Annotated in this window: 62 protein-coding genes and 1 riboswitch (1 of these 63 only partly in view); of the genes, 47 read left to right on the top strand and 15 right to left on the bottom strand. The window is 46.8% G+C overall.

What is annotated here, in order from left to right:
- Positions 1 to 841, bottom strand: partial view of a CAF17-like 4Fe-4S cluster assembly/insertion protein YgfZ gene (gene ygfZ, locus CWI78_RS07620; RefSeq protein WP_126781830.1) — the 5' portion only. It extends 53 nt beyond the left edge of the window; 841 of the gene's 894 nt are visible here — the first part of the coding sequence; its start codon is at positions 839 to 841; the stop codon falls past the left edge of the window.
- 80 nt (positions 842 to 921) lie between these two features.
- On the opposite strand from ygfZ, the gene CWI78_RS07615 reads away from it, so the two are divergent.
- Complete coding sequence (locus tag CWI78_RS07615; RefSeq protein ID WP_126781828.1) at positions 922 to 1194, top strand: FAD assembly factor SdhE; 273 nt, start codon at positions 922 to 924, stop codon at positions 1192 to 1194.
- A gap of 32 nt (positions 1195 to 1226) precedes the next feature.
- Positions 1227 to 1454: a hypothetical protein gene (locus CWI78_RS07610; protein ID WP_244213097.1), complete on the top strand. Its 228-nt coding sequence runs from the start codon at positions 1227 to 1229 to the stop codon at positions 1452 to 1454.
- A gap of 2 nt (positions 1455 to 1456) precedes the next feature.
- Here the strand turns inward: CWI78_RS07610 and nadB are convergent, their stop codons facing one another.
- Positions 1457 to 3058, bottom strand: a complete 1602-nt coding sequence (gene nadB / locus CWI78_RS07605) for an L-aspartate oxidase (protein WP_126781824.1) — start codon at positions 3056 to 3058, stop codon at positions 1457 to 1459.
- A 145-nt stretch (positions 3059 to 3203) separates the two neighbouring features.
- Here nadB and rpoE point away from each other — a divergent pair, with 145 nt between their 5' ends.
- The 32 genes from rpoE to CWI78_RS07440 all read left to right on the top strand — a co-directional run bounded on the left by rpoE (position 3204) and on the right by CWI78_RS07440 (position 32360).
- Positions 3204 to 3782, top strand: coding sequence for an RNA polymerase sigma factor RpoE (gene rpoE / locus CWI78_RS07600; RefSeq protein WP_126781822.1), 579 nt, complete (start codon positions 3204 to 3206; stop codon positions 3780 to 3782).
- A gap of 17 nt (positions 3783 to 3799) precedes the next feature.
- Positions 3800 to 4378 (top strand): sigma-E factor negative regulatory protein, encoded by a 579-nt coding sequence (locus CWI78_RS07595; protein ID WP_126781820.1) that lies wholly within the window; start codon positions 3800 to 3802, stop codon positions 4376 to 4378.
- 4 nt (positions 4379 to 4382) lie between these two features.
- On the top strand, positions 4383 to 5348 hold the full coding sequence (locus CWI78_RS07590) for a MucB/RseB C-terminal domain-containing protein (protein ID WP_126781818.1): 966 nt from the start codon (positions 4383 to 4385) through the stop codon (positions 5346 to 5348).
- On the top strand, positions 5348 to 5800 hold the full coding sequence (locus tag CWI78_RS07585) for a SoxR reducing system RseC family protein (RefSeq protein ID WP_126781816.1): 453 nt from the start codon (positions 5348 to 5350) through the stop codon (positions 5798 to 5800). The genes CWI78_RS07590 and CWI78_RS07585 overlap by 1 nt, the downstream gene beginning before the upstream one ends.
- Positions 5801 to 5894: 94 nt before the next feature.
- Positions 5895 to 7706: a translation elongation factor 4 gene (lepA, locus tag CWI78_RS07580; RefSeq protein WP_126781814.1), complete on the top strand. Its 1812-nt coding sequence runs from the start codon at positions 5895 to 5897 to the stop codon at positions 7704 to 7706.
- Positions 7707 to 7709: 3 nt separating this feature from the next.
- Positions 7710 to 8630: a signal peptidase I gene (gene lepB / locus CWI78_RS07575; RefSeq protein WP_126781812.1), complete on the top strand. Its 921-nt coding sequence runs from the start codon at positions 7710 to 7712 to the stop codon at positions 8628 to 8630.
- The gene (gene rnc, locus CWI78_RS07570) at positions 8627 to 9316 is read left to right on the top strand and encodes a ribonuclease III (protein ID WP_126781810.1); all 690 of its coding nucleotides are present in this window, start codon (positions 8627 to 8629) and stop codon (positions 9314 to 9316) included. Before lepB ends, rnc begins: the two co-directional genes overlap by 4 nt.
- Complete coding sequence (gene era / locus CWI78_RS07565) at positions 9313 to 10230, top strand: GTPase Era (protein ID WP_126781808.1); 918 nt, start codon at positions 9313 to 9315, stop codon at positions 10228 to 10230. Before rnc ends, era begins: the two co-directional genes overlap by 4 nt.
- Positions 10231 to 10233: 3 nt before the next feature.
- Positions 10234 to 10938 carry a DNA repair protein RecO gene (gene recO, locus CWI78_RS07560; RefSeq protein ID WP_126781806.1) on the top strand — a complete coding sequence of 235 codons (705 nt, stop codon included), beginning with the start codon at positions 10234 to 10236 and terminating at the stop codon, positions 10936 to 10938.
- Between the two features lie 26 nt (positions 10939 to 10964).
- Positions 10965 to 11693 carry a pyridoxine 5'-phosphate synthase gene (pdxJ, locus tag CWI78_RS07555; protein ID WP_126781805.1) on the top strand — a complete coding sequence of 243 codons (729 nt, stop codon included), beginning with the start codon at positions 10965 to 10967 and terminating at the stop codon, positions 11691 to 11693.
- Entirely contained in the window at positions 11693 to 12073 is a 381-nt protein-coding gene (gene acpS, locus CWI78_RS07550; protein WP_126781803.1) for a holo-ACP synthase, read from the top strand. Before pdxJ ends, acpS begins: the two co-directional genes overlap by 1 nt.
- A 20-nt stretch (positions 12074 to 12093) precedes the next feature.
- Positions 12094 to 13455, top strand: a complete 1362-nt coding sequence (gene rlmD, locus CWI78_RS07545; RefSeq protein WP_126781801.1) for a 23S rRNA (uracil(1939)-C(5))-methyltransferase RlmD — start codon at positions 12094 to 12096, stop codon at positions 13453 to 13455.
- A 3-nt stretch (positions 13456 to 13458) separates the two neighbouring features.
- Positions 13459 to 15648 carry a GTP diphosphokinase gene (relA, locus tag CWI78_RS07540; RefSeq protein ID WP_126781799.1) on the top strand — a complete coding sequence of 730 codons (2190 nt, stop codon included), beginning with the start codon at positions 13459 to 13461 and terminating at the stop codon, positions 15646 to 15648.
- A gap of 48 nt (positions 15649 to 15696) precedes the next feature.
- Positions 15697 to 16461, top strand: coding sequence for a nucleoside triphosphate pyrophosphohydrolase (gene mazG / locus CWI78_RS07535; RefSeq protein ID WP_208642042.1), 765 nt, complete (start codon positions 15697 to 15699; stop codon positions 16459 to 16461).
- Between the two features lie 349 nt (positions 16462 to 16810).
- Positions 16811 to 17152 (top strand): hypothetical protein, encoded by a 342-nt coding sequence (locus tag CWI78_RS07530; RefSeq protein WP_244213096.1) that lies wholly within the window; start codon positions 16811 to 16813, stop codon positions 17150 to 17152.
- Between the two features lie 376 nt (positions 17153 to 17528).
- Positions 17529 to 18041, top strand: coding sequence for a hypothetical protein (locus tag CWI78_RS07525; RefSeq protein WP_126781795.1), 513 nt, complete (start codon positions 17529 to 17531; stop codon positions 18039 to 18041).
- 161 nt (positions 18042 to 18202) lie between these two features.
- The gene (locus CWI78_RS07520) at positions 18203 to 18781 is read left to right on the top strand and encodes a CAP domain-containing protein (protein ID WP_126781793.1); all 579 of its coding nucleotides are present in this window, start codon (positions 18203 to 18205) and stop codon (positions 18779 to 18781) included.
- 38 nt (positions 18782 to 18819) lie between these two features.
- Positions 18820 to 19851, top strand: a complete 1032-nt coding sequence (locus CWI78_RS07515) for a DUF2157 domain-containing protein (RefSeq protein ID WP_126781791.1) — start codon at positions 18820 to 18822, stop codon at positions 19849 to 19851.
- A gap of 25 nt (positions 19852 to 19876) precedes the next feature.
- Complete coding sequence (locus tag CWI78_RS07510) at positions 19877 to 20242, top strand: cupin domain-containing protein (RefSeq protein WP_126782179.1); 366 nt, start codon at positions 19877 to 19879, stop codon at positions 20240 to 20242.
- A 26-nt stretch (positions 20243 to 20268) separates the two neighbouring features.
- Complete coding sequence (locus CWI78_RS07505) at positions 20269 to 20709, top strand: energy transducer TonB (protein WP_126781789.1); 441 nt, start codon at positions 20269 to 20271, stop codon at positions 20707 to 20709.
- Positions 20710 to 20723: 14 nt separating this feature from the next.
- Positions 20724 to 21317 (top strand): DUF2238 domain-containing protein, encoded by a 594-nt coding sequence (locus tag CWI78_RS07500; protein ID WP_126781787.1) that lies wholly within the window; start codon positions 20724 to 20726, stop codon positions 21315 to 21317.
- A 45-nt stretch (positions 21318 to 21362) separates the two neighbouring features.
- On the top strand, positions 21363 to 21566 hold the full coding sequence (locus tag CWI78_RS07495) for a hypothetical protein (protein ID WP_126781785.1): 204 nt from the start codon (positions 21363 to 21365) through the stop codon (positions 21564 to 21566).
- Positions 21567 to 21578: 12 nt separating this feature from the next.
- Positions 21579 to 21812, top strand: a complete 234-nt coding sequence (locus CWI78_RS07490; protein WP_126781783.1) for a hypothetical protein — start codon at positions 21579 to 21581, stop codon at positions 21810 to 21812.
- Positions 21812 to 22138: a MazG nucleotide pyrophosphohydrolase domain-containing protein gene (locus CWI78_RS07485; protein WP_126781781.1), complete on the top strand. Its 327-nt coding sequence runs from the start codon at positions 21812 to 21814 to the stop codon at positions 22136 to 22138. Before CWI78_RS07490 ends, CWI78_RS07485 begins: the two co-directional genes overlap by 1 nt.
- A gap of 44 nt (positions 22139 to 22182) precedes the next feature.
- The gene (locus CWI78_RS07480; RefSeq protein ID WP_244213095.1) at positions 22183 to 22509 is read left to right on the top strand and encodes a hypothetical protein; all 327 of its coding nucleotides are present in this window, start codon (positions 22183 to 22185) and stop codon (positions 22507 to 22509) included.
- 51 nt (positions 22510 to 22560) lie between these two features.
- A complete protein-coding gene (locus CWI78_RS07475; RefSeq protein WP_126781779.1) occupies positions 22561 to 23808 on the top strand; it encodes a TolC family protein in 1248 nt (415 codons plus the stop codon).
- Complete coding sequence (locus CWI78_RS07470) at positions 23805 to 24710, top strand: efflux RND transporter periplasmic adaptor subunit (protein ID WP_126781777.1); 906 nt, start codon at positions 23805 to 23807, stop codon at positions 24708 to 24710. Before CWI78_RS07475 ends, CWI78_RS07470 begins: the two co-directional genes overlap by 4 nt.
- Positions 24711 to 24720: 10 nt before the next feature.
- Positions 24721 to 27852 (top strand): efflux RND transporter permease subunit, encoded by a 3132-nt coding sequence (locus tag CWI78_RS07465; RefSeq protein ID WP_126781775.1) that lies wholly within the window; start codon positions 24721 to 24723, stop codon positions 27850 to 27852.
- A gap of 374 nt (positions 27853 to 28226) precedes the next feature.
- Positions 28227 to 28607 (top strand): DUF6404 family protein, encoded by a 381-nt coding sequence (locus CWI78_RS07455; RefSeq protein WP_276567880.1) that lies wholly within the window; start codon positions 28227 to 28229, stop codon positions 28605 to 28607.
- Positions 28608 to 28759: 152 nt separating this feature from the next.
- Positions 28760 to 30397, top strand: coding sequence for a CTP synthase (locus CWI78_RS07450; protein ID WP_126781769.1), 1638 nt, complete (start codon positions 28760 to 28762; stop codon positions 30395 to 30397).
- Positions 30398 to 30436: 39 nt separating this feature from the next.
- Complete coding sequence (gene eno / locus CWI78_RS07445; RefSeq protein WP_126781767.1) at positions 30437 to 31729, top strand: phosphopyruvate hydratase; 1293 nt, start codon at positions 30437 to 30439, stop codon at positions 31727 to 31729.
- Entirely contained in the window at positions 31683 to 32360 is a 678-nt protein-coding gene (locus tag CWI78_RS07440) for a hypothetical protein (protein ID WP_126781765.1), read from the top strand. The genes eno and CWI78_RS07440 overlap by 47 nt, the downstream gene beginning before the upstream one ends.
- Here CWI78_RS07440 and thiH read toward each other — a convergent pair.
- From thiH to CWI78_RS07405, 7 genes are all read right to left on the bottom strand, one after another.
- Entirely contained in the window at positions 32311 to 33453 is a 1143-nt protein-coding gene (gene thiH, locus CWI78_RS07435) for a 2-iminoacetate synthase ThiH (protein WP_126781763.1), read from the bottom strand. The genes CWI78_RS07440 and thiH overlap by 50 nt on opposite strands.
- Positions 33450 to 34220 (bottom strand): thiazole synthase, encoded by a 771-nt coding sequence (locus tag CWI78_RS07430; protein ID WP_126781761.1) that lies wholly within the window; start codon positions 34218 to 34220, stop codon positions 33450 to 33452. Before CWI78_RS07430 ends, thiH begins: the two co-directional genes overlap by 4 nt.
- A gap of 3 nt (positions 34221 to 34223) precedes the next feature.
- Complete coding sequence (gene thiS, locus CWI78_RS07425) at positions 34224 to 34424, bottom strand: sulfur carrier protein ThiS (protein ID WP_126781760.1); 201 nt, start codon at positions 34422 to 34424, stop codon at positions 34224 to 34226.
- Positions 34408 to 35166 carry a HesA/MoeB/ThiF family protein gene (locus CWI78_RS07420; protein ID WP_126781758.1) on the bottom strand — a complete coding sequence of 253 codons (759 nt, stop codon included), beginning with the start codon at positions 35164 to 35166 and terminating at the stop codon, positions 34408 to 34410. The genes thiS and CWI78_RS07420 overlap by 17 nt, the downstream gene beginning before the upstream one ends.
- Complete coding sequence (thiE, locus tag CWI78_RS07415; RefSeq protein ID WP_126781756.1) at positions 35156 to 36670, bottom strand: thiamine phosphate synthase; 1515 nt, start codon at positions 36668 to 36670, stop codon at positions 35156 to 35158. The genes CWI78_RS07420 and thiE overlap by 11 nt, the downstream gene beginning before the upstream one ends.
- Positions 36670 to 38373, bottom strand: coding sequence for a phosphomethylpyrimidine synthase ThiC (gene thiC / locus CWI78_RS07410; protein WP_126781754.1), 1704 nt, complete (start codon positions 38371 to 38373; stop codon positions 36670 to 36672). Before thiC ends, thiE begins: the two co-directional genes overlap by 1 nt.
- Positions 38374 to 38457: 84 nt before the next feature.
- Positions 38458 to 38576, bottom strand: a riboswitch (TPP riboswitch).
- A 46-nt stretch (positions 38577 to 38622) separates the two neighbouring features.
- Entirely contained in the window at positions 38623 to 39417 is a 795-nt protein-coding gene (locus tag CWI78_RS07405; protein ID WP_126781751.1) for a hypothetical protein, read from the bottom strand.
- A gap of 88 nt (positions 39418 to 39505) precedes the next feature.
- Here CWI78_RS07405 and CWI78_RS07400 point away from each other — a divergent pair, with 88 nt between their 5' ends.
- The gene (locus tag CWI78_RS07400) at positions 39506 to 40162 is read left to right on the top strand and encodes a Fe2+-dependent dioxygenase (protein ID WP_126781749.1); all 657 of its coding nucleotides are present in this window, start codon (positions 39506 to 39508) and stop codon (positions 40160 to 40162) included.
- Positions 40163 to 40183: 21 nt separating this feature from the next.
- Here the strand turns inward: CWI78_RS07400 and CWI78_RS07395 are convergent, their stop codons facing one another.
- The 3 genes from CWI78_RS07395 to CWI78_RS07385 are packed head-to-tail and all read right to left on the bottom strand — an operon-like array spanning position 40184 to position 41702.
- Positions 40184 to 40606, bottom strand: coding sequence for an MAPEG family protein (locus CWI78_RS07395; RefSeq protein ID WP_126781747.1), 423 nt, complete (start codon positions 40604 to 40606; stop codon positions 40184 to 40186).
- A 22-nt stretch (positions 40607 to 40628) separates the two neighbouring features.
- Positions 40629 to 41366, bottom strand: a complete 738-nt coding sequence (locus CWI78_RS07390) for a ZIP family metal transporter (RefSeq protein WP_126781746.1) — start codon at positions 41364 to 41366, stop codon at positions 40629 to 40631.
- 33 nt (positions 41367 to 41399) lie between these two features.
- On the bottom strand, positions 41400 to 41702 hold the full coding sequence (locus tag CWI78_RS07385) for a putative signal transducing protein (protein WP_126781744.1): 303 nt from the start codon (positions 41700 to 41702) through the stop codon (positions 41400 to 41402).
- 110 nt (positions 41703 to 41812) lie between these two features.
- On the opposite strand from CWI78_RS07385, the gene CWI78_RS07380 reads away from it, so the two are divergent.
- Positions 41813 to 42079 (top strand): DksA/TraR family C4-type zinc finger protein, encoded by a 267-nt coding sequence (locus CWI78_RS07380; protein ID WP_126781742.1) that lies wholly within the window; start codon positions 41813 to 41815, stop codon positions 42077 to 42079.
- Position 42080: 1 nt separating this feature from the next.
- On the opposite strand, the gene CWI78_RS07375 is transcribed toward CWI78_RS07380, so the two are convergent.
- Both CWI78_RS07375 and CWI78_RS07370 read right to left on the bottom strand, forming a co-directional pair.
- Positions 42081 to 44570, bottom strand: coding sequence for a bifunctional diguanylate cyclase/phosphodiesterase (locus CWI78_RS07375; protein ID WP_126781740.1), 2490 nt, complete (start codon positions 44568 to 44570; stop codon positions 42081 to 42083).
- 40 nt (positions 44571 to 44610) lie between these two features.
- Positions 44611 to 45339 carry a sulfite exporter TauE/SafE family protein gene (locus tag CWI78_RS07370; protein WP_244213094.1) on the bottom strand — a complete coding sequence of 243 codons (729 nt, stop codon included), beginning with the start codon at positions 45337 to 45339 and terminating at the stop codon, positions 44611 to 44613.
- 86 nt (positions 45340 to 45425) lie between these two features.
- On the opposite strand from CWI78_RS07370, the gene ftsB reads away from it, so the two are divergent.
- The 9 genes from ftsB to rpoS all read left to right on the top strand — a co-directional run bounded on the left by ftsB (position 45426) and on the right by rpoS (position 51958).
- On the top strand, positions 45426 to 45707 hold the full coding sequence (gene ftsB / locus CWI78_RS07365) for a cell division protein FtsB (RefSeq protein WP_126781736.1): 282 nt from the start codon (positions 45426 to 45428) through the stop codon (positions 45705 to 45707).
- A gap of 29 nt (positions 45708 to 45736) precedes the next feature.
- Positions 45737 to 46492 (top strand): 2-C-methyl-D-erythritol 4-phosphate cytidylyltransferase, encoded by a 756-nt coding sequence (gene ispD, locus CWI78_RS07360; RefSeq protein WP_126781734.1) that lies wholly within the window; start codon positions 45737 to 45739, stop codon positions 46490 to 46492.
- Positions 46489 to 46968: a 2-C-methyl-D-erythritol 2,4-cyclodiphosphate synthase gene (ispF, locus tag CWI78_RS07355; protein WP_126781732.1), complete on the top strand. Its 480-nt coding sequence runs from the start codon at positions 46489 to 46491 to the stop codon at positions 46966 to 46968. The genes ispD and ispF overlap by 4 nt, the downstream gene beginning before the upstream one ends.
- Positions 46968 to 48020 carry a tRNA pseudouridine(13) synthase TruD gene (gene truD / locus CWI78_RS07350; protein ID WP_126781730.1) on the top strand — a complete coding sequence of 351 codons (1053 nt, stop codon included), beginning with the start codon at positions 46968 to 46970 and terminating at the stop codon, positions 48018 to 48020. The genes ispF and truD overlap by 1 nt, the downstream gene beginning before the upstream one ends.
- A complete protein-coding gene (surE, locus tag CWI78_RS07345; protein WP_126781728.1) occupies positions 48017 to 48769 on the top strand; it encodes a 5'/3'-nucleotidase SurE in 753 nt (250 codons plus the stop codon). Before truD ends, surE begins: the two co-directional genes overlap by 4 nt.
- Positions 48769 to 49410, top strand: a complete 642-nt coding sequence (locus CWI78_RS07340) for a protein-L-isoaspartate(D-aspartate) O-methyltransferase (RefSeq protein ID WP_420809841.1) — start codon at positions 48769 to 48771, stop codon at positions 49408 to 49410. Before surE ends, CWI78_RS07340 begins: the two co-directional genes overlap by 1 nt.
- Positions 49407 to 49991, top strand: a complete 585-nt coding sequence (locus CWI78_RS07335) for a YqaA family protein (protein ID WP_126781724.1) — start codon at positions 49407 to 49409, stop codon at positions 49989 to 49991. The genes CWI78_RS07340 and CWI78_RS07335 overlap by 4 nt, the downstream gene beginning before the upstream one ends.
- Positions 49991 to 50908 carry a peptidoglycan DD-metalloendopeptidase family protein gene (locus tag CWI78_RS07330; protein WP_126781722.1) on the top strand — a complete coding sequence of 306 codons (918 nt, stop codon included), beginning with the start codon at positions 49991 to 49993 and terminating at the stop codon, positions 50906 to 50908. The genes CWI78_RS07335 and CWI78_RS07330 overlap by 1 nt, the downstream gene beginning before the upstream one ends.
- A gap of 78 nt (positions 50909 to 50986) precedes the next feature.
- Positions 50987 to 51958, top strand: a complete 972-nt coding sequence (gene rpoS, locus CWI78_RS07325) for an RNA polymerase sigma factor RpoS (RefSeq protein WP_126781720.1) — start codon at positions 50987 to 50989, stop codon at positions 51956 to 51958.
- A 28-nt stretch (positions 51959 to 51986) separates the two neighbouring features.
- Here the strand turns inward: rpoS and mutS are convergent, their stop codons facing one another.
- Positions 51987 to 54572, bottom strand: coding sequence for a DNA mismatch repair protein MutS (gene mutS / locus CWI78_RS07320; RefSeq protein WP_208642040.1), 2586 nt, complete (start codon positions 54570 to 54572; stop codon positions 51987 to 51989).
- 30 nt (positions 54573 to 54602) lie between these two features.
- Here mutS and CWI78_RS07315 point away from each other — a divergent pair, with 30 nt between their 5' ends.
- Positions 54603 to 55109, top strand: coding sequence for a CinA family protein (locus tag CWI78_RS07315; protein ID WP_126781718.1), 507 nt, complete (start codon positions 54603 to 54605; stop codon positions 55107 to 55109).
- A 99-nt stretch (positions 55110 to 55208) separates the two neighbouring features.
- Positions 55209 to 56315 carry a recombinase RecA gene (gene recA, locus CWI78_RS07310; protein WP_126781716.1) on the top strand — a complete coding sequence of 369 codons (1107 nt, stop codon included), beginning with the start codon at positions 55209 to 55211 and terminating at the stop codon, positions 56313 to 56315.
- The last annotated feature ends 67 nt before the right edge of the window (positions 56316 to 56382 follow it).

The raw sequence follows: 56382 nt of genomic DNA, 5'->3' as shown, positions 1-56382 counted from the left end.
CCCGAACTCGAATAGCTGTGTCAGTGTCTATGTCACTGGGTAAAACAGCCAATAAGTCCACTTGGGTGTCGGTGCGGTTCACTGCCATAATGACCGTACCTGCACGACGCCAGTTCTCGCCAATGGCTTTCTCTAATTGCGTACCAGCAGTAACTTGAGCCGTTACTTTACCGGATAAGCGAAAGAGCGCCCGTTTCTGTTTGCCCAAATATTTCATCCGGGCAATAGTCTCCTGGCCGATATAACATCCTTTGTCAAAACTGATTCCATCCCACGCCTGCAAATTCATCATTTGCGGGACAAACGCCTGGCTGTTCTCAAACGTAAGTTGTGGGCGAACCCGTTCAATTTCCAACGCATCCCAGTAAGGTTGCGGATAATCCGTAGAAATTGGTTGTTGGCTGAGTAACAGATATTGGTCGGGACTGGTCCCAACCTGTATTACCCGGCCATCAAATTCTGCTGCAACGCTGGCTGCTTTGCTACCGAAAACACCGGCAATAGTCCAGTCGTCGCTTACATCTTCAATCGTTACTTTACTAAAGACACCGTATTTCTTTAACTGTGTCAAAGAGCCCTCAATCGCAGTGCGATGCATAATCAAAAATAGGGCATCGGCTTCACGACAAAGCCAAAAAACACTAAAGGCTTTTCCTGTTTGATCGCAATGCGCGCCATAAAGCCAATTGTCTTGGTCGAGTTTGCGTAAATCACATGTCAGTTGACCTTGCAAAAAACTGTCAGCATCTTCGCCAGAAACAGAAAGGATACCATAATCCGCCAGTTGAACGGAAAGGCTATCCAGATTTGCGTCACTAAAATGCTGCGTTAACTCAACCACAATGACTCCTTATTAAATGGCTTACGTGGTAATATTAGGGCACATTATAGAATTACAAGGGCAATTGCTGCGGAGATTTTATGTTGCCGTTAAAACAATCCGAAGAAGTACTAAAAGACAAGCGTCGTTTACGTTGGGCCTGCCGACGGGGCATGTTAGAGCTTGATGTACTGTTTGAACCGTTTGTCGATCAAGCTTATGACGAATTGAGTGAAGAACAGAAGGCGGTATTTCGTCGTCTGGTTACCTGTGATGATCCGGATCTCTTTGCTTGGTTTATGGGACATAAAAAATGCGAAGATGAAGAGCTGGACGCTATGGTTCAGTTTATGTTGTCTCGCGTTAAAGTTTGAATCCTGTTAGTTTTTTTCGTCTGCAGCGACCGATGGCAACGTTGTCAGTGTCAGCATGTGGGCGCTATTGGTGGTGGCAGCAATATCGCTGGCGGTTCTTCAGCAAGGCACTAGTCATAAGTGGCTTAGTGGTGTTATTGCCACTGGCACGAAAAGCTGAAGATGGCAGGGAAAAGCGTTATTGGCTATGGATATGGTGGTTTCAGTTGTCGTCGGCGCAGCAATTAAAATTGAGGCGCCAACTGCAACTGTTGGCTTGAACTTAATGGCTGGGTGTTAGCACGGTTGGTTTAGTTTCTGACAATGTATCTGGGTAATCCAACGTGTAATGCAAGCCTCGACTTTCTTTTCGGCTAAGCGCACTTTTTACAATAAGCTCGGATACCTGAACTAAATTACGTAACTCCAGTAAATTATTACTGACGCGGAAATTAGAATAATATTCGTGAATTTCACGCTGTAACAATTCAATTCTATGCAATGCACGCTCCAGGCGTTTGGTCGTACGAACTATGCCGACGTAGTCCCACATAAACAGTCGTAATTCATGCCAGTTATGCTGAATAATGACTTCTTCGTCAGAATTGCCTACCTGGCTTTCATCCCAGCCGGGTATGTGGCTTAGAGCTTGTCGATGTGGTCGTTTAGACAGAATACTCTTGGCCGCCGCGCGAGCGAAAACCAAACACTCCAGTAGTGAGTTACTGGCCATACGGTTAGCACCGTGTAATCCCGTACAGGCAACTTCACCAACGGCATAAAGGTTGGGTAAGTTAGTTGCGGCATTCATATCGGTTTTAACGCCACCACACGTATAATGAGCAGCCGGAACAACCGGCATTGGCTCTTTACTGATATCAATCCCTAAGGATAAGCACTTCTCCATGATGGTGGGAAAGTGATGCCGAATAAAGTCTTTAGGCTTATGAGAAATATCCAGATACATGCAGTCTGCACCGAGGCGTTTCATTTCAAAATCGATGGCACGCGCAACGACGTCTCGTGGTGCCAATTCTGCTGACTCATGAAAGTCGGGCATAAAGCGACTGCCATCTGGACGTTTAAGCAAAGCGCCTTCACCCCTTAATGCTTCGCTTAACAAAAAACTTTGTGCATTAGGGTGGAATAGGCAGGTTGGGTGGAACTGATTAAATTCCATATTGGCGACGCTGCACCCGGCACGCCACGCCATGGCAATGCCATCGCCGCTGGCAATATCCGGGTTACTGGTGTATTGATAAACCTTGCTTGCTCCGCCAGTGGCAAGAACCACGCAGCCTGCAGCAACAGTTTCAACGCGTTCATTTTGGCGGCTCCAGACATAAGCTCCGTAACAGCCTGCTGGCTTGCCAATGCGTGCTCCCGTAATTAAATCAACTGCGTTGTAGCGTTCTAATACCTGAATATTGGGATGATCGAGTGCTTTTCCCTGTAATGTGGTCTGAACGGCTCGGCCGGTTGCATCGGCTGCGTGCAAAATTCGGCGATGACTATGACCACCTTCTCTGTTTAAATGGTACGCAGGGCTGTCACCCTCAGACTTTACCTGATCAAAACCGACACCAGCGTCAATAAGCCATTGCAGGCTTGCCCGGGCGTTTTCTGTGGTAAACTTAACCGCTTCGGGATCGCAAAGACCGGCACCAGCAATTAGAGTATCTTCAATATGACTTTCAATACTGTCATTTTTGTCGAAAACCGCTGCAATGCCGCCTTGCGCATAAAAAGTTGAGCCCTCAGTCAGCGGCCCTTTACTCAGCACGATAACGTTTAAGTCATCAGCTAACTGTAAAGCAGTGGTTAAACCGGCGGCTCCCGAACCAATAATCAGTACATCGCATTGATAATTTGCAACAGGTTCCATAAAGTACTCAATGTGAATTTTGAACGATTTTACGCATTTGGCGATATTTTTGCGAACTTTTTACATGCGGCTCTGTCACAGTCAGTAAGAATCAGGACGGGCCGCCAGTTCCAGCAGTTCCTGGGTTAAGGGAGAACAGGCTCGGATGAGCGAACAGGTGAGTGACCAGCAGTTGGTCGAAAGAGTACAACAAGGTGATAACCGGGCTTTTGATCTGCTGGTGAAGAAATATCAGCATAAAGTCATGAGTTTGATATCGCGTTACGTTAAACAACAAGGCGATGTGCCGGATGTTGCACAGGAAGCCTTTATAAAAGCGTACAGAGCGTTACCTAACTTTCGTGGCGACAGTGCTTTTTATACTTGGTTGTACCGAATAGCGGTGAATACAGCGAAGAACCATTTGGTTTCGCAAGGCAGAAAGCCGCCCGCATCCGATATAGATGCAGAGGACGCAGAATTCCTGGAAGGAGCTGGGGCACTAAAAGACAGTGCCTCTCCAGAAAGGCAAATGTTGTCTGATGAAATCAGAGATGTGGTACTGAAAACAATTGATGAGTTGCCTGACGATTTGCGCCGGGCAATTACGTTAAGGGAAATTGAGGGTCTCGGTTACGAGGAAATTGCGTTAGAAATGGATTGCCCTATAGGGACTGTCCGCTCTCGCATCTTTCGCGCTCGGGAAGCAATAGATAATCAACTCCGACCGTTGCTGGAACGGTAAACTAAAGAGGGGCAGCTATGTCTCGGAACAAGTCAGAATCAACATCCGCGCTGTTTGATGATCAAGCGATCAATGCTGATGAAATTGAAGCGTTATTGGATGATGAACAGGCAACACAGGAATGGCACCGTTACAGTGTTATTCGTGCGGCGATAAAAGGAGACCTAAACACTGATATCAGTATGGATATTAGTGAGCAGGTTCGTGCAAGTGTCAGTCAGGAGTCAAAAGTTGTGAAGCCGGGATTTGGTCGTTCGAAAAGCCAAAATAGGGCCGCTTCGCGTTGGTTCCAGCCTTTTGCTAAAGTGGCTGTTGCGGCCAGTGTCGCTGTTGTTGCGGTGATGACGGTACAAACGTACCAGCAACCAGTAACACCTGAAGGTGGAAGTGCTGAACCCGCATTACTGACTAACCCTATTGGTGGTGGCCGTGAGCCGGTAAGCCTGAATCATGTTGAACCTATGTCGCAAAACAATGATCAGCAGCGCCGTCGTCAGGTTCAGTCTTATTTGATCGATCACCAGCAACAATTGATGTTGCAACAAAAAGTAGACAGTGATGAGCAACCAGAGCAGGAGCTCAATAAAGGTAACTAAGACTATGATAACTCGGTTGTATCGGTCTATTTTTCTGGGCGCTATTTTAATTACTGGAACGTTTGCGGTTAGCGCTCAGCAGACTAACGAACAAGCAGAGAGTGGCGCTGACTGGTTCAACCGCATGGCAGAAGCCTTAACTGAATTGAACTTTGAATCGTCTTTAGTTTATGTGCATGGCGATCAGATTGAACCCTATCAATGGTTACAGGGCAACGACCCTCAGACAGGCAGCACTGAACTTCTCATTCAGATGAACGGCCCGGATTTTCGAATATTAAGAGTCGATGATCGCGTGGGTCATTTTCATACCTCAGCAAATAACTACGCATTAAAGTCCAATACCATTACGGCTATTTTTCCAGCCGCGTTTTCAGAATCTTTTGATCGTCTGAATCACAGCTATCAGATTACCGTTGGTGGCGGAGCTCGAGTTTTAGGACGTAATGCACAACATATTCGAATTTTAAGCCGGGATAACCAGCGTTATAGCTACGCGTTATGGATTGATCGCAAGCATGGTATGCCACTAAAAATGATCATGTTGAATCAGTCGGGTGATATTGTAGAACAGGTACAGTTGACCAGTTTATCTGTTCGCGACTCCGCTCCTGAAATAATGAAAGAAATTAAAAATATTGAAATGCCTCCTTTGCTGGAAGATCTTAGGGTAGAAACGCCAACGAATTATCCTGTCGAACCCCAGTGGGCGCCAAAAGGCTTTAAGTTACTGAGTCGGCAAAGTCATACGCTGGTTGTTGATTCTACGCCGGTTGATCACTATTTGTTCTCCGATGGCCTGGCGGAATATTCGGTTTATGTTGCTGAACTGACCGAAGGTATGGAAACCGACCTTGCGCTGTCCTCGTCACAAACGTTGTTTTCAAAACGACATAATGATTTTCTTGTGACCGTAGTGGGTCAGGTGCCGTTATCTATGGCTCAACGCATAGCAACAGAAGTTAAATAATGAAAGAAATAGCAGAAGTGACAGCGGTTGATGGCAACCGTGTTACCGTGACAACTCAATTAAAAACGGCGTGTTCAGGCTGCGCACAGGTATCTAACTGTGGTGCCGGCATTCTAAGCAAAGTATTTGCTGACAAAAATGCAGAGTTTACAGTAGTTACTGAACACCAGTTTAACCCAGGTGACCAGGTGCAACTAGAAGTACCTGAAACTGCGGTAACTCGTTTTGCCTTACTGCTGTATGGCTTACCTATACTAGTTTTACTGCTTCTGGCGGTGCTACTGGAAAACACCGCAACTTTATCCGAAGGTTTTATTATTTTGCTTTCTTTTGCTGGCTTTGCTTTTACCTTCTGGGGGTTAAAACACTGGTTCCGCAAACGCGACATTCAAGTCAATGCAATGGTCAAACTGGAAACTGTCGCAGCCGAAGTTCAGCATTCAAACCCCTGAACCGGCATAAAGTCCTTTGTTCTTGTCGCTAACATGAGTATGATCGGGGCTAATTTTTTAAGTTCCAGAATTCAGTTTTACAGAGGTATCATCAATGCCGAATAGGGCGTTCAAGCAAAGTAATATTCGTAACTTCTCGATCATCGCTCACATTGACCATGGTAAATCGACTTTGTCTGATCGCTTGATTCAGCATTGTGGTGGACTAACGGATCGTGAAATGGCGGAGCAAGTGCTTGATTCCATGGACTTGGAACGTGAGCGGGGTATTACGATTAAAGCGCAAAGTGTGACGCTTTATTACACGGCCAAAGACGGTGAAACCTATCAGTTGAATTTCATAGACACCCCCGGACACGTCGATTTCTCTTATGAAGTATCGCGTTCATTAGCGGGTTGTGAAGGTGCATTACTGGTTGTTGATGCGGCTCAGGGCGTTGAAGCGCAAACTTTAGCGAACTGCTATACCGCCATTGAAATGGATCTGGAAGTTGTTCCTGTTCTCAATAAAATTGATCTACCGCAGGCTGATGCCATGGGTGTGGCACAGGAAATCGAAGACATAGTGGGCATTGAAGCGGTAGATGCGGTTCAGTGCTCTGCAAAAACTGGTCTTGGTATTGACGATGTGCTTGAGCGCATTGTTCGGCAGATACCGCCGCCACAGGGCGAACCGGAAGAGCCTCTGCAGGCATTGATTATCGACTCATGGTTCGATAACTATCAGGGTGTGGTTTCTTTAGTTCGTGTGCGTAACGGTACGTTGCGCGCTGGTGAGAAAATGACGGTAATGTCTACTGGACAGTCGCATCAGATTGATAAAGTGGGGTATTTTGATCCGAAACCGCACGAGACCGGCATTTTGCATACCGGCGAGGTAGGCTATGTTATTTCGGGTATTAAAGACATTCTGGGCGCACCGGTCGGTGATACTCTAACCAACACGAAGAACCCGGCAAAAGAGCCGGTACCGGGCTTTAAAAAAGTCAAACCTCAGGTTTACGCAGGTATGTTCCCAATCAGCTCAGAGGACTATGAGTCCTTCCGGGATGCTTTGGGGAAATTGTCGTTAAACGATGCATCGCTTTTCTATGAGCCAGAAAATTCGGCGGCGCTTGGTTTTGGTTTCCGTTGTGGCTTTCTGGGTATGCTGCACATGGAAATTATTCAGGAGCGGCTGGAACGTGAATACGACATTGACTTAATTACTACCGCACCGACCGTGGTTTATGAAGTTGAAAAAACCGACGGCAGCATGGTGAAAGTAGATAATCCGGTTAACTTGCCTCCGGTCAATGATATTGAAACCATCTACGAACCCATTGTGGAAGCGAACATTCTGGTTCCGCAAGAGTTTCTGGGTAATGTCATAACCCTTTGTGTTGATAAACGGGGTGTGCAAACTGCCATGGCTTATCATGGCAAGCAAGTTGCGGTAACCTACTTGCTGCCCATGGCAGAGGTGGTTATGGACTTCTTTGACCGGTTAAAATCGACCAGTCGAGGCTACGCGTCTCTGGATTATCAGTTCAAGAAATTTGAACCTGCTGATATGGTTCGTGTCGATATATTGATTAATGGTGACCGAGTTGATGCTCTGGCAATGATCACGCACCGTGATCACGCCGAAGGGCGTGGCCGTATGCTAGTTGATAAAATGCGTGAGTTAATTCCGCGGCAAATGTTTGATATTGCCATTCAGGCGACCATTGGCAATCATGTTATTGCGCGTTCAACGGTCAAGCAGTTACGTAAAAACGTAACGGCTAAGTGCTATGGCGGTGACATTAGTCGTAAGAAAAAGCTTTTACAAAAACAAAAAGAGGGTAAAAAGCGCATGAAGAACCTGGGTAACGTTGAAGTACCTCAGGAAGCCTTCCTTGCGGTTTTAAAAGTAGGCAAATAGGAAATGGCCAATTATTTTTCAATTATTTTAACCTTTATTACTGTTATCTCCGGTCTGTTCTGGCTATACGATGCGCGCGTATTAAAACCAAAGCGTAAAGCGGTTATTGCTGAGGTTGAGAACAAAACAACCAGTGCTTTAACCGACGAACAGAGAGAGAGTCTGGCGCCTCAACCTAAGCTCATGGAGCTAAGTGAGTCGATTTTTCCAGTTATAGCCCTGGTATTGGTTGTACGTACACTGCTGTATGAGCCGTTCCAGATACCTTCGGGTTCAATGATGCCAACCTTGTTGAAAGGTGATTTTATTCTGGTAGAGAAATTTTCCTACGGCATCAAAGATCCAGTGTTTCAAGAAACTTTGGTTGAAACATCACAGCCTGAACGTGGCGATATCGCGGTTTTTAAATACCCTGAGAATCCGAATGTTGACTACATCAAACGAGTTGTAGGCTTACCTGGCGATCGAATCATTTATCGCAATAAGGCGCTCTACATTCAACCCGCTTGTGCTGCAGGTGAGCGTGACTGTGAAGAGATGAAAGTGGTTTCAACGTCTCTAAAAGAAGACGGAACGTATTTTTCCGGTTCGTCACCATTGCGTACCTACAGCGAGAAACTGGGAACGCTGACTCACGATATTCTTATTGATCCTCGCGTCGCTTCTCGCATGGCTATGTACTTTAATCAGCCTGGTACTCAGAGAGATGAATGGGTTGTGCCGGAAGGTCAGTATTTTGCAATGGGTGACAACCGTGATAACTCACGCGACAGCCGCTACTGGGGATTTGTCGATGAGGAACTGCTGGTTGGCAGAGCGGTCTTTATCTGGATGAGTTTTGAAATGGATCGCAGTCGCGATAGTTGGTTGCCGTCATGGGTTCCTACCGGAGTTCGATTTGAAAGGCTAGGGAGTATTGAGTGAGTTTACCCAAACCACCTTTAACGGAACTGGAAAAAATAGTGGGTCATAGCTTTGAGCAGCAGGATTTGTTGAGTCAGGCAATGACCCATCGTAGTGCATCGTCAACGCATAATGAACGTTTAGAGTTTCTAGGTGACTCCATTTTGGGGTTAGTTATAGCTGAAGCGTTGTATCACAAGTTTCCCAAAGTAGCTGAAGGCGACTTAAGCCGTATGCGGGCTGCGATAGTTTGCGGTCGCTCTTTGGCTAAACTGGGTAAAAAAATGGGCCTGGGGGACTTTCTGTCTTTAGGTCAGGGTGAACTCAAAAGCGGCGGTTATCGCCGCGAGTCTATTCTGGCGGATGCGGTTGAGGCTATTATTGGCGCCATATATCTGGACAGTAACATGGATACTATCCGTCAGGTCATTCTCAACTGGTTTGAATCCCAGTTAACGCAGATTGAGCCAGGAACCAGCCAGAAAGACCCGAAAACCCGTTTGCAGGAACTGCTGCAATCGCGTCAAAAGCCTTTACCAGAGTACGACGTGGTCGCGACACAAGGCCAGGCGCACAATCAACAATTTACCGTGAACTGTTCTGTAGAAGGTATTGAAGGTGCTTTTAAAGGTACCGGTACTAGTCGCCGTAAAGCCGAACAGGCAGCAGCGACGGCTGCATTAGAACATTTGCAGGAGAGCGCATGACGCTGGATATAGAACTGGACGAGAATAAACACAGCGGCTTTGTTGCTATTGTTGGTCGTCCAAACGTGGGCAAATCCACACTGATTAACCGTTTGCTGGGACAGAAAATCAGCATTACTTCGAATAAGCCTCAGACCACTCGTCACCGTATTTTAGGTGTGGATACTGACGACGGTTGTCAGGCAATTTATGTCGATACACCGGGAATGCACAAAGAAGAGCCGCGGGCTATTAATCGTGTAATGAACCAGACTGCTTCGTCTGCCTTAAAAGACGTGGATTTAGTACTGTTTGTGGTTGAAAACTTAAAGTGGCTGGAAGACGATAAAATGGTGCTGGAAAAAATCCAGCGCAGCAAGGTACCTGTGGTTTTATTGGTGAATAAAGTCGATCAGCTGAAAGACAAAGAACGTTTACTGCCACATTTGCAGTGGTTAAATGAACAGCATAAGTTTGATGCTATTTTGCCAATTTCCGCAACCCATGGCGACAATGTCGACGAGCTGAGGAAAATTGTCCGTTCGCATTTGCAGCCCGGATACCATTACTACCCTGAAGATTATGTAACCGACCGTTCGGTGCGATTTATGGCGGCTGAAATTATCCGTGAGAAGCTAATGCGCTTTACCGGAGAAGAACTGCCGTACGAAACTACCGTAGAAATTGAACAATTTGGCCAGTCTGAAAAAGGCACAACTCATATTCATGCTCTGATACTGGTCGAGCGCGAAGCGCAGAAACGTATGATCATTGGACAAGGTGGCAGCAAACTGAAAACGATAGGTACCGAAGCCCGACGAGACTTAGAAAAGTTGCTGGATAATAAAGTTATGGTGAAGCTTTGGGTGAAGGTCAAATCAGGTTGGTCGGATGACGAGCGAGCATTGAAAAGTCTGGGCTACCGGGAAGACTAAGCGGTGGCGCAGCGGGCACTGGTGTTGCATCGTTGGGACTATCAGGAAACCAGTCTGATACTGGATCTATTCACGGAAGATAATGGACGAGTTCGGGTTGTTGCGAAAGGTGCGAAACGCCCGAAAAGCCCTTGGCGCGGTCTGACTCAACCTTTTATGCCGCTGCTAACCGAATTTCAGGGGCGCAGCGACTTAAAAACCTTAACTTTGCTAGAACCACAGCAGACAACTCAAAAGCTTTTACTGCAGGGCGATAAACTTTACAGCGGCTTTTACCTCAACGAGCTGATTCAACGGCTGGTGCCGGCAGAAGCTGAAGCTCCAGATCTTTTTGAAAGCTACTTGTCCGCGTTACAGAATATGACCAACAGCGAACGCGTAGAGCCAGCTTTACGTCAGTTTGAATGGCAGTTATTACAGCATCTTGGAGCGGCGTTTGACTGGCATTATGACGCTGATACAGGCAATGCGCTGTCCGACTCGAAGTGGTGCTATTTTATTCCCGATCATGGCTTTGTGACCCAAGCCCGAGATAATCAACAACGAGCGTATTCGGTGGCGGATATTCAAAAGCTGGCTGTCTGGGATGTTGACGACGAGAGCCGTTTAAGGCTGCTAAAATATATTATGCGAGACGCCTTATCGGTTTATTTAGGTGAAAAGCCGCTGCGCAGTCGTGAACTGTTCCGTGGCGCGAAGCGTCAGTAAGCACTGAAAAGCGAAGGAGCTGAATAATGAAAGGTTTACGCCTGGGCGTTAACATTGATCACGTTGCCACATTGCGTAACGCACGCGGTGTACGTTATCCCGACCCGATAGCTGCCGCAGCTATTGCTGAACAAGCTGGTGCCGACGGCATTACCATTCATTTGCGTGAAGACCGCCGGCACATTACTGACCGCGATGTCGCGATGCTAAAGCAAACACTGAACGTGCCCATGAACCTGGAAATGGCCGTTACCGAAGAAATGCTCGACATAGCGATAAAAACGCAGCCCACCTACAGTTGTTTGGTACCGGAAAAGCGTCAGGAATTGACCACGGAAGGCGGCTTGAATGTTGTCGAACAGTTAGAAACGATTACCGATGCAACTCGTCGCTTGAGTGATGCCGGCATTCAGGTATCGCTGTTTATAGACGCCGACCATAAGCAAATAGACGCAGCTAAAAAAGCCGGCGCACCCATTGTGGAGCTGCACACGGGGCAGTACGCTGAGGCAGAAACCGAAGAGCAACGTACCGTTGAACTGGCACGCTTAATGGAAGCGTCAGAATACGCGCACTCCATTGGCTTACAGGTAAACGTTGGACACGGCCTGCATTATCACAACACATTAGAAGTTGCTGAAATTCCACAAGTTTGTGAATTGAATATTGGTCATTCGATTATTGCCCGTGCGGTATTGGTTGGCCTGGATCAGGCCGTGCGTGATATGCGTAATATTCTAGATAAGGCACGCTAATGGCAATTTGGGGCTTAGGTACTGACATTGTTGAAGTAGCCCGTATTGAACAGTCGTTATCCCGCGGTAACAGCCTTATAAAACGGGTACTGACACCGGACGAACAAAAAGAAATGGATTTATCGACTGACCCTGCGGCGTTTTTGGCAAAACGATTTGCTGCGAAAGAAGCTTGTGCCAAAGCCTTTGGTCGAGGTATTTCAGCTGGATTGTCGTTTCAACATATGCAGGTGGGTCACGATGAATATGGCAAACCTGAGTGGCATTTTACCGAAACAGCTGCACAATGGGTAAAAGAGCAGGACATAAAAAACAGTCATTTATCGATTAGTGACGAGAAGCACTACGCTGTTGCTACCGTAATTTTAGAAACCGACTAGATTAGGTTAAATTCAACCCAATGGCGCAATTTTTCAAGCCGCAGAAGCGCAACAAATCTGTGAGTAAAATCTTAACCGGGCAAGTGTCGGCACTCGACCACCAGGCGCGGGCTGTTGTTCGTGCCGCAGTTAAAGGCCAGCCCACCCGGTTTATTATGGGCGCTTTGCCCGGTGAAGTGATTCAGTATAAAACGGCCGGTAAACACAGCGGTACGCTAGAGCGTATATTGAAGCCCAGTACTGAACGTCGCGAAACGCCTTGCCCATATTACTCTAAATGTGGAGGCTGTGATTTTCAGCACATCAACGAGCAGAAGCAATTGGCTCATAAGCGGCAAGTTGTGGAAGAGTTGTTCCAGAAGTTTGGTGTATTTAATCCGGAAACCAGCAGCCTGCCGTGGCAGGAGCCGTTGGTTAGTGAGCCTACTCGCTACCGCCGCAGAGTCAGGCTGGCAACACGTTGGCTGGGCAAAGAACAAAGATTGCTGATTGGTTTTAGGGAAGCGCAAAGCCATAACATTGTCGCAATACAAGACTGCTTAGTGGCAGATGAGGTTCTGCTGCAACGCGTAAATGCCTTGTACCCGTTGTTAAATACAGCCGCGGTTGCCAGCAAGTTGGGTCATATTGAAGCCATTAATACCAACACGCCTATTATTTTGCTTCGCATAACCGAAGCCTTGCCGAGCGAAGCCATGCAGGCATTGCAGGAGTGGCAAACGGCTAACAAAACCGATATTTGGTTACAGAGCGAAGCCGACCTGCAACCTATAGCTGATGCCACAATGCCTTTTGATACGAGCATCGATGGTGACAAACTTTATTTTCAGCCCGGTGATTTTTTACAAGTTAACGGCGGTATTAACCAGCGCATGGTGCAGCAGGCCATGGACTGGCTGAAACCGGAGAAAACAAAGCGGGTATATGACTTTTTTGCCGGTATCGGTAATTTTAGTCTTCCGCTAGCGCGCCGGGCAAAGTCGGTACTGGCGGTGGAAGGCGTTTATCGCATGGCTGAACAAACGCGAATTAACGCTGAAAGCAATAGCATGGACAACCTCAATTCTCTCAGCGCTGACTTGAATAAAATTGCCGCCTCGGACTTACGTGAATGGGAAGAAGCAGCCGATTTATGGTGTCTGGATCCGGCACGTCCTGGAGCAGAAGGTGTGGTGAAATTGCTGCATAAACTAAAACCTGAGCATCGGCCGGAACGAATTTTGTATGTTTCTTGCGCACCCGATACGCTAGCGCGTGATCTTGCAGGAATGACCACCGAAAGTAAGGGGTGCAACTATCGCATAATTGGTCTGAGTACAGTTGACATGTTTCCACAAACGCATCACATTGAAACCATGGTTTGTCTGGAGCGAGTGTCGTAAGTCATGGTCCATGTACGCAGTACCCACGTGGATGATCCCAAATACAAAGACAGTGAACAGCATTGGCTGAACGCTGTGAGTGATCCTGAACCTCTAGAAAGCACCTTGCAGCAGTTGAAACAGCAGTTTCCTGAAGAAGTCGAAGCTCTGCTAAAAGGCCAGGAAATGGTGGAAATTCTGGCGCCACTGAAACTGGATGCGGAATCCTTGCTAGCGGCTCTGTATGTACCTTTGCTGGAAGCAGGCAAACTTGATTTAGACAAACTGAAAGGCAAACAATCGAAAGCCCTGATTGTGTTGTTGCGTAATGTGCAGCAAATGCAGAGCATTGGCGACTTACAGCATTTCCAACACGGCCAGCCCGACGGTGGCCAGATCGATAACGTGCGGCGCATGCTGCTGTCTATGGTAGAAGACGTACGTGCCGTGCTGATAAAACTGGCCGAACGCATCTGTTATCTGCGGGAAGTGAAAAAAGCCGACGAGGAAACCCGGGTACTAGCCGCCAAAGAATGTGCTGAAATTTACGCTCCGTTGGCCAACCGCTTAGGTATAGGGCAACTGAAATGGGAGCTGGAAGACATTTCTTTTCGTTATCTGCATCCCAATACCTATAAAACCATTGCTAAACATTTGCATGAACGCCGGACTGATCGCGAGCATTACATTGAAAGCTTCGTGTCTAATCTGCAAGAATCTTTAAAGCAGCAAGGTATTGTGGCCGATGTGTACGGCCGACCCAAACACATTTATTCCATTTGGCGCAAAATGCAGAAAAAACATCTGCAGTTTGATCAACTGTTCGATATTCGCGCCGTTCGTATTCTGACTCATAACCTGAAAGATTGTTACGCCGCGCTGGGTGTGGTGCATTCCAGTTGGCGGCATATTGCGTCCGAGTTTGATGACTACGTGGCAACGCCAAAACCGAACGGCTACCAGTCGATTCACACCGTGGTTATAGGCCCTGAGCATAAAAACGTTGAAATTCAGATACGCTCGCACGATATGCATGATGACGCCGAACTCGGTGTGGCCGCACACTGGATGTATAAAGAAGGCGCATCGGCCGGTAAGCGTCATGGTTTTGAGGACAAAATTGCGTGGCTGCGTAAGCTATTGGCCTGGCACGAAGACATGGCCGGTAGCGAAACTCTGGTAGACGAAATTCGTTCGCAGGTGTTTGAAGATCGTGTTTACGTCTTTACGCCTAAAGGCGAAGTGGTGGATTTGCCTATGGGGTCAACCCCGCTCGACTTTGCTTATTACATACACAGTCAGGTAGGCCACAAGTGTATTGGGGCTAAGATTGATGGACGGATTGTGCCTTTTACCTACCAGTTACAAAACGGTGATCGGGTTGAAATTCTGACCCAGAAAAATGCTCAGCCACGGCGTGACTGGCTGAATCCTCAATTGGGCTATCTGCACTCTTCGCGGGCACGGGCCAAGGTTCATACCTATTTCAAGAAAGAAGACAGAGAAAAGAACCTGCTGGCTGGTAAAGAACTGTTAGAAAATGAACTGCAGAAGCATCAGTTGCATGTACAGGACGCCAGCAAAGCGGTGGAGCGTTTTAACGTACCGACACTGGATGATTTGTTAGCCGCCATTGGCGCCGGGGACGTGCGGTTGCATCAGGTGGTGAACTTCCTGAAACCGCAGGAAACCGACGTTGAGAAGGTTGAACGTTTAACCAAACGTCGTAAAGCTAAACAGGCACCGAAAACGCCGAAGTCAGATGTCACTGTAGAAGGTATCGGTAATCTGATGATGCATTTTGCTAACTGTTGTGAGCCATTACCGGGTGAGTCTATTACCGGATTTATTACTCAGGGGCGGGGCGTTTCCGTCCACCACAGCCACTGTGATCAGTTGAAGCATTTATTGCATGAACACCCCGAACGCGGTATTGACGTGTCCTGGTCAGGACATTCCAAACAGGAATATCGGGCCAGCCTGCGTGTCTCAGCGTTAGACCGTAACGGTTTGCTGCATGATATTACCAGCGTGCTATCGAATGAGAAGGCTGCTGTAGCGCAAATGGACAGTGAAAGCGATGCGCAGTCACAGTCAGCTACTGTGGTGTTAACCCTGACCGTAAAAGACAGCGAGGCGCTCAGTCGCATTATGGACAGACTACGTCAGGTGCATGGGGTTGAGCAAATTCAGCGCATTACTTTAAACCATTAGCCATTTAAACCATTAGTTTAATTGAACAGAGGTACCTCAGTGAAAGGAATGTTACAACTGCAACAAGTTATGACTCAGCTACGCGATCCGGAAGGCGGCTGTCCCTGGGACTTAAAGCAGAACATGACCTCGTTAATTCCTTACACCATAGAGGAAACCTACGAAGTGGTGGATGCCATTCAGTCGGGTAATTGGCAGTCGATAAAAGACGAACTGGGGGACTTAATGTTTCAGATCGTATTTTATGCCCAGTTAGCACGCGAGGAACAGCAGTTTGAGCTCGACGACATAGCTGCCCACACCGCCGAAAAGCTGATAAGCCGTCACCCGCATGTATTTGGTAGCGAAGCCGAGCGCAACTTGTCTGATGCTGAAATTAAAACCCAGTGGGAAAAGATAAAGCAGCAGGAACGTACTAAGAAAGATGCACAAGGCTCTGTGTTTGACGATATACCGAGCCAACTTCCCAGCGTTTTAAAAGCCGCCAAACTGCAAAAGCGCGCCGCGTCTGTCGGTTTCGACTGGACTGAGGCCGAACCGGTTTACGCCAAAGTAGACGAGGAAATTCAGGAAGTAAAAGAAGCGAAAGACCAAGACCATATTGAAGAGGAAATTGGGGACCTGCTGTTCGCCGTCGTCAACCTGGCCCGCCACAAACAAGTTAATCCAGAAGCTGCGCTGCAACGCGCCAACGAAAAATTCAGAACCCGATTTCAACACATAGAGCAAAGCCTGAGTCAGCAGGGTAAACACCCCAACGACTGCAGTCTGGAAGAGTTAGAAGCTCTCTGGCAGGTTGCCAAAAAAGAGTAGTGACGAATTCTCAGGACGTAGCCTGACGTTCCATGTCAGGTGCATCTATAATTAACTTTTGCGTTTCAAGTTCCACTTCTTTATAGTTGTTAACATATTATAAACATCCAGACTGAATACCAAGTATAGTTTTGTGCTCAATGTATAAATATTGTGCACCCAATTTCCTCGGTGCTCATTAGTTAATATAGGGATATATTTTGAAAAAATTAGTGTTACTTCTATCGTTAATATCCATTTCTGCGGGAGCCGACGAACTTGGGGCTGACAAGCAATATTCTGTTGGTGTTGGTGTCGGAGCTGCTTATAGTGGACTAGGTGCAAATATTGCTCTTGTGTCGAAAATGATATGAAATACCTATCAGCAGGCTGTGTTGAATACAGTTCAAACTATGGTTCCACTTGCGGCTTTGGTGCTGGTTGGATCGTCACCGATCTTTTTAATTCTGACTCAAATAAACACGGCTTAGGTCTTTATGTAACCAAAGCTGGTCATGAAACTAACGCTAGGGTAGAGAACGGAAATTTGAATGTTTATGAAAATGAATATTACGGTGCAGGTGTTAGTTATACTTATTTTATGAATGGAATAGATAAGTCGGGCTTTACTTTCGGTGTTTCTGCGCACGCGACAAACTCGGATTACGATGGATCAGTCAATGGCTTTCTACAGGTTGGCTATCAGTTCTAGCAAGTCGATGGTAATCAGGACTTTGGTTCTTATTGCGTTTTTAGGTTAAAAAAGAAAAGGATTATAGATGATGTTCCGCGTTATTCGGACTCTATAATTCTTTGACTTTTCTCGCTGTCCCCAACAAACATCTCTGATTCCTTTATTAACCCTTCTTAATAGTATGAATTCTAATCCCACTTTGAAACTTTATGGTTCTATCAAGGTCAGTTATTTGTCGGTATTACTTTTTTTCAACAAAGTAATCTGTAATTTAACAATTAATTTTATCTATTTAGGGCTCATAGTGAATAAACTAAAATTTTTTCTGTTAGCCAGTGCGCTAATTCTGATTGTGTCATGCAGTAATATTCCACTCACTACCATGATGAAACTAATGAATCTAAACCCATTAGAGACGGATCCGAAACAGTTGGTTGTTGCTGTGAAGACTCCAGAAGGGGTTGATGTACGAGATGGCGATGTCGTTATTGATTTTAGTTTTCGTACCGACGACCCTGACGTTAGTTTTAACCATAATTTTCCTGTAATAACGAATGATGACTACGTTATCCCCGATAGCTTAAAAGAAAATATTGAGGACAAAGAAAAGGTAACCATCATGCAGCTGTCAAAACAAGACGCGCTGACAATGTACGAAGGACAGCAAGCAGTCAAAGAGTATCGGCGTAAGCATGAAGAAGGAGGAGCCGGCAGCATGAACGTTAGGCTGGTTTCTGCTTGTCGCGGGGACAATTTCTTGTCGAGTAATTCGGAGTTGAACGTTTATTTAAAAACCCAAGACGACGAGAACTTTTTCTTGTTCCTTGAGGATATGGATATCACAGAGTTAGATGGCGACATCCAGCGTAATATTAATGCCATCCCTGATTGTGGGGAAGCGGGGTAAATATTGCTGATTGCAAGGTCGGTTGAGTGAGTTATTTTACCGCCTTCCTTCACAAGTCCGATATTTGCTTTTTTAAATCAACCTCTTTAGTATCAGTAACATACTGTAAACATCATGACTAAATACTAAGTATAGTCAGTGAGTAAATGAGAGTGGCTGTTATGAGCTCAATGTTGAGGGTGTATTTAGTTATTATGTTACTTACCTCTCCTGTTTTTGCCGGAGAGTTAGATGACTGCGGAAACAGTGAAGAAGCTCGTTTGTTAGTTGAATTGATAAGAGCAGATAAAGAGCAAAATCGTACGGATATTCGATGTAATAGAATGCTAACGGTTGCCGCAGAAGCTAAAGCCAAGAAAATGGCAGAGTTTGGCCTCGTCGTTCATAATTTGGGAGGGAGTCCAAACACTCGTTTGAAGGAACTTGGCTACAAACTTCCCAAGGATTACGGCTGGCAATTTAATAGTAACCAAGTTGAAGCTATTGCAGGGGGATACCCAAATGCAAAGTCTGTTTGGCGCGTGCTGAAACGCTCCGATGCTCATAGAGCTCATTTACTCGGTGAACTTGAGTTTTATATGGAGCAAGATGAAATTGGTGCTGCTTTTGTAAAAAAATGGGAATCACCTCACATAGAATACTGGGTAGTTTACTTAACAAAAGGTTATGAAAAGAATCAATCTTACTCTGAAAAGTTTAAGGACATACTTAATAAAGCGTCATTTTCTTTAAAAAAGTAAACCAAATTAAGTGCATAGCGCCTTCTTAAAGAGCCAATATGAATATTACAAGAAAGAGCTTAAGTCAGGCTGTAGACAAAAATATCCTTTCTTCTTCGCAGGCTGAAGAACTTTTTCAGTTCCTGAAGGCAGAATCGCAAGGCCAGCCACAGTTTAGGTTCAACCATGTGCTGTATTACCTGGGCGGGCTTATTGCTATTGGCGCGATGACACTGTTCATGAATCTGGGTTGGGAGTCGTTGGACGGTGCAGGCATCGTTTTAATATCGCTCGTCTACGCTGCTATTGGCTTAAAACTAACCCATGTTTTTTCTAGCAAAAGCCTATCTATTCCCGCAGGTATCTGCGCTACCTTTGTGGTCTGTTTAACGCCGTTGGCAATGTATGGACTCCAACAATGGCTGGGTGTGTGGCCGGATGAAACTGTCTATCGTGAGTATCACCGATACATAAAGTGGCACTGGATATACATGGAGTTAGGCACCTTGGCTGTCGGTGTCATTGTAGCCTGGAAATATAAGTATCCGTTTTTAGTCATGCCCATAGCTGTGACGCTTTGGTATATGACGATGGATATTACCGTCATGATTGCTGGCGGTGACCTCAGTTGGGAATTAAGAAAGCTTGTGTCGCTTTACACTGGGCTACTAATGATAGGTCTCGCATTCTGGGTGGACATCCGTTCGCGCGACACTGCCGATTACGCCTTCTGGATTTATATCTTCGGTGCTCTGGTATTCTGGAGTGGCCTGTCATTTAGGGACTCTGATAGTGAAATATCAAACTTTGTCTATTTCTGCATTAATCTTGTAATGATAGGTGTGGGAACGTTACTGGCTCGCCGAGTATTTGCGGTTTTTGGGGCGCTTGGAGTTTGCGGATATCTTAGCTACTTGGCTTATGATGTCTTCACTGACAGCTGGCTTTTTCCCGTTGCACTGACAATTATTGGCTTGGGAATTGTTTATTTAGCCGTTCTTTGGCAAAAGCATGAACAAGCGATTACCCAAAAGTCACGTGCCTGGCTTCCGATAGCACTCAGAGAGTTGTTGGAGTCAAGGTCGTTATAATATGAAAGACAGAGTAGATGAGCCAATGGAGCGAGACATCGTTAACTTTGCAGAAAAGTTTAGTAAGTTTACCGAACACTGGTCTCCCCGGGTGGTTGCCGAAATGAATGACTATCAGTTTAAGGTGGTTAAAATTCAAGGTGATTTTGTATGGCATGACCACAAAGATACTGACGAAGTTTTTCTGGTGTTGAAAGGGAGCATGGGAATTGAGCTGAGAGATGGCACTGTGCAACTAGTGGAAGGCGAGATGTATGTTGTGCCTAAAGGGGTAGAACATAAACCTTTTGCAGAGCGGGAGTGCCAGGTGCTTCTTATTGAGCCACGCGGCGTAGTTAATACCGGCGAGTCTGGTAGTGAGCTAAAAGCCGAAAACGACGTCTGGGTGTAATCGTTTTTTAATGAACAGGGGATGTTATGAAATACCTTACTATAGCAATAGTTCTCTTATTATCGCCTTTGGTAGCTGCTCAAGGGAAAAACATTGGTACAGTACATTTAACTCATGTTTCTCCGTCCGAGGATAATGCTGTCTGGTTACGAGAAAATCAAATTACACCAATGTATCCGATGGAATTAGCTAGAAATGGAATTGCCGGTTGTGGTGTCTTCAAGGTCATTGTTGATGAATCTAGTAAAACGGAAGAAGTGACTCTTGTCAGCTCAGTACCGCAAGAAGTAATAGTTAAACTGGCTTCAAAAGTCATAGAAAGTTGGGATTGGAAGGTTGCAGAAGGGCATACCGCGAAAAGAGAAGAAAAAACCATTAGATTAGACTTTTGTATGGTAGCGAATTCTTCAGATGAGGAGGCCAAGCGTCAGTGCGTGGCTCAGTCGAAATTAGTTTGTGAGATATAAGCGAGGAGAATCCCATCAAATACCTTTGGATACTTATTTTCATTGCTGTTTTAGTCTGGTCGGGGATTAACCCAAAAGATCAGTTCACCTGGTTCCTCGAGGTAGCGCCGGCCATTATCGGAGCCATATTAATTGCGGCTACCTACAACTCATTCCGGCTCACACCGCTGCTATACGGTTTTATACTAGCGCACTGTGTGGTTCTAATGGTGGGTGGGCACTACACTTATGCTGAAGTTCCGTTCTTTGATGGACTATTTGGTGCAGAGCGAAATAATTACGACAAGCTGGGGCATTTTTTCCAGGGATTTGTACCCGCCTTATTGGCTCGTGAGATTTTAATCCGTAAAAATGTAGTGAATGGTGCAGTTTGGCGAAACATTATTATTGTTTCAATTTGCTTAGCCTTTAGCGCTTTCTACGAGCTACTGGAGTGGTGGGTCGCATTGGCTTCAGGAGAGAGTGCCGAAGCTTTCTTGGGTACTCAAGGCTACGCCTGGGACACTCAGTCAGACATGGGGTTCGCTTTATTGGGGGCAATATTTTCATTAATAACATTGTCATCTTCACATGACAAACAACTCTCAAAAGTTAACAGTTTAAAGTAATTAGTTGGCTAACATGATGCTATTTTTTAAGGAGTTAAATTGAATATGAGTGTGACCTATCTTTCAATGTATGTCGTTTTTATCCTTGTTCCTTTATTTGCAATTTTAAGCTATTACTTAGGGAAACGTAAAACCCAAACACCTAAGCTAGCAACCTTAATTGGTTTTATTTTAGCTTTTATCCCACCATTGGCGTTAATCTATATAGCGGTGCTAGTTATTAAAGATGACGTTCAGGTAACAGAGTAAAAAGGCTTTTATATGAATAAAATTTTATTGCTTATCGGCGGTTTGTTTTTATCTGGGTGCACAAGCTCAGATATGCTTTACTACTTAACTCATCCTACCGACTCGTCCAATAAACCGTCTAGTGCGGCCATCTATACTGGAGCGGCCCTTATTTTAGGGGAAGTAAAAGAAGAGTGCAGTTATGGTCACCCGGAAGATCAAATTAACTGTAAAAAAGAAAAGGAAGCTAGAGAGCGTAAGGACTAATGCCAACATTAAAGAAACAGCCTACACTAGCCGATTTCCAGAAGTATGTTACAGAAATTGAGGAAGAAAGAGGCTTCTCAGAACAAACCGTCAAAGACAAGTGTTTATTGCTCGGTGAGGAAGTTGGAGAGCTGTTTAAGGCGGTTAGAAAAGTTGAGGGCCTTGCAATAGATCATCAATCTGAAATTGGTGAAGTGAATGACGAGCTGGCGGATGTTTTCATTTACTTATGCGCCATTGCGAGTCGCTACAACATTGACCTTGAGCGGGCTTTTTTAGCGAAAGAAGAGAAAAATAAGCAGCGAACTTGGCGAGAAAGTAAGTAGTTCTGGGCTAGCGTTTCTCACCTAAGTTCGATAAGGTAGCTGGCATGAAAATATCATGGTTACTGATTACTGTCGTACTCATACACAGCTTTTTCACCTGTGCCACCGCTGCTGGTCATGTGGAAGATGCAAGCCACAGCAGTGTCGATATCGTATTTGATGCAAACCATGATTTAGAACACACCTCTGAACCTTCGTCCTTAGACTCTGATTTGGGTCATGATCATCAATTTCATGCGCACGTTAGCTGCATTACCGGTTACGGTATCGGTGTGTCTGCATGTCCTGTTATTACTGATGCACAGTCAATCGCGGCTGTTTTCGGTAAAGGTTTAGCTCACCAACCCCCGGTTCCCCCACCAAACGCTTAATCTTCAACTTTTACTGTCATTTTTTAAATAACGAATAATTGGAGAATAAACATGAAGCGTTTGAGCTTCGTGGTGGCCTTTCTGGGTGCCTTATTGGCGTGTCCGGTTAGTGCGGCTGCGTACGACTTAACTTTAAGCGATGCATTAAAGCGCTCGCTTAAGAATAACCCCGACTTACAACAATACGAGTACCAAAGGCAGGCGGCTGAGGTGTTAACGCTGCAGGCTCAGTTCTCACCTAACCCCAGAGTTGGTCTGGAAGTTGAAAACTTGGCGGGTTCAGGTCGTAATTCTGGTCTGGACAACGCCGAAATGACACTTTCGTTTTCTCAGGTCATTGAGCTAGGCCGTAAACGACAAAAGCGCATTGATGCCTCTACAGCTGAAGAAAAAGTAAAACAAGCGGAGTTTGAATACCAACGTATTAGTGTGCTGGCACAAACTACGCAGCGCTTTTACCAGGTACTTAAACTGCAAGAGCTTATTTATCTGAGCAAGCAGCAGATTAACCGTACTGAGAGCCTGCTAAAAACGGCACGTGAGCGGGCAAACGCTGGTGCAGTGCCGGACTCGGAAGTGACCCGCATTCAACTGCGACGTGAACGTCAGCTAGCCAATAGCAAGGAGTTAGACGGCAAGTCAGCTCAGGCACGAGCAAAACTCAGTGCCATGTGGGCCGAGGAGCCAGACTTCGATCAGGTTCTGGGTAGCTTCCACTTTCCCCTGAATTTCCCAACACAGTCAGACGCTTTAAACGCAGTGAATAAAGCGCCTGAGTACTTGCGGCTGCTGGATTCTGAACGTTTACTGAAGGCACAGGCCAAGGCGCTGGAAGCCGATTCGACAGCTAATTTAACGCTGGGCATTGGGGTGCGATACAGCAACCAGTTTGATGATACCGGTCTAATTGTTCAGGCGTCCATGCCGTTGCAATTACAAGATCCTAACTTAGGGCGTATTAAGCAACGCCGGCTTTTGCATCAGTCGAACCTGCAACAACAAAAGCTGGTGCGGACCCAATTACGCTCGTTGGCCTTGGCTTTGGTAAGCAGCCTGAAAACCCACGAAAACTATCTACACAGAGTGAAAAGTTCCTTACTACCACTGGCACAACAATTAGTAGCACAAACCGAACAGGGCTATGTGCGTGGCACTCATTCGTTATTGCAGGTGTTAGACGCGCAGAGTGAACTTGCCCAACTGGAGTATCAAAGAATTTCACGGGAACATGCGATTTACAGCGACTTGATTCAGTTGGAGCGTATGACCGGACAAGCATTTTTAGGAGAACAGCAGTGAAACTATCAACTTACTTTTTAGCAGCTGCTTTGTTGGCTGTCTGTAGTTGCATCCACCAAACCCGGGCGTCGGAAGATGACCACCATGAAAAATCGCATACCGAACTGAGTGATAAAGCCATTGAAAACGCCGATCTGACTATGGGACAAGTTAGCTATCAACGCATGACTGTGACTCAAACCGTATTCGGTGTAATTGCCCCGGAAAATAACAATATTGCGCATATTAGCGCCCGCTATAAAGGCATTGTGGCCTCGCTTAATGTGAATATTGGTGACTCGGTAAAAAAAGGCGACGTACTTGCCGTAGTCGAAAACGTCAGTACAGGTACCAAGTTTAATATGGTCAGTCCCATTAGTGGCGAGGTTTCTGAACGCCTTACCAATGTTGGTGAACTGGTTGATCAGCAACCTTTATTTCAAGTAATTAATACCGCTTCCGTCTGGGTCGAATTGTCGGCTTTTCCCGAAAACGTGGAAGCAATGCAGGAAGGTCAGACCGCCGAGGTATACGACTTGCACCACCATAAAACGGTAAGCGGTACAGTATCTTACATTTCACCTCAGATGACCGGCGGTCACATAGCCCGGGCACGCGTGGTATTGCCTAATAAATCAGGACATTGGCGGCCGGGAATGCATGTTAAAGCGGATGTCACAACCGACACCTTTACTGCCGATGTCGCGGTTGAGTCCGATGCCATTCAGACCCTGAACGGAGAAACCGTGGTTTTTATCCGCGAAGGCAATCGGTTTGAAGCGAGTGAGATCAAAACCGGCCGCACATCGGGTGACTATGTGGAGGTTCTTTCGGGGCTTGAGCCAGGCGCAGAGTATGTCATTGGCAACAGTTATTTGATTAAAGCCGACATTCTCAAACAAGGTGCAGGGCACAGCCACTAAGGGGACTATCATGATTGATGTACTCATTCGCTTTGCGGTTGAACGCCGCTGGTTAGTGGTGGCCGCTACCTTTTTGATTGCGGCTGTTGGTGTGTATAGCACCATGAAGCTGCCAATTGATGCGGTGCCGGACATTACCAATGTGCAGGTACAGGTAAATACCGAAGCGCCGGGTTACTCACCGCTGGAAACAGAACAACGTATCACTTATCCGGTAGAAACGGCTATGGCGGGTCTCCCGAAGCTGGATTATACCCGCTCAATTTCTCGTTATGGCTTGTCTCAGGTGACGGTGGTATTTGAAGAAGGTACTGACATTTACTGGGCTCGACAGCAAATTAGCGAGCGACTACAGCAGGTTAGAGGGGAGCTGCCGCAAGGCGTTGAACCCGCAATGGGACCCATAGCCTCCGGTTTGGGAGAAATCTTTAACTATGTTGTAAGAGCAAAGCCCGGTGCAACCGACGCAGAGGGGAACGCTTACACTGCGGAAAGCCTGCGCACCATTCAGGACTGGATCATTAAACCGCAGTTGGTAAAAGTACCTGGGGTTACCGAAATAAACAGTGTCGGTGGTTATGAGAAGCAGTATCAGGTGGCACCTGACCCGGGCCGTATGCTGGCTTACAAAGTAACCATGAAGGACTTACTCAGAGCGCTGGATTTGAACAACCGAAACGCTGGTGCCGGTTACATAGAAAAGAACGGGGAACAATGGCTGGTGCGCTCGCCGGGTCAGTTAAAATCTCTGGAAGAAATTGGCAATGTGGTGGTATCAAAGCGGGACGATGCACCGGTTCGGGTTCGTCATGTCGCTGAAGTCAAACTGGGTGAACAACTGCGTACCGGTGCGGCCAGTTCGAATCAGGAGGAAGTGGTTCTGGGCACGGCTATGATGCTGATTGGTGAGAACAGTCGCATAGTGGCACAAGCGGTGTCTGAAAAGCTGGAACAAGTTCAGCAAAGCTTGCCGGATGGCGTGGTCGCCGAGCCCATTTACAACCGTACTACTTTGGTGGATAAAACCATTGCCACGGTTGAGAAGAACCTTTTTGAAGGCGCGGTTCTGGTTATTGTGGTTCTGTTCATTTTGCTTGGCAATATACGAGCTGCTTTGATCACTGCATGCGTTATTCCGTTAAGCATGCTTTTCGCTATTACGGGAATGGTGACGAATAAGGTGTCCGGCAACCTGATGAGCTTGGGCGCGATAGACTTTGGCATTATTGTCGATGGAGCCGTTATTGTGGTGGAAAATGCTCTGCGACGACTGGGCAATGCACAACAGCGGTTAGGAAGGGTGTTAAATACTCAGGAGCGCCTGATTGAGGTAACAAAAAGCACGCGTGAGGTATTTAACCCGGCAGTATTTGGCGTTCTCATTATTATGTTGGTGTATCTGCCTATATTTGCATTAAGCGGTGTGGAAGGGAAAATGTTCCATCCTATGGCTTTCACCGTAGTTGCAGCGCTGCTGGGAGCACTGATTTTCTCTGTTACCTTTGTGCCTGCCGCTGTCGCTATATTTGTCCGTGGCAATATTAAGCACGGCGAGAACAAAGTGATGCGGGGCGCTCGTAAAGCCTATCAACCGGTGTTACGAGGTGCGTTAAAACTTCCGGTGTTCGTTATTGCTGTCGGCTTTGGTTTATTTGCAGTTTCTTTGTTTCAGGCCAGTCGTATGGGCACGGAGTTTTTGCCGCAACTGGACGAAGGCGACATTGCCATGCATGCGCTGCGAATTCCGGGCACAGGCTTACAGCAGTCGGTCGATATGCAAAAAGGCGTAGAAGCCGTGGTTGCTGACTTTGCCGAAGTGAAACGGGTCTTCTCTAAAATTGGTACGCCTGACGTGGCAACGGATCCGATGCCACCCAGCGTAGCTGATACCTTTATTATGCTGAACGAGCGCAAAGATTGGCCCAACCCGGATAAAACGAAAGAGCAACTGGTCAGTGAAATCCGTAAGGCGGTACAAGAGTTGCCCGGTAACAAGTACGAATTTACCCAGCCAATAGAAATGCGGTTTAACGAGCTGATTGCGGGAGTGCGGGCTGATCTTGGCGTACGTATATACGGCGATGACCTTGAGCAGCTCAAACAACTGGGTGACTCAGCGGCGGCTATTATCAGAGAGGTTCCGGGGGCTTCCGGTGTTCGCGTTGAGCAAATGACCGGCTTACCTATCTTGTCTGTTGAGCCTAAGCGAGACCACTTGGCGTTGCTGGGGCTTACGGTTGCTGATGTACAAAGTACACTGCAGAGCGCTGTAGGCGGCATTCAGGCGGGAGTTATTTATGAAGGCGACAAACGTTTCAAATTATTGGTTCGGCTGGACAATGACTGGCGGCAGAACATTGAAAAATTGAAACAATTGCCGGTGGATGTGCCTGCGGTAAATAACCCAGAACTCCAGTACGTGCCATTGGGTGAAGTGGCTAAACTGACTTTAGCTAATGGGCCTAATCAAATTAACCGGGAAAGTGGTAAACGGAATGTCATTGTCAGTGCTAACGTTACTGACCGCGATTTGGGCTCATTCGTTAATGCAGTTCAGGAGAGTTTAAACACAAACCTGGATATTCCGACGGGTTACTGGATTGATTATGGCGGCACTTTTGAGCAGTTGCAGTCAGCTTCGCAGCGCTTAAGCCTGGTGGTTCCGTTAACTCTGCTGCTTATTTTAGGCCTGTTGTATAGCGCCTTTGGCTCATTAAGCAGCGCATTGATTATCTTTACCGGAGTGCCGCTGGCATTAACTGGCGGAATTTTCGCTTTGTCATTGCGAGGCATGCCTCTGTCTATTTCTGCGGCGGTCGGTTTTATTGCGTTGTCCGGTGTCGCGGTGTTAAACGGAGTTGTTATGTTGTCTTTTATCCGACAGTTGCTTCGGGATGGATTACAGCTAAAAGACGCTGTATTTGAGGGAGCGCAACAACGTCTGCGACCGGTATTAATGACCGCTCTTGTCGCGAGCTTAGGTTTTGTTCCTATGGCGTTTAATACCGGTACCGGAGCAGAGGTTCAAAGACCTCTCGCCACGGTTGTTATTGGCGGTATTATTTCGTCAACGCTTCTGACATTGGTTGTCTTACCTGCGTTGTTTTATTTGGTAAACCGGTTCAAACAGGCGAAAACGTAATTTTACTAATACTCCTGAGTAAGCGCGTTCATCGTGAGCGCGCTTTTTTATTGATTTACTCTTAACAAGTTAGTTTGGTTTTATTAACATGATTAAAACAATAAGTTCCGACAATAAGCGATTATTAAGGAAATACCATGAACTCGGGTACGAAGGCATTAGCAGCTAGTGAAACTAAATTCGACCGCAAAACCTTTACCATTTTATTTTCCGTTCTAAGTTTACTTTTCGGTGTGGGAATTGGAGTAGCAATAAGCACGGTAGAACTAACCGGCAATTCTGAGATGTATTCTCAACTTGCTTTTAGTCTGATACCCGCAGTTGTTATTTGGACATATGTTCTTTTTCATTATTTAAAGCGGTTTTGATTGTTAATGTCTTTTGAAGCAAAAAAGCAGGCTGCAATGGCTGAACTTGAAAACTCCAAAATCTGGCGCTCTAACTATGAGCCACCATTCTTATTGTTTATGTGGTGGTTAGGCAAAGAAACAAGGCCTCCGCATTATAATAGCTTTATGTGTAATGCTCTGAGTTTAGGTTCTTTTTTTGCTGTCGGTTGGGGCTTAATTATGTGGTTATTTGTCTGGAGCTCTACCGGGCTCTCAGCATTAGCGGCTATTGGGGCAACGCTATTGGCTGGCTTATCAGTTGGTCTTATTGTGGCTTATTATTATAGCTTTAGCGCAAAACGAAACAAATTATCCCGTTGGAAAGAACTGCCCGAAACAGATGAGAGCGCTGATCAATATTCCTGACTCTAACCTGTCGCTGCATAGATTTTGATGCCGACGCCAGACGTTTAGGCGTAGCTAACGATAGCTTTTATTTGTTGTTAGAGCCGTCTTTCGGTATACTACTTTCCCGTCTGAATGCAATCCCAAATTTGACCTGACCAACTAGGTATCACATGGCGACAAACTATATTTTCGTAACCGGCGGAGTTGTATCCTCGCTGGGTAAAGGCATTGCTGCAGCCTCCCTGGCGGCAATTCTTGAAGCACGGGGCCTAAACGTTACTATCATGAAGCTGGACCCCTACATTAACGTGGATCCGGGTACCATGAGCCCAACTCAGCATGGTGAAGTTTTTGTCACCGTAGACGGGGCTGAGACCGATCTTGACCTTGGTCATTATGAGCGCTTTATCCGCACCCGCATGACCAGCAGCAACAACTTTACCACCGGCCGTGTCTACGAAGACATTATTCGCCGTGAGCGTAAAGGTGAGTTTTTAGGAGCGACCATTCAGGTCATCCCACACATTACCAATGAAATTAAGCGTCGGGTTATTGCCGGTAGCGAAGGTTTTGATATTGCCATTATTGAGATTGGCGGTACGGTCGGTGACATCGAGTCACAACCATTCCTTGAGGCGATTCGCCAATTGGGTACGGAAATTGGTCGAGACCACACCTTATTCATGCACTTAACTCTGGTGCCGTTTCTGGGGGCTGCAGGCGAAGTTAAAACCAAGCCGACCCAACATTCAGTGAAAGAACTGCGCTCTATTGGTATTCAGCCCGATATATTGATTTGCCGTTCAGATCGTTCATTACCGGCAACTGAGCGATCGAAAATTGCGTTGTTTACCAACGTAGAAGAGCGTGCAGTTATTGGCCTGCGCGACGTTGACAGTATTTACAAAATACCTTCTATGCTAAAGGCTCAGAGCCTGGACGACATCGTCACCAAACGTTTCCGTCTGGACTGTCCTGAAGCCGACTTGCATGAGTGGGAAGAAGTGCTTTATCAGGAGTCGAATCCGAACGGTGAAGTCACGGTTGGTTTTGTTGGAAAGTACGTTGAACTGCCGGACGCTTACAAGTCGGTTAACGAAGCCTTAGCGCACGCTGGTCTTAAAAACCGTTTAACGGTGAACATTCGTTATATTGATTCGCAAGATTTAGAAACTAAAGGCACCTCAAAGCTTGAAGATGTGGATGCTATCCTGGTTCCCGGTGGTTTCGGTGATCGGGGTATTGAGGGTAAGCTTATTGCAGCGAAATACGCACGCGAGAATAACATTCCTTACTTAGGTATTTGCTTAGGTATGCAAGTGGCAATGATTGAGTTTGCCCGTAATGTGGCTGGCTTAAGCGGCGCCAACAGTACTGAGTTTGACGAAAACTGTAGTGATCCGGTAGTGGGTCTTATAACCGAATGGATGGACGCCAGTGGTCAGAAAGAACTGCGCGACAAACACTCTGATTTAGGCGGCACGATGCGTCTTGGTTCGCAAGAATGTCATTTAGAGAAAGCCTCAAAAGCGCTTAAAATGTATGGCAAAGAAACCATTGAAGAGCGTCATCGTCACCGCTACGAAGTGAATAACCATTACATTGAGCCGCTGGAAAAGGCTGGTTTAAAAATTACCGGTTACTCGCATGACAAGCAATTGGTGGAAATTTTGGAAAACCCGAAACATCGCTGGTTTGTGGCTGTGCAGTTCCACCCGGAATTCACTTCGACACCGCGTGACGGACACCCGTTATTTAAAGGCTTTATAAAAGCTGCAGGTGAATTTCATAAAGAGCGTTTGGGTTAATAACCCGGCTGATGATTAAGCATTAAACAGGATTAAAGCATGAGTAATATTGTTAAAGTTATTGGTCGCGAAATCATGGATTCCCGCGGTAACCCAACCGTTGAAGCCGACGTTTATTTAGAGTCGGGCCATATGGGTCGTGCGGCGGCACCAAGTGGCGCTTCAACCGGTTCACGTGAAGCCCTGGAACTGCGTGACGGTGACAAGTCGCGTTACCTGGGCAAGGGCGTTGAAACGGCGGTTTCCAACATTAATGGTGCTATTGCTGAAGCATTAAGCGGTATTGATGCAACTAACCAGGACGCTGTCGACAACATTATGCTGAAGCTTGACGGTACCGATAACAAAGAAAAGCTGGGCGCTAACGCCATTTTGGCTGTGTCTCTGGCGGTGGCTAAAGCGGCGGCTTTGAGTAAAGGAATCGAGCTTTACGAACATATTGCTAACCTGAACAACACCAGCGGTAAATACAGCATGCCATTGCCAATGATGAACATTTTAAACGGCGGTGAACATGCGGATAACAACGTGGACATTCAGGAGTTCATGATCCAGCCGGTTGGCGCTGAAAGCTTCAAAGAAGGCCTGCGTATGGGCGCTGAAGTTTTCCATGCACTGAAAAAGGTTTTGCAGAAGCGTGGTTTAAGCACAGCGGTTGGTGACGAGGGCGGCTTTGCGCCAAACCTGGCGTCAAACGAAGAAGCCTTACAGATTATTGTGGAAGCGGTTGAAAACGCGGGCTACAAAATGGGCAGTGACATTACCCTGGCTTTGGATTGCGCTGCCTCTGAATTCTACCGTGATGGTAAATACGAGCTGTCTGGTGAAGGTAAGTCTTTTACCGCTGAAGAGTTTGCCGACTATCTGGCAGAGCTTTGCGACCGTTACCCCATTATTTCTATTGAAGACGGCCTGGACGAAAGCGACTGGGACGGCTGGAAAGTCTTAACCGAAAAACTGGGCAGCAAAGTGCAGTTGGTCGGTGATGACCTGTTTGTGACCAATACGCGTATTTTGAAAGAAGGTATCGACAAGTCGATTGCTAATTCAATTTTGATTAAATTTAATCAGATTGGTAGCCTGACAGAAACCTTAGCAGCTATAGCAATGGCACGCGAAGCGGGGTATTCTGCGGTTATTTCTCACCGTTCGGGTGAAACCGAAGATGCCACCATTGCCGATTTAGCAGTAGGCACCGCAGCGGGTCAAATTAAAACCGGCTCACTGTGTCGCTCTGACCGGGTTGCTAAGTACAACCAATTATTGCGTATAGAGGGCGATTTGAATGGCCAAGCGCCTTACCGCGGACGACAGGAAGTCAACGCTGGCTAATCAACAGGCTGACATATTTCAGCCGCTGGCACAGCAGGGCGATTTTGCCGAGCTGTGCTCAGCGCTGTATGAACGCGAATTACCGCAACTGTCGCAGGTTGATGACATGCCTGTTGCGGCTTTGCAGCGTCGTTTAGCCAGTCTTCCGCATTATATTCGTCACGCCGCTCATGGTTGTCTTAACGCGGTACGACATTCGCCGTTAAAGCTGGATGTTCAGAACGCCAGCTGGCAGGCTCCTCAGCCAACAAAAGTTCCTTCAGCCGGTATATCTGCCGAAGGGCAGAGTCAATGGTTTGCTAAACATGCCGCTTTGGGTCTGGTAGTTCCTGTTCGTTATCAAACGCCTGAATTTACGACCATAATGCTCGACAGCATTGATCGCGTTGATCAGGAAAAAAAGCGTCTGCATCTGAATTACCGTGGCTGGTTTGATTTTTCCGGGCAAGGTGAACACAGTCAGGATACCTTACTCAAGCCTAATAAGCGCGTTATGACCGCAGCCAGCTGTGGACATCAGTGGAATCATAAAGGGCGCATTAACCCACGCACCTTAACGCTGCGTGAGTTGTTACTGGTGGCTACTCTGGACTGGAAAAAGTTTCAGGTGGCATTGCGGATAGCTCGTTAAGCCAGTCCTGCCATACCGGTTGTAATCCTTTCGCTTTTATTGCCTGCGCCACTTCACTTACTGGCCTGTCGTCATCTATGGAAAACTGTTCGAGCTCCTGTTTCCCATTTGCGTAACCGCCGGGCTGAGTTTTTGACTCAGCACTGACCGAAGTCACACCTAAACGGAATAAACCATCACGAAGCGCTTGCTGTTCACGTGTGGAAAGGCTGAGCTCGACATCCGGGAACCGCAACCGATAGGCGCAAATTAACTGAACCAGTTGTTTATCAGAAATTGTCTTTGCGTTATCGACACCACCGGCACAGGGACGTAGGCGGGGAAACGACAACGAGTAACGACTGCGCCAGTAACGTCTCCGTAGATAATCCAGATGCAGGGCGGTAAAGGTGCTGTCGATACGCCAGTCCTCCAGTCCAATCAGCGAGCCCAGACCCATTTTATCGATACCGCATTCGCCCAGGCGATCCGGCGTTTCAAGCCGCCAGCGGAAATCACGTTTCTTGCCTTTTAAATGATGTTTAGCATACGTAGCGGCCTGATAGGTTTCCTGATAGACCATAACGGCGTCCAGACCCAGTGTGCGTAATTCTGCGTATTCATGGGTAGCCAATGGCTGTACTTCAAACATGACATAGCTGAAATAGCGTTTGATAATGGGTAAGGCCTGACGAAAATAGTCTATACCTACCTTGGTTTCGTGCTCGCCAGTCACTATCAGCAGGGTATCAAAACCTTTGGCTTTTATGGCCTGACATTCCTGCTCGATTTCGATTGGCGAGAGGGTTTTGCGCTTTAAGCGGTTACTCATGGAAAAGCCGCAGTAGCTGCAATCGTTAGCACACAGGTTCGATAAGTACAGCGGAATGAACAGTTGTAGAGTGTTACCAAAGCGCTGCCGGGTCAGTTGTTGTGAGCGCTCTGCCATAAAGGGCAGATAGGGCTCTGCCGCCGGCGACAGTAACGCCATAAAATCGTCCGTATTCAGATGTTTTTTGTTTAAAGCGGTTTCAACGTCAGCCGCGTTTTTACTGTAAAGCTGCAGGCGGGTATTGTCCCAGCTGTTCTGCTCCCATGTCGTATAAAAGCTCATAGCGACTCCAGAAACTCTGTTAGCGGACTGGATGCGGACGCTTTTAACGAAGCATTCTGAGTTAAGCCTGCTTCAAAGGCTTGACGGCCAACAATAACCGCGTCGCGAAAGGCTTTTGACATAGCGACAGGGTTATTCGCCGTGGCTATCGCGGTATTGACCAGCACAGCGTCTGCGCCCATTTCCATGGCTTCAACGGCGTGGCTTGGCGCGCCAATGCCCGCATCGATAATGACCGGTACTGATGCCTGTTCGATAATAATCCGTAGGAAGTCTCGAGTAAGCAGGCCCTGGTTTGAGCCTATGGGGGCGCCTAACGGCATAACTGCCGCACAGCCAACTTCCTCTAAGCGTTTACACAAGACTGGATCAGCACCGCAGTAGGGCAGTACAGTAAACCCCTCTTTTACCAAAGTTTCAGCGGCTTTTAAGGTTTCTATCGGATCCGGCAGCAAGTAGTTAGGGTCGGGGTGTATTTCCAGTTTAAGCCAATGGGTACCTAAAGCTTCACGGGCAAGGCGTGCAGCAAAAATAGCGTCTTGTGCAGTTTTGGCACCAGAGGTATTTGGCAAAAGCTGTAAACCTAAGTTTTGTATAGGCGTGACAATGTCGTCAGTGGGGCGTTCAAGCTCAACGCGCTTTAATGCCAGCGTTACTAACTCGCTACCGGAAGCCGCAAGGGACTTCTGCATAACGTCCGCGCTGCTGTATTTGCCTGAGCCTATGAGTAAGCGGGAATGAAAATCGCGATTGGCTATTTTCAGCATGGTTTAACCTCCGGCCACGGCCTGAACAAGTGTAATGCTATCGTTGTCTTTAAGCTCAGTCTGTTGCCATTGCTCGCGGTGTATAATCTGTCCGTTTAAAGCGAGGGCAACGGCCGAGGTATCGATATCCTGAGCAGACAATAGCTGCGATAAATTGGTTTTTTCAGTGACTTCAAAATGTTTGTCATTAACTTGAATGCGCATTTTGACCTCCGCATACAGGGCACGATGCGGCCCGGGGTAAATAGAGTTGTTGCCAGTTTTGCGATAAGCCATTGAAGGTGTGCAGGTAACCCCAGGCAAGCTTATGTCCGGTAAAATAATTAATTGCCTGTAGCGTCTGGCTGGATCCCATAATGCCCACAACAGGAGCCGCTATACCCGCATTACTGCAGTTCAGTGGTTCGTTAACATCGTCAGGATATAGACACTGATAACAGCCGTGGGAATGCTCTGGGTTAAGCGCAATGAGTTGCCCGTTAAAGCCGCGCGCCGCAGCAGAAATGAGCGGGGTGTTCAGTCGGTAGCAGCTTTGATTGATCAGGTACCGGGTCTCGCGATTGTCGGTGCAGTCCAGGACTAAACCGGCTTGCTCGACCAGTGCGTCCAGGTTTTCTTCATAGGCTTTTTCTTCAAGAGCGGTTATACGAACATCCGGGTTTAACCGCGACAAAGAATGATCAGCTTGCCGCGCCTTGGACAATCCAATATCATCGCTGGAATAGAGTGTTTGCCGCTGTAAGTTGCTGAGGCTAACGGTGTCGTGATCGACCAGTGTGATTTTCCCAACACCCGATGACGCCAAATATTGGCTGGCGGGGCAACCAAGGCCTCCCAAACCAATAATTAAAACATGGCTTTTGAGCAAACGCTGTTGTCCGGCTTCGCCAATTTCTTTCATCAGAAGGTTACTGCTGTAGCGCAGAAGTTGCTCGTTACTCAGCATGAGCAACCTCCATTGCTGACTTAACCTCAACGTCAGCTTTCATTTCCTTTAGTAACTGATGAACAGCCTGCTCGACGTCGTTCGCAGCAGTAATCGCACTAACAACCGCTATGCCGTTAACGCCGGTAGCTGTCACGGCAGCTACGCGATCTAAAGAAATGCCCCCAATAGCGACTGTCGGTATGTTAGTTGGCGCTAATAACGCGACATAGCGGCGTAGTCGCTCCAAACCTTGCGGTTTAGACGGCATAGTCTTGGTCTGAGTTGGGAAGATATGACCCAGAGCGATGTAAGAGGGTATGTACGCTTGGGCAATTAATAACTCGGTGTAGCTGTGAGTGGAAATACCCAGTCGCAATCCGGCTTGCTGAATAGCGCGAAGGTTAGCTTCGGTTAAGTCTTCCTGACCTAAATGCACGCCATAAGCGTTGTGCTTAATAGCCAGTTGCCAGTGGTCATTAATAAACAATTGCGCTGAATATTGCTCCGCCAGCTGAATGCTTTCTTTAATAGCGGTTTCCAGTTGAGGAGCATGTGGATCTTTAATACGCAGTTGAAGCGTTTTAATACCGAGTTTTAAGAGCTTTTCTATCCACTCATAAGAATCTACTACCGGATACAGTCCGGGTTCCTTGTCTGGCCTGGGAAACTGGAGGTCAACGCGGGGCAACTCCGGCGTTTTAATCCTTGGAAAATGGTCAATTAGCTGTGGCCAGTGTGTATGAGCAACAGGGCCTGGTCCCCGGCCTATACCTTTCGCCTCAATCAGGCCCTGATGCACATAGGCATTAGCGACCGTAATGGCATCCTCAAGCGGGTAGTCATGCGCTATTACCGAGGCAATGGCTGAAGACAAGGTACAACCGGTTCCGTGGCTGTGCTTTGTTTCCAGTTTTTGCTGATTGTACTGAATATGCTCATCGGCGCTAAGGTAATAGTCAGAGATTTCATCGGCGCGGCCAAACTCAGGGCCGGTGATAAGGATCCGAGTTAGCCCCGCATGGAAGAGTTTTTTGGCGGCGCGACACATTGAGTTTTCATCAATAACTTCTACGCCGCTCAACCAACTGAGCTCATCCAAATTCGGTGTCATAATATCAACCAGTGGGAGCAACTCCGCACAGTGTTCCGGGGGCAGCTCTGAGAGGCGATCCTGCTGAGTGCTGACAACCACCGGATCCCAGACAACGAAAGGCTGGGGAAGGGTATCAGGCCACTGCTTTAAAAAGTCAGCCACACACTGAAGCTGTTGCACATTACTAAGCAACCCAATTTTTATCGCAGCAGGCGGCATGTCCTGTTGCAGGCATTCCAACTGCTGACGAATGGCGTCAGCAGCTAACGGGAATAGCCCGGTGGTTTCAACCGAATTCTGCGCTGTTACTGTGGTTATGACACTGCAGCCATGCACGTTCAGACTACGGAACGTGTGCAAGTCCGCCTGAATGCCTGCGCCACCGCCGCTGTCAGAACCTGCGATGGTCCATACGACAGGTACCGACATCATTCTGCTCCTTCGGTCGCCGCATCTTTCACTTTCACGTCGATGCGAGTGTCAGGATTGTATTGACGCACCTCGTGAGAAATTTTCATGGAGCAGAATTTAGGACCGCACATGGAGCAAAACTGCGCCGTTTTGTTCGAATCCTGAGGCAGGGTTTCATCGTGATAGTTGCGGGCAGTTACAGGATCCAACGCCAGGTTAAACTGATCCTCCCAGCGAAATTCGAAGCGGGCTTTTGACATAGCGTCATCACGCGCCTGGGCTCCTGGGTGACCTTTGGCTAAATCGGCGGCATGAGCCGCTATTTTGTAGGCGATCATCCCTTGTTTAACATCTTCTTTATTAGGCAGGCCTAAGTGTTCTTTCGGTGTTACGTAGCAGAGCATGGCGCAGCCAAACGCGCCAATCATGGCAGCACCAATACCTGAAGTAATATGGTCGTAACCGGGTGCTATATCGGTGGTTAGCGGCCCTAAGGTATAAAATGGTGCGCCATGACAATGCTTTAACTGCTCATCCATGTTTTCCTGAATTTTATGCATAGGTACATGACCGGGGCCTTCTATCATCACCTGCACATCGTATTCCCAGGCAATTTGAGTTAACTCGCCTAATACTCTCAGTTCAGCAAACTGAGCTTCGTCGTTAGCGTCGGCTATTGATCCGGGGCGCAAGCCATCCCCTAAAGACAGTGATATGTCATATTTCGCACAAATTTTGCAGATATCCCGGAAGTGCTGGTAAAGAAAGCTCTCTTGCTGGTGCGCCATGCACCATTTGGCCATGATCGAACCACCACGGGAGACAATACCGGTAACTCGTTTTGCGGTCAGTTTAATGAAATCGTGCAGTACGCCGGCGTGAATCGTGAAATAGTCCACACCTTGCTCAGCCTGTTCCAGCAGCACGTCTTTAAATACTGGCCAGCTCAGATCTTCAGCAATGCCATTGACGCGCTCTAATGCCTGATAGATAGGCACCGTACCAATAGGCACGGGGCTGTTGCGTAAGATCCATTCACGAGTTTGGTGAATATTACGGCCGGTCGATAAGTCCATAACGGTATCAGCGCCCCAGCGCGTGGCCCATACCAGTTTTTCAACTTCTTCTTCAATGGACGAACTGACCGAAGAGTTACCAATATTGGCGTTCACTTTCACTAAAAAGCTGCGACCAATGATCATCGGTTCAGATTCTGGATGGCGGGTATTAACGGGTATAATTGCACGCCCACTGGCAACTTCATTGCGAACAAACTCGGATGTTATGGGGTTCTCAAGGTGCTCCCGACCCATATTCTCGCGCAGTGCAATAAACTCCATCTCCGGCGTAACTATTCCGCGTCGGGCGTAGGCCAGTTGAGTAATGCCATGGTTGTATTGTTGATTCTCGCGGTGGCGTTGTTTAATCCAATTCTCACGAACCTTTTTCAAACCCGCTTTAACGTCAATTTTAGCGTCCGGGTCACCGTAGACGCTGGAGGTATCATACACATCCACCGGTTCGTTCGGTGGTAACTTTACGCCCGGCGTGGGCTGGTGCAAAGTTTCGCTTAGGTGAATGCGACGAAAGGGCACCTGGATATCGTTTCTGCCGCACAGAAACTCACGGCTGGAATTAGGGTAATAATGCCCGGAAAGTGACGATAAAAAAGATTCAGCCTGTTGGCGGTTTAAGCGGTTATTCGTTGGTACAGTTGACATAGCATGCTCTCATTTTGTTGATGTTAGAGATGCTTGTCAGGAGTGTTGAAAGGAACACCAGCGCAGAAAACGACGGTTGTGTCATGCTGATGCTCTCTTGTTCCCTTCGCAGGTATTAGCCTGATCAGGTTCAACGGATCCCGCAATTGCGGTCTCAGCCAATTACTTACTAAATAAAGTAATCGGCACTCCGACAAGATTCCTTTTTAGTGGAACAAAATCTTAGAGCGAATGCAACTCATCCAATGCTCAAATACTACGAGCTTCTAACTCAATACGAGATGCAGCCCCGTATATTTTACTTGGGTCGCCCTTGAATTTGCCTTCAGGTGTCGTGGTAGGCCAGAGATTTTCAAGGTTCTTGATGACCTGACGGGTTTCGCTAATCGCTTCTTCTGCTTTTTTAGCTTCTTTATCGTTAATGCGACTTAACCGCTCAAGAGCAATCTCTTTAAATCCCATGGCATCCTGATATTCGTGTACGTTGGCGACCTCGTCATTCTGGATACCAATGGCATATTCGTCAGCGGCAACCATGAGCATTGATGAAACGCTCAGTATCACGTCCTTAGCGGACATGTTAGCAATAGGTTCATTCGTACTAATAGCGTCCAGAAGTGCGTTGTAGTTACTCATAACAACGTCTTTGTCCTGGTCATTAATCACGCTTTCTGCCAACGTATTCAAAGGTTCAGCGAAACCAGGTAAGTCACGGGCATCAAAGGCCTCAGTCAGTCCAGTGTATAGTTCGTCGCCGGGGTGCTTCATATGAGTTTTCGCCATTTCAATGTGGCCTTGCTCATAAAGTTTCATACCGACCCACAAGTGACCACGGATAAAGCCTAGCTGCGCCAGAAAGGCCGTGTCGTTAGTGTTTAGATCAATTTCAGGAGCCGCCATCTCGCCTTCAGCCATGGGAGCCGCCGCAAACATAGCGGGTGCTGCACTTGGTTGAGTGAGAGGCGTCGCGGATACTTGTGATGCTGCTACAGTGGTGGCAAGAACACTGCCAACACCCAGCCAGATTTTTTTCTTTTCAAACATAGAAAAACCTTAGTAAGCTTTTTTGAAAGAGTGAACTCCTGTATATTTGCAGAAATGATAACTATTCGCAAGTTAGAAGTGTGGAAGTATGATATTACAAATCAGCAATGCCATTGATAAAGAGACCGTTAACAGTATTGTTTCAGGTCTGGACGAAAGCCAGTTTAGCGAAGGGAAAACAACGGCTGGTTGGGCGGCAAAGGATGTTAAAAATAATCAGCAACTATCAGGTAAGAAATCTCAGGCCGCCACGGAGGTATTGCTGGACAGGCTTCAGAAAAATAGCTTGGTGCAATCAGTTATGCGGCCAAAGCAAGTGGCTCGCGTCAGCATTAATCGATACCAGCAGGGGGAATACTACGGCACGCACATGGATGATTCCTTAATGAATGGAGTAAGAACAGATATTTCCTTTACTCTGGGTCTGTCACCACTATCTGATTTTGAGGGCGGAGAATTAGTCATTGAAGATGCGAGTGGGGAAAGAAGCTGGAGACTAGGGCAGGGAGATATCCTGATGTATCCAAGTCATTACCTCCATCGGGTTAATTCGGTAACAAAAGGGGAAAGACTGGCGATGATAGGTTGGGTACAGAGCTTAGTGAAACAGCCTTCCCACAGAGAACTACTGTTTGATCTGGAGCAATCCCTAAAAGCCGAGTTTGATGCCAATGGTAAATCTGAAAACTTTGATCGTCTGACCAAAGTTTTTCATAACCTGCTAAGAGAATGGGCTGATGTATAATCAGCCCATTTAGCAGAATAGTTAGATGAGAGTTATCCCGCACAAAATCAGTAACGCGACGTTGGCTGCCAGCCCAATCATAAAGAAATAACTACGGGGGCTTGGATTTTTCTCGGTGGCAATCTTGTAGTAGAGAATCATGTGAATTAAACGAGCAATGGCGAATACCCAGATAAACAAGCCAGTCCAGAACGCGCTGGTGCCGATGAAAAAGGCAAGAAATACCGTTCCCAGCATCAATGGGTAGTTTTCCAGTGAATTCATTAAGGTGCGGTGAGCACGAAATACAAAAGATGAGTGACTGAGCGAGTCATCAATTTTTCCGGGGACAGCCCCAGGTTGTTTTGCTTTCTGACCGCTGGCGATAAGCCATTGAACCAGCAAAATGACCAGTGCAATGAGCACACCCCAATAAGCCATAGTATAAGTTTCACTTCCGTTCATGTTTTATGTCTCCTTTTAAAAATTAAGCGAGGGTGTTTACCCAGCCAATGATAGCAATACCAATTATTATCATAATAAACTGCCTAACGGATGAGGCTGGATTATGTTGTCGTTGCAGTGTTGGAATAAGATCGGCTGCTGCAATATAAATAAAGCTTGAAGCTGAAATTGCTAATACATAGGGCACAGCGGCATTGACCTGAGCAAGCCAGAAATAAGCGATTAAGGCACCTGGAATGGCCGTTAATGAGGCCAAACTGTTTAGTAAGAGCGCTTTTTTCCGCTCGTATCCGCTCTCCAGTAAAATAGCGAAGTCGCTGACTTCTTGTGGTATCTCATGCGCTATGATAGCTACCGCGGTGGCAATGCCCAAAGGCACTGAGGTGAGAAAAGCCGCGGCAATAACGACGCCATCGGTAAAATTATGTACGGCATCGCCAATAAGAATTAGCGGGCCAGCGCGCTCGTGAGGGTCGCAGTCGCGGTCGCGGCAGTGACGCCAGAGAATCAGTTTTTCAACGACGAAAAATAGGACAATACCGGCCAGTACACTCGCCGATACCTGATAGCCTTCAGCAAGTTCTAAGGCGGCGGGAATCATCCCAAGAAAAGCCGCGGCCAGCAGGGTGCCGGTGGCGAAACTCATTAAGCTGGGCGTTAATAACTTACGAACACTGTGCGGGAAGGTCAGAAACAGGCCTGCGCAAAAGATAGCACCTAAGCTGCCTAATAACGTAAAGCCGAGAACCCATAGCAGCATATTATTAAATCCCTTAGTTATACTTTTAGTTAGTTAAGCCGGACTTCCACAACTCCAGCAGACTTCGAAAGCGGCTCCGTTAACTTCCTGACAGTTATTACAGCGCCAGTCGTTACCTTCAGCCTGTTCCGCCATTTTCTCAAGCAACGCATTGGCTTTTTCCAGCTGAATCTCGTCGACAAGCCAAAGCTCAGGCCAGGTGTCCAATGGCGCCAGATCACCCGCCGCACCACTGGAGAACTCGTTCTTCATGACGGTTTCAATACCTTCCATTTGCAGTAAGTTACGGGCGTTTTCCACTAATAGTTTGTTTTCGTGGGTATAAATAAGTTTCATAAGCCCTTCTTTTAAGTAAAGCCTGAATAGCAATTGTTTTTTACGTTATAGTTAATGTATCAGACTCAGCGCTGGTTTGTTTTCTCCATTTTAACGATAAGGAGCTGGATATGGCGGGTGGCTGGTCACATGACGGGGCCGTACAGGAACAGATTGATGCCAGTACAGAAGATGAGGTGAAGCGAGTGCGGAGCCGTTTATCTGGCGGTGAAAGCCTGCAATACTGCGAGGAATGCGGCGAGCGTATTCCTGAGGCTCGCCGTAAAGCTATTACTGGTGTGCGTTTATGTATTGACTGCCAGGCTGAACTGGACAAGAAAAGTTCAGATACGGGCGGTTTTAATCGACGAGGAAGTAAAGACAGCCAACTTCGATAGGCTAGGGTACCGTTGCGCTTGCTGAAAATTCCGCTTCAGGTACGGGCTTACTAAACAAATACCCTTGAAACGTATCGCAGTTTAGTCCGGAAAGGTGAGTAAACTGCTCGGGCGTTTCCACACCCTCGGCGACAATATTCAGTCCCAGACTCTCGCCTAACTGAATAATGGTATGAACAATCTGTGCTTTTTCTGCACTATCTAACATATTGCGCACAAATGAAACATCAATTTTCAGGGTGTCAAAAGGTATCTGCATAAGGTAAGAAAGCGAGGAGTAGCCAGTCCCAAAGTCGTCTAACGCAAAATTGACACCAATTGCTTTCAGGCGTTTTATTCTGTTTGTAACGCCTGAAATGTTGTCCATCAGCAGGCTCTCAGTTAACTCAAGTTTGAGCCGGTGAGGAGCGATTCTGTGCTTTTCTATTAAATGCTGAACTTGTTCGACAAATTCAGGTTGCTGGAATTGTTTGGCGCTAACGTTAATCGATAACTGCATACCTGCTTTGTCTGGCTCCTGTTGCCATTTTTTGAGAATTTCGCAGGCGTGTTCAGTAATCCACTGACCTAAAGGAATGATCAAACCAGTTTCTTCTGCCAAAGGGATGAAATCCGCTGGAGAAATAAAGCTACCATCACTTTGCGGCCAGCGAAGGAGTGCTTCTGCACCGACAATTTTGGCTGATGAGCCAACCTGAGGCTGCAGGTAAAGTTCAAACTCTTGCTGTTCAATGGCCTGACGCAACTGCTTTTCAAGTTTCACTCGTTTGCTGACTGCGTCGGCAAATTCCTGATGAAACAGTGACACTTCTGCAATACCTTTACGCTTTGATTGCGATAATGCCAGCCCGGACTGAGTCATTAAGGTTTCAGCATTTGAGCCGCTGTCATCAAAAGTTGAGGCACCGGCGCTAAATGAGCAAAGGTGTGTGTAACTGTTGAGTTGATACGGCTGCTGAAGCTGCTCTTGTAATTGGTAAATTCGGGTTAGCAACTGCTGTTTCACATTGATGGCATTACCGCCTTTCAGACCCGTTAAGACAATGGCAAATTCGTTAGCACTTAAGCGAGCTAAAAATGAGCGACTTTTGGTTGAGTTCTGAAGTCGCTCAGCCACTCGTTTCAATAATAAATCGCCCATATCTGAACCTAACGTGTTGTTAAGTATCTTGAATTTATCAATATCGCAAAGGATTAAGGCGCCGTTTTCGCCCCCTTTCTTATAAGCTGCCAGTTCTTGCTGAAGGTGGTCTAGTAGGGAACGGCGGTTTGCTAATCCGGTCAAGGCATCATTATAAGCCAGGTTACGAATACGCTCACTGGACTCCACCTCTGTGGTTATATCCGTTAAGGTGGCGACAAAGTGTCGTTCTGTTTGCTCGTGATAACGAACTTCGGAAATACTTAAACGCACAGGAAATGTCACCCCGGAACGCTTTTTAACGTCAACTTTACCGTGCCAGGCTGTTCCGCTGGCTAGTGTGTGTTGAATATCGTCCAGTAAGGTGCCCGCATTCTTAATATAGTGCTGAATATCGAGTTTGTTTGTTTTAATCTGCTCAAGGTCATCTCCCGTTAACCTGGCAAAAGCCTTATTAGCCAGAAGAACACGGTTCTCTTCATCAAATAGCAGCAAGCCGTCGTCAATAGCACTGATGACTTCATAAAGTTGCTCGGCCGACATTTGGGCTAACTTTTGTTGCTGTTGAATACGCCGGTCGATTTTTGTAGCGACTATTGCCATAAATGCGCTGAAGCAAGAGCCAATTCCGACGCCATATGCAAGCCAGTTACTGTGTCCGGTGAAGAGCGTTGTGGACTCGCCAGTTGGATAAAAGTTTGCGGCTATCATGGCGGTGTAATGCATGCCAGATATCGCCAGAGCCATTATAGCGGCAACGATGAGTTGAACGCGGCGTCGTCTGGCTAGTGTCATTTTGTCGGTATGCTGATAGCGGCGGTAAGTGAGTAGCGCGATAATGCCTAAAGAAACAGCGATAATAATTGAGAAGAGAAACCAAAGCGGATCATAGCGCAAATAGGCAGGCATCATCATTGCGGCCATGCCGGTGTAGTGCATAAGACCGATACCGGCACCCAGAACGGTTCCGCCGATAAGCGTTGCTCGTACTGACGGCGATGAGGTCTGCCCTTTAAGGGCGATGAAGCTACCGACTATAGCTGGAATAATCGACAGTAAAGTTAACAGGACTCCGTGACTCATCGGCAGATGTAGCTCAAATGCGAGCATGCCGATAAAGTGCATACTCCAGACGCCTATTCCGGCAATAACTGCGCTTACAGCCAGCCAACTGTATCGGCCAGTACGGTGCTGGTAAATTGCTACACGTTCAAGTGTCAGAATAGCGGTATAAGAGGCCAACAGAGCGACACAATAAGACAGCACAACCAGCACCGGATTATGAGTCCCGATGAGGGAATGCTGGGAAAATTGGCCCAAATCGAAAAATGAATACAGAATTTCTTGCATAGCTTAAACTTTACCAGAGAGGAACCCGAGTGTACTAAGATTATTTGATACTTTGCATTACAACACTTAGGCCGGAAAGTATCATTAAGACTAAAGTCAACTGCCTGAAACGGCGCTCTGATACATGGTGTTGCAGCTTCTGACCGACACTAGCACCTATAAGCGCGCAGGGTAACAAGGCGAGTATCAGATAAAAGTGAGGTTCTGCATAAATGTGCTGGCGCGAGAAGTTTGCAACATTCGCAATAGCGATACAGCAGAAAAACAGACTGAGCGTGGCGCGAAATTGTTGCTTAGGGATGCGGGCATTTGCGAGAAACAGGACAATAGGTGGTCCACCTAAAGTCATTAAGCCATTAAGCAAGCCTGACCCTGTGCCAACGGCAATGTGACCAGGAGTGTGCTCAGCGGTTGGTAGCTGTTTTCCACTGGCTAAAATAACTGCGACGGTCAATATGACAAAACCAAGGGTGAGTTTAATAAAGTGCTCATTGACGGTTAATAGCAAAGAGCCTGACACTAAAGAAGCGATAACTCCTGACACGATCAGCCACTTCCATTGAGATGGGCGTGCAGCTTCGCGATTTTTCCAGTAGATCCAACCACCAACGACAATATTAATGACAGATAATGCCGGGGTTAAAACACTAATAGGAAACCAAAGTGCAAGAATGGGAACCGCTAATAAACCGGAACCAAAACCACTGACTCCCTGAAGTAAAGCAGCGAAAAAAAACACGACTGCAGCAGCGAAATACTCCAAATGCACCTCTTTTGTCTCTAAATTCTGAAAACGGCTTTTCAGTCACGCGAATAGTCTTCATAATGATAACAGGAAAAACAACGGAGCTGAGCATGCGGGTGACTCTGGTCGTGTTGTTGGCCTTGTTCCTTGCGTTACAATACCGTCTGTGGTTTGGGAAGAATAGCCTACCGGACTATTGGCGGTTGCAGCAAGAAGTCAGCAATCAGAAAGCAACAAATGAAAACCTGGAAAGGCGCAATCAACTGATTTACGCAGATATTGAAGACTTGCGTGAAGGTGAAGACGCGCTGGAAGAACGTGCTCGTAATGAACTGGGGATGGTGAAGAAAGATGAAGTTTTCTTCCGTCTTGTTCCTGATCGTAACCCGTAGCGTGGGAAGGCAACTAGGTGAATAGTGCGATGAAAGCCTCCGTGAGCAATGACCCCCCGTCGTTAATGGCTGTGATCCCGGCCGCCGGTAATGGTAGTCGAATGCAATCCCGCGTACCGAAACAGTTTCTAACCGTAGCTGACAAAACGTTGCTAGAGTACAGTATTGAAGCTGTGTGTCGGGATTCTCGTGTAGAACAAGTGTTTATTGCGGTTTCAAACCCAGACACTGATTACTTTGTTGAACTTAAACAAAAGCAGCCAACCAAAGTGCACTTTGTAAAAGGCGGAAACAGCCGGGCTGAGTCTGTCTTGGCCGGAATTAAAGCGGCAACGTCGCAAGGTGCTACTCATGTTTTAGTTCATGATGCCGCGCGCCCTTGTTTACCAGAAACTGCCCTAAAGCGTGTTATTGATGAGGGATTAAAAGACCCTCAAGGTGCGATTTTAGCTATTCCTGTAAGAGACTCATTAAAACGTGCTGTCGTTTCGTCCCAAGGTGATAAAGGAAGCGCTCATATTGAGTCCAGTGTTGAGCGTGAAGCGCTATGGCAAGCTCAGACCCCACAAGTTTTTAATGCCGAACGCCTGCAGCAGGCGATTGAGCATATGGGGGCGCTTAATCCTCAATTAACCGATGAAGCATCGGCTATGCAGTGGTGTGGCTTTCAGCCTGCGTTGATCCCGGGTTCTATCCGTAATTTGAAAGTGACTCATCCGGAAGATTTTGAATGCGTTCGTGATTGGTTACTTGTGATAAACAATAAAGAGGAAAGTCGTTCATGAAAATCCGTGTCGGACATGGTTATGACGTTCATCGTTGGGGATCAGAAAAACCACTCATTCTGGGTGGTGTCACTATTGAACATGGTCAGGGACTGTTAGCTCACTCTGATGGTGATGTGGTTTTACATGCAGTGACAGATGCTGTTTTAGGCGCTTTAGCTTTGGGAGATATCGGACAACACTTCCCGGACACCGATGCTCGCTATGCGGGAGCAGACAGTGCAGAATTGTTGAGCCATGTGGTGAGTCTATGCCAGCAAAGAGAATTCCGAACCGGTAATATTGACGTGACTATTGTTGCTCAGGCTCCGAAAATGGCCCCTCACATTGAAGACATGCGAGCCAGCATCGCCCAGTGTTTGAAAACCTGTGTTGATAACGTCAATGTAAAGGCTACAACAACCGAAAAATTAGGCTTTGTGGGACGTGAAGAGGGTATTGCCTGTCATGCGGTTGTGCTGATGGAGTCGCTTTAATGTTGGCACCTCAACAAGTCACTCCTGCTGAGTTGCCGCGTTTACATCATGGTGTCCGGGCGCAGGCTGAATTTAAGCAGACCCCGCAAGATTTTCAGGTTATTGAACAACTGGAAGTTGCTGATGATGGCGAAGGTGAACATCAGTGGCTTTGGGTCAGAAAAGAAGGCGCGAACACTAACTTCTGTGCAGAAAAAATAGCGCGATTCGCAGGTGTATCTCCTAAAAATGTCAGCTATTCGGGGTTAAAAGATCGGCAGGCGGTAACCTGGCAGTGGTTTTCAATTCAATTGCCTGGCAAAGAAACATTGAACTGGGATGAACTGAACGACAAGGAAATGTCGGTTGAGCGGGTGATACGCAGAACAAAGAAATTAAAGACCGGCTTCCATCGAGGGAACCGATTTGTTATTCGGTTAGCGAATGTTAGCTCCCGGGAGTCGCTAGAAGCTTTATGGAAAAAGGTTTCGGAGCAGGGTGTTATTAATTATTTTGGTGAACAGCGTTTTGGGCGAAGTGGTGATAATGTCGCTCAAGCTGAGCGCTGGTTGATGGCTGAACGCCCAGCACGTATCAGTAAAAACAAGCGGAGTTTGTATTTATCTTCGTTACGAAGCTATTTATTTAACCAAATTGTGGCCGAAAGAATACGCCAGTTTGGCATAGATGGGAGGCTTGCAGGTGATTGTGTCATGCTAGAAGGCTCGAAATCGGTTTTTACTGTTGAACAATGGGACGATGAACTCACGCAACGCTTATTAAATAATAATATTTACTTAACCGCGCCTTTAGCCGGAAGTACCAATAAGCCTTTAGTAAAGGGCGAGGCAGAAGCGTTTGAATTGAGTTTGTTGCAACCCTATGAAAGCTGGTTGCAGGCGTTTAAAAAGCTGCGCGTGGAGGCAGCCCGTCGAGCTTTGCTACTGCGCGTAGAAGATCCGGAAATCAGCTGGCAGGACGGCGACGCCGAACTTCGTTTTACGCTTCCGCCGGGAGCTTATGCAACGACCGTATTAAATGAAATAGTGGACCTAAGTGGTGAATCCAGATGATGAAAATTTTATTAAGTAACGATGATGGAGTGCATGCGCCGGGTATTCGAGCGCTCTATCAGGCTTTAAAAGAAGTTGCTGAAGTTAGGGTGATAGCACCTGATCGTAACTGCAGTGGTGCCAGTAACTCACTGACACTCCATAATCCCTTGCGGGTACGCCGGCTGGATAATGGCTTTTATTCAGTTAATGGTACGCCAACGGACTGCGTTCATTTAGGCACAAACTCGCCAATGGCTGAAGACGTTGATTTGGTCGTTTCCGGTATTAATGACAGTCCCAACATGGGCGATGACGTTCTGTATTCCGGGACGGTAGCAGCGGCAATGGAAGGGCGTTTCATGGGGCTTCCTTCTATTGCGGTATCAATGGGCGGCCGCGGGCATGATTACTATGATACCGCTGGGCGAGTTGTGGCAGAAATTATTGCCAGTATGGAGAATGACCCTCTGAGATTAGATACGGTCCTCAATATTAACGTGCCTTATACAACCTACGATAAGTTAAAGGGCACCCGGGTGACTAAGTTGGGTCGCCGGCATCGTGCTGAAACCATGGTTCATGACCGTGATCCCTTTGGCAGCGAAATATTTTGGTATGGCCCAATTGGTCATCATGCCAGTGACGAACCTAACACCGACTTCACCGCGATTCATGAAGGTTATGTATCCATTACGCCGTTAAGCCTGGATATGACGGCACAGCGGCATACCGACACACTGACTAACTGGTTAGAACAACAAAAATGATGATTAGCAATGGACAGTCGCGGGTCAAGCGATTGATTCAACAACTGGAAGAACTGGGTATTACCAACAAAGAGGTGTTACGGGTTATAGCGAATACCCCAAGGCACCTATTTATGCCTGAGTCACTTGCTCATAAAGCTTATGAAAATACGGCGTTACCCATTGGTAACGGACAGACCATTTCTCAGCCGTTAATGGTTGCGACAATGACGCAGTTATTGATGCAGCATAACTGTAAAAACGTACTTGAGATAGGTACTGGGTCGGGTTATCAGACAGCAGTGTTGGCACAGTTAGTTGATAAAGTCTTTAGCGTTGAACGCATCGCCACATTGCAATATCAGGCCAAGCGACGTATGCGCCAGCTCGATTTGCATAATGTTTCGATGCGTCACGGTGACGGCTGGAAAGGCTGGCGCAGTAAAGGTCCGTTTGACGGTATTATTGTTACGGCTGCAGCAAGCGATATCCCTCAGGATTTAGTTGATCAACTTGCCGATGGTGGCGTGATGATTATACCTGTTGGTGAACAAAATGAGTCACAAAGCTTGGTTGTGATGCGCCGTTTTGGTGATTCACTTGAACAACAACGTATTGGCGATGTTCGTTTTGTGCCTTTAGTTAAGGGAGATGTCATTTGAAGTTGTTCTCAGCGTTGTACGATAAAGTATTATCATGGGCACAACATCCCAGAGCGAACATTATTCTTGGCTTATTAAGTTTTGCTGAGTCCGTTATTTTTCCAATCCCTCCGGATGTCATGCTGGCGCCAATGGCGATGACTCAGCCGAAAAAAGCCTGGCGGCTGGCATTTTTAACCACAGTTACCTCGGTAGCGGGCGGTATTTTGGGCTATTTTCTGGGCTACTGGGCGTATGAGTCATTGGTACTGCCAGCAGTCGAAACCTTTGGCTACGAAAATAAACTGTCAACTGTGCAAGGATGGTTTGCGGAGTGGGGGGTATGGATAGTTTTTATTGCCGGGTTTTCGCCTATTCCCTATAAATTATTTACCGTCACGGCCGGGGTTATGCAGATAGCCTTTTTCCCTTTTGTTATTGCATCGGCTATTAGCCGCGGAATGCGTTTTTATCTGGTCGCCTGGTTGTTACGCACCGGTGGCCCGGAAATGGGTGTAAAACTTCGTGAATATGTTGACCGTATTGGCTGGACACTGGTAATACTGGTTATTATCGGGTACGTAATAGCGCAATTGGTATAATGATGTTTTTATCGTCCGGGGCAATCAAGCAATCGATATTATTGATTTTTGCCATAACTCTGCTTCAGGCATGCAGCGGCCGCTCGGCACCTGCGCCTGTTGACGAGCTGTATACCGGAAAAACCTACCGCGATTTTGAGCCTAACTCACTGAACGATAAAGAGTATGAAGTTCAGACCGGAGAAACCCTCTACTCAATTGCTTTCAGAGCGAACCTCGACGTCCAGGATATTGCTCAAATCAATAATTTACAAAAACCTTACACTATTTATCCAGGGCAAAAATTGAGTTTGGTGAGTAAGCCACAACGCGGCGCCACCTCAGCCAGAAAGGCACAGCGAACGACTAGTGCAAAACAGAATAATAAAACCTCTGATAACGCACAAAATAATATAAAAACCCCCGTTGCTAATACTGAACAGAAAGAGTATGGTCAAAAAACAAACACAGAAAAAACGGTTGCAAAACAAACCGATAAGAGTCGTTCGAGTCAGTCAGCGCAGCGAATTGAACGGCCTGAGGTCGCGCAACCCGGCAATGATAAAATCGTTTGGAAATGGCCTTCGACCGGCCAAATATTGGCTGACTTCTCGTTGCGTGAGCAGGGCAATAAAGGAATTGATTTTGCAGGCGAGCGTGGTGATTCAGTAAATGCTGCGGCTGCAGGAAAAGTGGTTTATGTTGGAAACGCACTACGCGGATTTGGTAATTTAATCATTTTGAAACATAACGATGATTTTATTACTGCCTACGCCCACAATGAGGACATTCTAGTCGAGGAACAAGATTGGGTGGACGTAGGTGAGACAATTGCCCGAATGGGTGATTCAGGAAGTCCGCGGGTGAAATTGCACTTTGAAGTTCGTTTCCGTGGTAAGTCGGTAAACCCGAGGCATTACTTACCAAAATCTCGCTAGTTATGTGGGAATAATAATAACAAGATAAGGAAGTCGACGTGTGTTGTAACACGGTGTTCAGTATAACGGGAGCTTGTTATGAGCCGTATAAAGGAAGAATCAGTCGACAATGTAGAGGAAGTCAACGAGCAAGAAGCTATTGTTGATAGTCCTGACAATTCCGCTGAGGAATTGGAAGAGGCGTTATTATCGTCATCGACGCAATATCAAAAAAAGATGGATGCAACGCAGCTGTATTTGGGTGAAATTGGTTTTTCTCCTTTGCTTACTGCTGAAGAGGAAGTCTTTTACTCTCGTCGCGCTCTAAAAGGCGATAAGGCTGCTCGCCGCCGAATGATTGAAAGCAACTTGCGTTTAGTTGTGAAAATAGCCCGTCGTTATTCTAACCGAGGGTTACCCCTATTAGATTTAGTTGAGGAAGGTAACTTGGGGCTAATCAGAGCGGTAGAAAAGTTTGATCCTGAACGTGGGTTCCGTTTCTCAACTTACGCCACCTGGTGGATACGACAGACAATTGAACGCGCCATTATGAATCAAACGCGTACCATTAGGTTGCCCATTCATGTGGTTAAAGAACTTAATGTGTATCTCCGTGCTGCCCGTGAACTGGCTCATAAACTGGATCATGAGCCGACTGCCGAAGATATCGCAAAAAGCCTTGATAAGCCGGTAGGTGATATTACTAAAATGTTGCGCTTGAATGAACGTATCGGTTCGGTCGACACGCCTATTGGTGGTGACAACGATAAAGCGCTGTTGGATATCTTAACGGATGATGCAGATACAGGGCCGGAAGGTGTCTTGCAGGATGAAAATCTGAAAGGCAATATTACGGAATGGCTGGAGTCTTTAAACCAAAAACAAAGGGAAGTGCTTGCACGTCGTTTTGGTTTACTGGGATACGAGCCATCGACCTTAGAAGATGTTGGGCATGAAATTGGCCTGACGCGAGAGCGAGTAAGGCAAATTCAAGTAGAAGCTTTGCGTAAATTACGAGACTCGTTAAAACAGAAAGGCTTAACGCTCGACTCTTTATTTACTGCTAGGTAAAGGCTAAATTTTTATAAAAAGCTCAACCTCAGGTTGAGCTTTTTTGTTTCTGTTGCCATTGGTAAAGAATATCCAGTGCTTGCCTTGGAGTGAGATCATTTAAATTCAACTGTTCTAACTCATTAAGCATGGGGTTTTGTTCTTCTGGTGGGGTGAGCTCCATAGTCTGCTGTTTTGGGTCATTTAAAGCGCCATGATGGGTGTGCTCAAGCTCCGATAGTTTCTGTTTGGCTTTCTTGATGACATGCTCAGGAACCCCTGCCAATTTGGCAACTTGCAGACCGAAACTTTGACTGGCCGCACCCGCACTGACTTTATGAAGAAACGCAATGGTGTCACCATGCTCTTTTGCATCAACGTGTACGTTGACTGTCGCTGGTAACTCTTCGGCAAGTTCCGTTAACTCAAAGTAGTGGGTGGCGAATAAGGTCAAACACTGTAACTGACGGGACAGGTAATCAGCGCAAGACCAGGCTAGAGATAAGCCATCATAAGTTGACGTGCCGCGACCAATCTCATCCATCAGTACCAGGCTTTTTGCCGTGGCGTTGTGCAGAATATTGGCGGTTTCCGTCATTTCTACCATAAAGGTGGAGCGGCCTGAAGCTAAATCGTCGGACGCTCCTATACGGGTGAAGATGCGGTCAAAATCACCAATAACGGCTTTATCAGCCGGCACATAGCAGCCCATATGGGCCAGAATCACAATTAAGGCGGCTTGCCTCATGTAAGTTGATTTACCGCCCATATTGGGGCCAGTGATCATCAGCATGCGTTGTTGTGGCGTTAGCGACATAGGGTTAGCGATAAAGGGTTCGTCACTTAATTGCTCAATAACAGGATGACGGGCGGCTTCCAGCTCAATTAGGCTACTGCTTTCTTGCAGTTGTGGGCGGCAGTAGCGGTAATTATCAGCCAATTTGGCAAAACAGCATAAGGTATCGAGTTGTGCTAAACCGGCAGCACTTTTTTGTAGCGCATTTACCTGCGGCAGCAAGTATTCAAAAAGTTGGTCGTAAAGCCATTTTTCTCTGGCCAGAGAGCGTGCCTGGGCGTTTAGAACTTTGTCTTCGTGTTGCTTCAACTCGGGAATAATAAAACGTTCAGTATTTTTAAGTGTCTGACGGCGCTGATAATCATCTGGTACGGCGTCTGATGACTGTCGACTGACTTCAATAAAGTAACCGTGAACTCTATTGTATCCGACTTTGAGTGTGGCAATACCGCTTCGTTCCCGTTCACGCTGCTCCAACTGCTTCAGGTAGTCGGTAGCACCAGTAGCAAGATCGCGCAATTCATCAAGCTCTTTATCATAACCTTTGGCAATAACACCGCCATCGCGAATCAATAACGGGGGCTGTTCAATAACAGCGCGTGTTAATAAATCCACAACGTCCGGAAAAGGTCGGATGTTTTGTTGTAGATAATTGAGCGAATGGTGCGATAGAGAATCGCGAATATCAGGTACCTGAGCCAAACTGTCACGTAAACGGGCAAAGTCTTTTGGCCGTGCGCTTCTTAACCCAATGCGGGCAACAATACGTTCGATATCAGCTAATTTCTTTAATGCTGACTGTATATTTTCAAAGCCATGATTTTCCATTAGAGCGTCCACAGCATCATAACGTTGATTTAGCTCGCTATGGTTGCGAATAGGGCGTTGCAACCAGCGTTGAAACTGGCGGCTGCCCATTGCTGAAACGGTTTTATCAAGAACCGCAGAAAGGTGAGTGTTCCCCTCTCCCATGCTTTGTTGCAGCTCGAGGTTTCTGCGTGTGGCCGCATCCAGAATTATGGCGTCCTGAGGGTGTTCGGTGACCAAAGCCTGAATGTGAGGTAAGGCGGCTCGTTGAGTTTCCTTAACGTAGTGTAAAATAGCTCCGGCGGCGGCCAGCGTAGGCTCGCTATTTTTAATACCGAAACCTTCTAAATGTTGGGTTCCAAACTGCCGGGTCAATAGCATAAACGCGGTTTGTTGTTCAAACTCCCAGGCAGGGCGGCGCTTGCATTTAGCTTTTGCCAGAGGCAGCCCGGCCAGCGAAATGGACTCAGGATAAAGCAACTCGGCGGGTTCCAGGCGCTGCATTTCTGCCGCGAGCTGTTCGCTCGAATGGGCTTTTGTTAACCAGAAACGACCGCTACTCAATTCCAGACTGGATATAGCGTATTCACCCTCAGGTTGTTTGGGATCCAACGGACATATGGCCACAAGCAGGTTTTGTTGCTTTTCGGTTAACAGGGATTCATCAGTTACGGTTCCTGGTGTGACAATGCGAACAACTTTTCTTTCCACCGGTCCTTTGCTGGTCGCGGGGTCGCCTATTTGTTCGCAAATGGCAACGGATTCGCCCATGTTGACCAATCGTGCTAAATAATTCTCTACCGCGTGATAGGGAACTCCCGCCATTGGAATAGGCTCTCCATTACTTTGTCCGCGAGCCGTCAGAGAAATATCCAGTAGTTGTGCTGAACGCTTGGCGTCCTCAAAAAACAGTTCGTAAAAGTCCCCCATGCGATAGAATAAAAGCATGTCAGCATGTTCTGCTTTTATGCGTAGGTATTGCTGCATCATTGGGGTATGTGATTGGATCTGTTTATCAGAGAATTCAGGCATAATCGATTATTCTTATCTGGAGCCAGTGTTATGTTAGCAACTACGGCGATTGCGCCGCAAACCTTTGAACTCGCGGAACAAGTCGGTGTTTGTCTACAGCTGAAGCAGCAGACAGTTTGCACCGCAGAATCTTGTACCGGAGGAGGAATAGGATACGCTATAACCGAAGTTGCGGGAAGTTCTGCTTGGTTTAATGGTGGATTAATCACCTATACTAATGCGCTTAAGCAAAAGCTGTTATCGGTTGAACCGAGTGTGCTGGAAAAGTACGGAGCGGTATCTGAAACTTGTGTTCGGCAAATGGCTAAAGGAGCCATAGCAGCATGTGATGCCGACTGGAGTATTGCAGTGAGTGGTGTTGCAGGGCCTGCAGGTGGCACAGCCGATAAACCAGTGGGTTTGGTTTGGATGGCGATTGCGAACAAGGAAAAGTGCTGGGTATGGTCTGATAACTTTGATGGTGACCGCACCAAAATTCGCTTGCAAACGCTAGATTCAGTTTTAAGAAAACTTATAAATCTAATTGAATTACAGTGACTTAGTTTTGTTTTAGTGAAAAACTCTGAACAAAACTTGATACTGTAAATGTGTACAGTATACTGTTTATAAAACCAGTAATTAATAACGGAGCTTATAATGAGCAATGATCGTCAAAAGGCGTTAGATGCAGCGCTCGGACAAATCGAACGTCAATTTGGTAAAGGTTCTATCATGCGTCTGGGCGATAACCAGACCCTGGATATTGATTCTGTTTCAACCGGTTCCTTAGGGCTGGATATTGCTCTTGGTATCGGCGGGTTACCTTTTGGCCGGGTTGTAGAAATTTATGGTCCTGAGTCTAGTGGTAAAACAACGATGACTCTGGAAGTGATTGCCGAAGCACAAAAAATGGGTAAAACCTGTGCTTTCGTTGACGCTGAGCATGCCCTGGATCCTATCTATGCCGAAGCGCTAGGCGTTAACGTCGATGACTTGTTAATATCGCAGCCAGATACCGGAGAACAGGCTTTAGAAATTTGCGATATGCTGGTTCGTTCCGGTGCTGTTGATATTGTGATTGTTGACTCAGTTGCTGCTTTGACACCAAAAGCAGAAATTGAAGGTGAGATGGGTGACAGCCACGTTGGCTTGCAAGCTCGTCTGATGTCACAAGCTTTACGCAAGTTGACTTCGAACATTAAAAAATCGAACACCATGTGTATTTTCATCAACCAAATCCGGATGAAAATTGGTGTGATGTTTGGTAACCCTGAAACAACCACGGGTGGTAACGCACTGAAGTTTTATTCTTCTGTTCGTCTGGATATTCGCCGCACCGGTGCGTTGAAAGAAGGTGATGAAGTTGTCGGTAACGAAACCCGCGTTAAAGTGGTAAAAAACAAGGTTGCTCCACCGTTTAAAGAAGCGCATTTCCAAATTTTATACGGCAAAGGCATTTCTAAAGAAGGTGAGTTGATAGACCTGGGTGTTAAACACAAAATGGTTGATAAAGCGGGCGCTTGGTACAGCTATAACGGCGATAAAATTGGCCAGGGTAAAGCTAACTCAATGAAGTTTTTGCAGGACAATCCTAAAATTGCCGATGAGTTAGAAGGTCGTATTCGCGAACTGTTGTTGTCGAAACCAGAAAAGAGAACAAAAGAAATTCGTGAAGCTGAGCGCGCTGCAGCGAAAGAAGATGCAAAAAGCGAAACCAAGAATGAGAAGAAAAGTAGTGAGAAAGATGACATTAGCTTGTCATAAGCTCATTCATTTTGTTGAAGCTAACGAAGCCGGAGTAAATGAAGTGACCCCCAATAGTTGGACATTC

Origin of the sequence: Idiomarina ramblicola (genome assembly GCF_003987255.1) — a bacterium.
GTDB lineage: Bacteria > Pseudomonadota > Gammaproteobacteria > Enterobacterales > Alteromonadaceae > Idiomarina > Idiomarina ramblicola.
Note: the sequence above shows the minus strand (reverse complement) of the source record. Positions and strands in the feature narration are given on the sequence as shown.

Coding starts and splice junctions, on each gene's coding strand:
- CWI78_RS07615 (WP_126781828.1), top strand. CDS start 922: ATGTTGCCGTTAAAACAATCCGAAGAAGTACTAAAAGACAAGCGTCGT.
- CWI78_RS07610 (WP_244213097.1), top strand. CDS start 1,227: ATGGCAACGTTGTCAGTGTCAGCATGTGGGCGCTATTGGTGGTGGCAG.
- nadB (WP_126781824.1), bottom strand. CDS start 3,058: ATGGAACCTGTTGCAAATTATCAATGCGATGTACTGATTATTGGTTCG.
- rpoE (WP_126781822.1), top strand. CDS start 3,204: ATGAGCGAACAGGTGAGTGACCAGCAGTTGGTCGAAAGAGTACAACAA.
- CWI78_RS07595 (WP_126781820.1), top strand. CDS start 3,800: ATGTCTCGGAACAAGTCAGAATCAACATCCGCGCTGTTTGATGATCAA.
- CWI78_RS07590 (WP_126781818.1), top strand. CDS start 4,383: ATGATAACTCGGTTGTATCGGTCTATTTTTCTGGGCGCTATTTTAATT.
- CWI78_RS07585 (WP_126781816.1), top strand. CDS start 5,348: ATGAAAGAAATAGCAGAAGTGACAGCGGTTGATGGCAACCGTGTTACC.
- lepA (WP_126781814.1), top strand. CDS start 5,895: ATGCCGAATAGGGCGTTCAAGCAAAGTAATATTCGTAACTTCTCGATC.
- lepB (WP_126781812.1), top strand. CDS start 7,710: ATGGCCAATTATTTTTCAATTATTTTAACCTTTATTACTGTTATCTCC.
- era (WP_126781808.1), top strand. CDS start 9,313: ATGACGCTGGATATAGAACTGGACGAGAATAAACACAGCGGCTTTGTT.
- pdxJ (WP_126781805.1), top strand. CDS start 10,965: ATGAAAGGTTTACGCCTGGGCGTTAACATTGATCACGTTGCCACATTG.
- acpS (WP_126781803.1), top strand. CDS start 11,693: ATGGCAATTTGGGGCTTAGGTACTGACATTGTTGAAGTAGCCCGTATT.
- rlmD (WP_126781801.1), top strand. CDS start 12,094: ATGGCGCAATTTTTCAAGCCGCAGAAGCGCAACAAATCTGTGAGTAAA.
- relA (WP_126781799.1), top strand. CDS start 13,459: ATGGTCCATGTACGCAGTACCCACGTGGATGATCCCAAATACAAAGAC.
- mazG (WP_208642042.1), top strand. CDS start 15,697: ATGTTACAACTGCAACAAGTTATGACTCAGCTACGCGATCCGGAAGGC.
- CWI78_RS07530 (WP_244213096.1), top strand. CDS start 16,811: ATGAAATACCTATCAGCAGGCTGTGTTGAATACAGTTCAAACTATGGT.
- CWI78_RS07525 (WP_126781795.1), top strand. CDS start 17,529: ATGAATCTAAACCCATTAGAGACGGATCCGAAACAGTTGGTTGTTGCT.
- CWI78_RS07520 (WP_126781793.1), top strand. CDS start 18,203: ATGAGCTCAATGTTGAGGGTGTATTTAGTTATTATGTTACTTACCTCT.
- CWI78_RS07515 (WP_126781791.1), top strand. CDS start 18,820: ATGAATATTACAAGAAAGAGCTTAAGTCAGGCTGTAGACAAAAATATC.
- CWI78_RS07510 (WP_126782179.1), top strand. CDS start 19,877: ATGGAGCGAGACATCGTTAACTTTGCAGAAAAGTTTAGTAAGTTTACC.
- CWI78_RS07505 (WP_126781789.1), top strand. CDS start 20,269: ATGAAATACCTTACTATAGCAATAGTTCTCTTATTATCGCCTTTGGTA.
- CWI78_RS07495 (WP_126781785.1), top strand. CDS start 21,363: ATGAGTGTGACCTATCTTTCAATGTATGTCGTTTTTATCCTTGTTCCT.
- CWI78_RS07490 (WP_126781783.1), top strand. CDS start 21,579: ATGAATAAAATTTTATTGCTTATCGGCGGTTTGTTTTTATCTGGGTGC.
- CWI78_RS07485 (WP_126781781.1), top strand. CDS start 21,812: ATGCCAACATTAAAGAAACAGCCTACACTAGCCGATTTCCAGAAGTAT.
- CWI78_RS07480 (WP_244213095.1), top strand. CDS start 22,183: ATGAAAATATCATGGTTACTGATTACTGTCGTACTCATACACAGCTTT.
- CWI78_RS07475 (WP_126781779.1), top strand. CDS start 22,561: ATGAAGCGTTTGAGCTTCGTGGTGGCCTTTCTGGGTGCCTTATTGGCG.
- CWI78_RS07465 (WP_126781775.1), top strand. CDS start 24,721: ATGATTGATGTACTCATTCGCTTTGCGGTTGAACGCCGCTGGTTAGTG.
- CWI78_RS07455 (WP_276567880.1), top strand. CDS start 28,227: ATGTCTTTTGAAGCAAAAAAGCAGGCTGCAATGGCTGAACTTGAAAAC.
- CWI78_RS07450 (WP_126781769.1), top strand. CDS start 28,760: ATGGCGACAAACTATATTTTCGTAACCGGCGGAGTTGTATCCTCGCTG.
- eno (WP_126781767.1), top strand. CDS start 30,437: ATGAGTAATATTGTTAAAGTTATTGGTCGCGAAATCATGGATTCCCGC.
- CWI78_RS07440 (WP_126781765.1), top strand. CDS start 31,683: ATGGCCAAGCGCCTTACCGCGGACGACAGGAAGTCAACGCTGGCTAAT.
- thiH (WP_126781763.1), bottom strand. CDS start 33,453: ATGAGCTTTTATACGACATGGGAGCAGAACAGCTGGGACAATACCCGC.
- CWI78_RS07430 (WP_126781761.1), bottom strand. CDS start 34,220: ATGCTGAAAATAGCCAATCGCGATTTTCATTCCCGCTTACTCATAGGC.
- thiS (WP_126781760.1), bottom strand. CDS start 34,424: ATGCGCATTCAAGTTAATGACAAACATTTTGAAGTCACTGAAAAAACC.
- CWI78_RS07420 (WP_126781758.1), bottom strand. CDS start 35,166: ATGCTGAGTAACGAGCAACTTCTGCGCTACAGCAGTAACCTTCTGATG.
- thiE (WP_126781756.1), bottom strand. CDS start 36,670: ATGTCGGTACCTGTCGTATGGACCATCGCAGGTTCTGACAGCGGCGGT.
- thiC (WP_126781754.1), bottom strand. CDS start 38,373: ATGTCAACTGTACCAACGAATAACCGCTTAAACCGCCAACAGGCTGAA.
- CWI78_RS07405 (WP_126781751.1), bottom strand. CDS start 39,417: ATGTTTGAAAAGAAAAAAATCTGGCTGGGTGTTGGCAGTGTTCTTGCC.
- CWI78_RS07400 (WP_126781749.1), top strand. CDS start 39,506: ATGATATTACAAATCAGCAATGCCATTGATAAAGAGACCGTTAACAGT.
- CWI78_RS07395 (WP_126781747.1), bottom strand. CDS start 40,606: ATGAACGGAAGTGAAACTTATACTATGGCTTATTGGGGTGTGCTCATT.
- CWI78_RS07390 (WP_126781746.1), bottom strand. CDS start 41,366: ATGCTGCTATGGGTTCTCGGCTTTACGTTATTAGGCAGCTTAGGTGCT.
- CWI78_RS07385 (WP_126781744.1), bottom strand. CDS start 41,702: ATGAAACTTATTTATACCCACGAAAACAAACTATTAGTGGAAAACGCC.
- CWI78_RS07380 (WP_126781742.1), top strand. CDS start 41,813: ATGGCGGGTGGCTGGTCACATGACGGGGCCGTACAGGAACAGATTGAT.
- CWI78_RS07375 (WP_126781740.1), bottom strand. CDS start 44,570: ATGCAAGAAATTCTGTATTCATTTTTCGATTTGGGCCAATTTTCCCAG.
- ftsB (WP_126781736.1), top strand. CDS start 45,426: ATGCGGGTGACTCTGGTCGTGTTGTTGGCCTTGTTCCTTGCGTTACAA.
- ispD (WP_126781734.1), top strand. CDS start 45,737: ATGAAAGCCTCCGTGAGCAATGACCCCCCGTCGTTAATGGCTGTGATC.
- ispF (WP_126781732.1), top strand. CDS start 46,489: ATGAAAATCCGTGTCGGACATGGTTATGACGTTCATCGTTGGGGATCA.
- truD (WP_126781730.1), top strand. CDS start 46,968: ATGTTGGCACCTCAACAAGTCACTCCTGCTGAGTTGCCGCGTTTACAT.
- surE (WP_126781728.1), top strand. CDS start 48,017: ATGATGAAAATTTTATTAAGTAACGATGATGGAGTGCATGCGCCGGGT.
- CWI78_RS07340 (WP_420809841.1), top strand. CDS start 48,769: ATGATTAGCAATGGACAGTCGCGGGTCAAGCGATTGATTCAACAACTG.
- CWI78_RS07330 (WP_126781722.1), top strand. CDS start 49,991: ATGATGTTTTTATCGTCCGGGGCAATCAAGCAATCGATATTATTGATT.
- rpoS (WP_126781720.1), top strand. CDS start 50,987: ATGAGCCGTATAAAGGAAGAATCAGTCGACAATGTAGAGGAAGTCAAC.
- mutS (WP_208642040.1), bottom strand. CDS start 54,572: ATGCCTGAATTCTCTGATAAACAGATCCAATCACATACCCCAATGATG.
- CWI78_RS07315 (WP_126781718.1), top strand. CDS start 54,603: ATGTTAGCAACTACGGCGATTGCGCCGCAAACCTTTGAACTCGCGGAA.
- recA (WP_126781716.1), top strand. CDS start 55,209: ATGAGCAATGATCGTCAAAAGGCGTTAGATGCAGCGCTCGGACAAATC.